Source organism: Candidatus Sericytochromatia bacterium (genome assembly GCA_035285325.1).
Classification (GTDB): Bacteria; Cyanobacteriota; Sericytochromatia; order S15B-MN24; family JAQBPE01; genus JAYKJB01.
Genome location: JAYKJB010000023.1, coordinates 1 through 54,011, shown reverse-complemented (window position 1 = coordinate 54,011; position 54,011 = coordinate 1). Strand labels below are relative to the sequence as shown.

At 67.3% G+C, this 54,011-nt stretch carries 47 protein-coding genes and 2 tRNA genes; 30 read left to right on the top strand and 19 right to left on the bottom strand.

All coding sequences use genetic code 11. The features are described from left to right. The 3 genes from VKP62_04325 to VKP62_04315 form a co-directional block, all read left to right on the top strand. Window positions 1–348, top strand: a 348-nt coding sequence (locus VKP62_04325) for a tetratricopeptide repeat protein (GenBank protein ID MEB3196409.1), incomplete at its 5' end; no start/stop codon positions are given. A 25-nt stretch (window positions 349–373) separates the two neighbouring features. After that, window positions 374–2,269, top strand: a complete 1,896-nt coding sequence (locus VKP62_04320) for an O-antigen ligase family protein (GenBank protein MEB3196408.1) — start codon at window positions 374–376, stop codon at window positions 2,267–2,269. A gap of 163 nt (window positions 2,270–2,432) precedes the next feature. Further along, window positions 2,433–2,506: transfer RNA gene (locus tag VKP62_04315), tRNA-Leu, on the top strand. 10 nt (window positions 2,507–2,516) lie between these two features. On the opposite strand, the gene VKP62_04310 is transcribed toward VKP62_04315, so the two are convergent. Beyond that, window positions 2,517–3,362, bottom strand: coding sequence for a hypothetical protein (locus VKP62_04310; protein MEB3196407.1), 846 nt, complete (start codon window positions 3,360–3,362; stop codon window positions 2,517–2,519). A 157-nt stretch (window positions 3,363–3,519) separates the two neighbouring features. Between VKP62_04310 and VKP62_04305 the strand changes: the two genes are divergently transcribed. From VKP62_04305 to VKP62_04290, 4 genes are read left to right on the top strand one after another with little or no spacing between them, the layout of a single operon-like run. Then, on the top strand, window positions 3,520–5,019 hold the full coding sequence (locus VKP62_04305) for an AMIN domain-containing protein (GenBank protein MEB3196406.1): 1,500 nt from the start codon (window positions 3,520–3,522) through the stop codon (window positions 5,017–5,019). Further along, a complete protein-coding gene (locus VKP62_04300; protein MEB3196405.1) occupies window positions 5,019–5,480 on the top strand; it encodes a hypothetical protein in 462 nt (153 codons plus the stop codon). Before VKP62_04305 ends, VKP62_04300 begins: the two co-directional genes overlap by 1 nt. A gap of 3 nt (window positions 5,481–5,483) precedes the next feature. Further along, window positions 5,484–6,197, top strand: a complete 714-nt coding sequence (nth, locus tag VKP62_04295) for an endonuclease III (GenBank protein ID MEB3196404.1) — start codon at window positions 5,484–5,486, stop codon at window positions 6,195–6,197. Beyond that, a complete protein-coding gene (locus tag VKP62_04290; protein ID MEB3196403.1) occupies window positions 6,187–7,638 on the top strand; it encodes a hypothetical protein in 1,452 nt (483 codons plus the stop codon). The genes nth and VKP62_04290 overlap by 11 nt, the downstream gene beginning before the upstream one ends. Before the next feature lie 23 nt (window positions 7,639–7,661). Here VKP62_04290 and mutL read toward each other — a convergent pair whose 3' ends face one another. After that, on the bottom strand, window positions 7,662–9,482 hold the full coding sequence (gene mutL / locus VKP62_04285; GenBank protein ID MEB3196402.1) for a DNA mismatch repair endonuclease MutL: 1,821 nt from the start codon (window positions 9,480–9,482) through the stop codon (window positions 7,662–7,664). Window positions 9,483–9,626: 144 nt separating this feature from the next. On the opposite strand from mutL, the gene VKP62_04280 reads away from it, so the two are divergent. From VKP62_04280 to selD, 4 genes are all read left to right on the top strand, one after another. Further along, entirely contained in the window at window positions 9,627–12,293 is a 2,667-nt protein-coding gene (locus VKP62_04280) for an HAD-IC family P-type ATPase (protein MEB3196401.1), read from the top strand. Window positions 12,294–12,378: 85 nt separating this feature from the next. After that, window positions 12,379–12,969, top strand: coding sequence for a hypothetical protein (locus VKP62_04275; protein MEB3196400.1), 591 nt, complete (start codon window positions 12,379–12,381; stop codon window positions 12,967–12,969). Window positions 12,970–13,140: 171 nt separating this feature from the next. Next, window positions 13,141–13,545: a thioesterase family protein gene (locus tag VKP62_04270; protein MEB3196399.1), complete on the top strand. Its 405-nt coding sequence runs from the start codon at window positions 13,141–13,143 to the stop codon at window positions 13,543–13,545. Between the two features lie 9 nt (window positions 13,546–13,554). Further along, window positions 13,555–14,604: a selenide, water dikinase SelD gene (selD, locus tag VKP62_04265; protein ID MEB3196398.1), complete on the top strand. Its 1,050-nt coding sequence runs from the start codon at window positions 13,555–13,557 to the stop codon at window positions 14,602–14,604. 12 nt (window positions 14,605–14,616) lie between these two features. Here selD and VKP62_04260 read toward each other — a convergent pair whose 3' ends face one another. Continuing rightward, on the bottom strand, window positions 14,617–15,063 hold the full coding sequence (locus VKP62_04260) for a YaaR family protein (protein MEB3196397.1): 447 nt from the start codon (window positions 15,061–15,063) through the stop codon (window positions 14,617–14,619). Between the two features lie 411 nt (window positions 15,064–15,474). Between VKP62_04260 and uvrC the strand changes: the two genes are divergently transcribed. The 8 genes from uvrC to ruvA all read left to right on the top strand — a co-directional run bounded on the left by uvrC (window position 15,475) and on the right by ruvA (window position 23,759). Further along, window positions 15,475–17,295 (top strand): excinuclease ABC subunit UvrC, encoded by a 1,821-nt coding sequence (uvrC, locus tag VKP62_04255; protein ID MEB3196396.1) that lies wholly within the window; start codon window positions 15,475–15,477, stop codon window positions 17,293–17,295. Continuing rightward, complete coding sequence (locus VKP62_04250; protein ID MEB3196395.1) at window positions 17,288–18,487, top strand: peptidoglycan DD-metalloendopeptidase family protein; 1,200 nt, start codon at window positions 17,288–17,290, stop codon at window positions 18,485–18,487. Before uvrC ends, VKP62_04250 begins: the two co-directional genes overlap by 8 nt. A gap of 151 nt (window positions 18,488–18,638) precedes the next feature. Next, window positions 18,639–19,853 (top strand): S41 family peptidase, encoded by a 1,215-nt coding sequence (locus VKP62_04245; GenBank protein ID MEB3196394.1) that lies wholly within the window; start codon window positions 18,639–18,641, stop codon window positions 19,851–19,853. Window positions 19,854–19,994: 141 nt separating this feature from the next. Continuing rightward, the gene (locus tag VKP62_04240; GenBank protein ID MEB3196393.1) at window positions 19,995–20,936 is read left to right on the top strand and encodes a hypothetical protein; all 942 of its coding nucleotides are present in this window, start codon (window positions 19,995–19,997) and stop codon (window positions 20,934–20,936) included. After that, window positions 20,936–21,847, top strand: coding sequence for a hypothetical protein (locus VKP62_04235; protein MEB3196392.1), 912 nt, complete (start codon window positions 20,936–20,938; stop codon window positions 21,845–21,847). The genes VKP62_04240 and VKP62_04235 overlap by 1 nt, the downstream gene beginning before the upstream one ends. Before the next feature lie 12 nt (window positions 21,848–21,859). After that, complete coding sequence (locus VKP62_04230; protein MEB3196391.1) at window positions 21,860–22,564, top strand: DUF881 domain-containing protein; 705 nt, start codon at window positions 21,860–21,862, stop codon at window positions 22,562–22,564. Between the two features lie 65 nt (window positions 22,565–22,629). Further along, complete coding sequence (gene ruvC / locus VKP62_04225) at window positions 22,630–23,154, top strand: crossover junction endodeoxyribonuclease RuvC (protein MEB3196390.1); 525 nt, start codon at window positions 22,630–22,632, stop codon at window positions 23,152–23,154. Then, entirely contained in the window at window positions 23,151–23,759 is a 609-nt protein-coding gene (gene ruvA / locus VKP62_04220; GenBank protein ID MEB3196389.1) for a Holliday junction branch migration protein RuvA, read from the top strand. Before ruvC ends, ruvA begins: the two co-directional genes overlap by 4 nt. Window positions 23,760–23,773: 14 nt before the next feature. On the opposite strand, the gene thrC is transcribed toward ruvA, so the two are convergent. The 4 genes from thrC to VKP62_04200 all read right to left on the bottom strand — a co-directional run bounded on the left by thrC (window position 23,774) and on the right by VKP62_04200 (window position 29,217). Continuing rightward, window positions 23,774–24,877, bottom strand: coding sequence for a threonine synthase (gene thrC, locus VKP62_04215; GenBank protein ID MEB3196388.1), 1,104 nt, complete (start codon window positions 24,875–24,877; stop codon window positions 23,774–23,776). A gap of 11 nt (window positions 24,878–24,888) precedes the next feature. Beyond that, window positions 24,889–26,232: a homoserine dehydrogenase gene (locus tag VKP62_04210; GenBank protein MEB3196387.1), complete on the bottom strand. Its 1,344-nt coding sequence runs from the start codon at window positions 26,230–26,232 to the stop codon at window positions 24,889–24,891. A gap of 82 nt (window positions 26,233–26,314) precedes the next feature. Continuing rightward, window positions 26,315–27,574 carry a lipid-A-disaccharide synthase-related protein gene (locus tag VKP62_04205; protein ID MEB3196386.1) on the bottom strand — a complete coding sequence of 420 codons (1,260 nt, stop codon included), beginning with the start codon at window positions 27,572–27,574 and terminating at the stop codon, window positions 26,315–26,317. Between the two features lie 17 nt (window positions 27,575–27,591). Beyond that, on the bottom strand, window positions 27,592–29,217 hold the full coding sequence (locus VKP62_04200; GenBank protein ID MEB3196385.1) for a peptide chain release factor 3: 1,626 nt from the start codon (window positions 29,215–29,217) through the stop codon (window positions 27,592–27,594). A gap of 240 nt (window positions 29,218–29,457) precedes the next feature. Here VKP62_04200 and VKP62_04195 point away from each other — a divergent pair, with 240 nt between their 5' ends. From VKP62_04195 to VKP62_04180, 4 genes are all read left to right on the top strand, one after another. Continuing rightward, window positions 29,458–30,627: a hypothetical protein gene (locus VKP62_04195; GenBank protein ID MEB3196384.1), complete on the top strand. Its 1,170-nt coding sequence runs from the start codon at window positions 29,458–29,460 to the stop codon at window positions 30,625–30,627. 82 nt (window positions 30,628–30,709) lie between these two features. Further along, window positions 30,710–30,892, top strand: a complete 183-nt coding sequence (locus VKP62_04190; protein ID MEB3196383.1) for a hypothetical protein — start codon at window positions 30,710–30,712, stop codon at window positions 30,890–30,892. A gap of 119 nt (window positions 30,893–31,011) precedes the next feature. Then, on the top strand, window positions 31,012–32,094 hold the full coding sequence (locus VKP62_04185) for a class I fructose-bisphosphate aldolase (GenBank protein MEB3196382.1): 1,083 nt from the start codon (window positions 31,012–31,014) through the stop codon (window positions 32,092–32,094). Between the two features lie 136 nt (window positions 32,095–32,230). Then, window positions 32,231–34,009, top strand: a complete 1,779-nt coding sequence (locus VKP62_04180; protein MEB3196381.1) for a M3 family metallopeptidase — start codon at window positions 32,231–32,233, stop codon at window positions 34,007–34,009. Between the two features lie 28 nt (window positions 34,010–34,037). Here VKP62_04180 and VKP62_04175 read toward each other — a convergent pair whose 3' ends face one another. Continuing rightward, on the bottom strand, window positions 34,038–34,436 hold the full coding sequence (locus VKP62_04175) for a helix-turn-helix transcriptional regulator (GenBank protein MEB3196380.1): 399 nt from the start codon (window positions 34,434–34,436) through the stop codon (window positions 34,038–34,040). Between the two features lie 116 nt (window positions 34,437–34,552). Between VKP62_04175 and VKP62_04170 the strand changes: the two genes are divergently transcribed. Together VKP62_04170 and VKP62_04165 are read left to right on the top strand one after the other, a co-directional pair. Continuing rightward, window positions 34,553–35,083: a hypothetical protein gene (locus VKP62_04170; protein MEB3196379.1), complete on the top strand. Its 531-nt coding sequence runs from the start codon at window positions 34,553–34,555 to the stop codon at window positions 35,081–35,083. A 59-nt stretch (window positions 35,084–35,142) separates the two neighbouring features. After that, complete coding sequence (locus tag VKP62_04165) at window positions 35,143–36,990, top strand: hypothetical protein (protein MEB3196378.1); 1,848 nt, start codon at window positions 35,143–35,145, stop codon at window positions 36,988–36,990. Window positions 36,991–37,079: 89 nt separating this feature from the next. Here VKP62_04165 and VKP62_04160 read toward each other — a convergent pair whose 3' ends face one another. The 4 genes from VKP62_04160 to VKP62_04145 all read right to left on the bottom strand — a co-directional run bounded on the left by VKP62_04160 (window position 37,080) and on the right by VKP62_04145 (window position 40,760). After that, on the bottom strand, window positions 37,080–38,267 hold the full coding sequence (locus VKP62_04160; GenBank protein MEB3196377.1) for an ATP-grasp domain-containing protein: 1,188 nt from the start codon (window positions 38,265–38,267) through the stop codon (window positions 37,080–37,082). Between the two features lie 159 nt (window positions 38,268–38,426). Beyond that, a complete protein-coding gene (locus VKP62_04155) occupies window positions 38,427–38,885 on the bottom strand; it encodes an HNH endonuclease (GenBank protein MEB3196376.1) in 459 nt (152 codons plus the stop codon). A 69-nt stretch (window positions 38,886–38,954) separates the two neighbouring features. After that, the gene (locus VKP62_04150; protein ID MEB3196375.1) at window positions 38,955–39,692 is read right to left on the bottom strand and encodes an alpha/beta hydrolase-fold protein; all 738 of its coding nucleotides are present in this window, start codon (window positions 39,690–39,692) and stop codon (window positions 38,955–38,957) included. A gap of 285 nt (window positions 39,693–39,977) precedes the next feature. Next, window positions 39,978–40,760 carry a hypothetical protein gene (locus VKP62_04145; GenBank protein ID MEB3196374.1) on the bottom strand — a complete coding sequence of 261 codons (783 nt, stop codon included), beginning with the start codon at window positions 40,758–40,760 and terminating at the stop codon, window positions 39,978–39,980. 241 nt (window positions 40,761–41,001) lie between these two features. Here VKP62_04145 and VKP62_04140 point away from each other — a divergent pair, with 241 nt between their 5' ends. Both VKP62_04140 and VKP62_04135 read left to right on the top strand, forming a co-directional pair. Continuing rightward, window positions 41,002–42,099 (top strand): IMP dehydrogenase, encoded by a 1,098-nt coding sequence (locus VKP62_04140; protein MEB3196373.1) that lies wholly within the window; start codon window positions 41,002–41,004, stop codon window positions 42,097–42,099. A gap of 130 nt (window positions 42,100–42,229) precedes the next feature. Beyond that, window positions 42,230–42,763: a NifU family protein gene (locus VKP62_04135; GenBank protein MEB3196372.1), complete on the top strand. Its 534-nt coding sequence runs from the start codon at window positions 42,230–42,232 to the stop codon at window positions 42,761–42,763. A gap of 18 nt (window positions 42,764–42,781) precedes the next feature. Here the strand turns inward: VKP62_04135 and crcB are convergent, their stop codons facing one another. Beyond that, on the bottom strand, window positions 42,782–43,207 hold the full coding sequence (gene crcB, locus VKP62_04130; protein ID MEB3196371.1) for a fluoride efflux transporter CrcB: 426 nt from the start codon (window positions 43,205–43,207) through the stop codon (window positions 42,782–42,784). Window positions 43,208–43,418: 211 nt separating this feature from the next. Here crcB and VKP62_04125 point away from each other — a divergent pair, with 211 nt between their 5' ends. After that, on the top strand, window positions 43,419–44,339 hold the full coding sequence (locus VKP62_04125; protein MEB3196370.1) for an endonuclease: 921 nt from the start codon (window positions 43,419–43,421) through the stop codon (window positions 44,337–44,339). A 144-nt stretch (window positions 44,340–44,483) separates the two neighbouring features. Here VKP62_04125 and VKP62_04120 read toward each other — a convergent pair whose 3' ends face one another. Further along, the gene (locus tag VKP62_04120) at window positions 44,484–46,187 is read right to left on the bottom strand and encodes a M3 family oligoendopeptidase (GenBank protein MEB3196369.1); all 1,704 of its coding nucleotides are present in this window, start codon (window positions 46,185–46,187) and stop codon (window positions 44,484–44,486) included. A 105-nt stretch (window positions 46,188–46,292) separates the two neighbouring features. Between VKP62_04120 and rnd the strand changes: the two genes are divergently transcribed. Then, a complete protein-coding gene (gene rnd / locus VKP62_04115) occupies window positions 46,293–47,504 on the top strand; it encodes a ribonuclease D (GenBank protein MEB3196368.1) in 1,212 nt (403 codons plus the stop codon). 29 nt (window positions 47,505–47,533) lie between these two features. Here the strand turns inward: rnd and VKP62_04110 are convergent, their stop codons facing one another. The 4 genes from VKP62_04110 to VKP62_04095 all read right to left on the bottom strand — a co-directional run bounded on the left by VKP62_04110 (window position 47,534) and on the right by VKP62_04095 (window position 52,632). Continuing rightward, the gene (locus VKP62_04110) at window positions 47,534–48,898 is read right to left on the bottom strand and encodes a glycosyltransferase (protein ID MEB3196367.1); all 1,365 of its coding nucleotides are present in this window, start codon (window positions 48,896–48,898) and stop codon (window positions 47,534–47,536) included. A gap of 237 nt (window positions 48,899–49,135) precedes the next feature. After that, on the bottom strand, window positions 49,136–50,620 hold the full coding sequence (gatB, locus tag VKP62_04105; GenBank protein ID MEB3196366.1) for an Asp-tRNA(Asn)/Glu-tRNA(Gln) amidotransferase subunit GatB: 1,485 nt from the start codon (window positions 50,618–50,620) through the stop codon (window positions 49,136–49,138). Next, window positions 50,617–52,119, bottom strand: coding sequence for an Asp-tRNA(Asn)/Glu-tRNA(Gln) amidotransferase subunit GatA (gene gatA / locus VKP62_04100; protein MEB3196365.1), 1,503 nt, complete (start codon window positions 52,117–52,119; stop codon window positions 50,617–50,619). The genes gatB and gatA overlap by 4 nt, the downstream gene beginning before the upstream one ends. Window positions 52,120–52,383: 264 nt before the next feature. Beyond that, window positions 52,384–52,632 carry a hypothetical protein gene (locus VKP62_04095; protein MEB3196364.1) on the bottom strand — a complete coding sequence of 83 codons (249 nt, stop codon included), beginning with the start codon at window positions 52,630–52,632 and terminating at the stop codon, window positions 52,384–52,386. 425 nt (window positions 52,633–53,057) lie between these two features. Between VKP62_04095 and VKP62_04090 the strand changes: the two genes are divergently transcribed. After that, a tRNA-Lys gene (locus tag VKP62_04090) sits at window positions 53,058–53,130 on the top strand. A 153-nt stretch (window positions 53,131–53,283) separates the two neighbouring features. Here the strand turns inward: VKP62_04090 and VKP62_04085 are convergent. Next, on the bottom strand, window positions 53,284–54,011 hold a 728-nt coding region (locus VKP62_04085), incomplete at its 5' end, for a LamG domain-containing protein (GenBank protein MEB3196363.1).

Genomic DNA, 54,011 nt, shown 5'->3' with positions numbered 1-54,011 from the left:
GGTCGCATGCCCGATGCCGAGGCCTATCTCAAGAAAGGTCTCGAGGCCGCGCCAGGGGACCAGGAAATCAGCCTGTCGCTGGCTGCGCTGTACCAGACGTCGGGGCGCTTCGAAGAGGCCAAGACCTTGTACACGCAGCTGGGCGAGCGTTTTCCCGGTGACTCCCGGATCGTTTACAATCGCGCCTTGATGGCATTGAAAATGCAGCAGTTTGCCGAGGCCGTGACGCTGTTCGAGAAGTACCTCGACATGCCGGGGGCCTATCAGAAACGTGGTTCCGTGGCGCGCACCGTCGAGCAGCTGCGCCAGCAACTTCAAATGCCGCCCCCCAAGTGGGCCAAGAAATAACCCTTCCCGGAGGAATTGAACGACCATGGCGGATACCCTGGCGCGCTGGTTGGACCGGCTGACCTATCTCACCTTGCCCCTGTGGGTGCTGGGTACCATTTTCTGGATGCCTCGCTTCCTGGACGACCCGTTCAAGATCGGGGCGGAAACGTTTGCCGTGGCGATGGCCTGGGTCGTGGCGGCCGTTGGCCTGGGAGCGGAGACCCTGCGAGGGGGAACCCCCGGGGCGGCCGCCTGGGGCCTGTGGCCCTGGCGAGTGGCGGCTGCCTTTGTCGTCTGGGTGGCCCTCAGCACCCTCTGGGCCCCTCACCCAGCCTTGCACGCTCGCTTTGCGCTGACGGTGCTCGCCTACGTGTTTGCGGCTCAGGCCGTCTGGGACTGGATCAAGCACGCGCCGCGCGAACGGGTGGGCTACACGGTCGGCGTGATTGCGGCCCTGGTCTCGATTGAAAGTGTGCTCGGCCTCATGCAGCAGGCCAAATACCCCTTTGTGGAAGTGTTTCGCGGCAAGGTGCCGGTTGGTGGCGTGCTGGAAGGGGCCGTGCTGGCCCTCGGGGCGCCCAGTGGCGTGGCCACGCCGATGGGCTCGCTCGGCAACCAGAATTACCTGGCCGAGTTGCTCGCGCTGTGCGTGCCGGTCGTGCTCGGCTTTGCCATCTCCGCCCGCCAGCGCTTCTGGCAGGGCGTGGGCGTGCTGGTGGCGCTGGTCGGCTTCGTCGTGATGGTGGCCTGCGGCACCCGCGCCGCAGCGCTTGGCCTGAGCGTCGGGGCGGTGGTCTCGCTGGTGTACTTCGGCGGATTCCGGGAAGGCTTCACCCGCGTGCGGGAAGCGGGCCCGAAGCTGTGGGCCCTGCTGGCCGTCGTGGCCGTGGGCACCTTGTTTACGGCAGCGAAGTTGGGCGGCGCCTTCTTCGACAAGGTGCACCGCCTGGTGGCCGGCAATGACGGCAACATTCTTTCCCGTCTCGGCAACTGGGACGTGGGCGTGAAGATGCTCTGGGAACGCCCCTTGCAGGGACACGGGCTCGGAGGCTGGAAGGTCGACTCGGTGGTGCATATGCTGAAGCAGCACCCGGAAGGTCTCAGCATCAATCTGGCGGGTGCGCGCTTTCACCAGATGCACTCGGACCCGCTCCAGCTGTTCGTCGAGCTGGGCTTTATCGGTGGCGGCCTGATGGTGTTGGGCATGGCGCTGTGGGCGCATCGCCTGCGGGGGGACGCCTCTTGGACCTTGCCTCAAAAGATCGGCCTGGTCTGTGGCATGGTGGCGCTGACGGTCTCGAGTGCGTTCGGCTTTCCCTTCCACGTGGCCCAGACGGCCCTGGCTGCGGTGGTGGTCGTGGCGGTGGGGTTGGTCTGCCTGACCCCCTCTGCGACGGGGCCTGCCCCTTCCCCGCTGCCACTGGGGGCCAGGCTCCCGGTTGGGCTGGCCGTGTTCGGCCTGGTGGCGGGGCTGGGCTTCCTGTCGTTTCAGCGCGGCATGGGCCCGGTGAGTGCCGCCAGCGAATACCATTACCTGGCGGAGCACGTTCAGAAGGAGGGCCAGCGGGCGGCGGGCATTGAGGTTTTGTTCGGCGCGGCCGTTCGTCACGACCCCTTCAAGCCGCAGCACGTCTTCGGGCAGATGGGCGTGCTGGCCAAGAAAGGCGACTACGCCGGCGCCGTCAAGGTATACGAGGCCCACGCCAACGAGGGCCTGGGCAGCGACTCGATGCTGATCTACGGAAAGTCGCTCTCGGAACTGGGACGCACGGAGGAGGCCAAAAAGGTGCTCCATGAGGTGCTCTTGTCGTACCCGCCGGAGATGCGTAACCATGCGCTGGCGGCGCGTTACCTGGCGGCCATCGGCGGGACGAATCCGCGTCAGGCCGAGTTCGATGCCTGGGTCAAGTCGCAGGCGGGCCAACCCGCGCAACCCTGACGTGGGCTGCTTGCATATGAGTTCTCTGGGGGCCGACGCCTGCGCGTCGGCCTCTTCATTCAGGGGCATTCCCCTCGGAAACGACGATGATAGACCCCACCAAGCGCGCCGGCGTCCGGTTTGCTGGCCGCTCAGACGTCGTCCGGTGGTACAATGAGCCGACGCCGCCATAGACCAACCGGCAGAGTCACGCGACTTAAAATCGCGCCAGTATGGGTTCGAATCCCATTGGCGGCATCAGCGGGAGCTACAGGGCGTAGCTTCCGCTTTCGTTCTGGTAGGTCCAGGCGCCCAGACCGGCAGGGTAGACCTCACCGGCCGCCCCTGCGGCCCGCCGCAGGCTGCCCTTGAGCAGGCCGTGCTGGTTGTACTCGCCCGCAAAGTGAAGCGTGACACCGTTGGCCATGCCCTTCAAGACAAACTCACTCAGGTCGAGGAACTGGTCCCCGCGCCATTTGGCGTTCAGTGCCTCGAAGGCGATGCCATCCAGGGCTCCGACCTGGCTGATGCCTCCGAGCCCGGAGGTGACGATGGCCTGCCCGGTCGTTCCCAGCGGGCCGACCAGGGTGGTGGCCAGTTGGCCGCCGGTGGGCAGGGTCTGATCGATTTCGAGGCGCAAGCGATTCATGTCCGCCGGGAAGGTGGTCTGGAGGCCACTGCTGAAGTTCACCTCATCCACCACATCGAAGCCGATCGCCCGATTCTGCCCGTCATCGAGCACCACGCGCAGGGTGCGCCAGTTCTCGTCCTGATGGCGCCAGCCACCGGCAAAGAAGCTCCAGCCGGCCACCTGCAACAGGCGGTAAGAGGCTGGCGTCCGCTTCTTGCGGCTGTCGCGGATCGCGGCGATCAGCGGCGCGGCTTCTCGCCAGGCGCCGGAGAGCGCATCGGCCGAGGCGATGCCGAGGCGGGCCAGCTCGCGCAAGACCGCGTCCGGCTGGCCCCGCTGGGGCGACAGGCTGCTATCAGCCTGGCCCGACTCCCGCAAGGGAAGGCGCTTCTGGGTGGGAGCCCCCTGACAGGCGGCCAGGCCTGACAGCAACATGGCGGTAGTCAGCACTTGCGCGGCGCGTTGGCACAATTGGTTTCGCAAACAGTTCACCTTTCGCACGTGGGGGCGTTACAATGGGCCCGCCCGCGACGATGATACCCCAGCCCCGGGCCGGGCGTCGCGTGCTATTGTCACTGCCTGGGCGGCGCTGCTGCCGCTACGCTGACGTTGTCGACCCTGCGTCAAGGAAGATGGCACCTTGAAGACCCTGCGAAACCTTCTGGTCGCACTCTCGGTGATGGCGATCGCCGCCCCGGTGGCCGAGGCCTCCAACATGTTGCCGGGGGTCGGTCCCGTGCTGGTGGCGCCTGACCAGGCCTTCACCACCTTGACCCTGCCGGGGCGAGCCGGCAGCCCTTATCGGGTAGCCTGGGCCAGTCAGCCCTATCGCCTGGTGGTGGACGTCCAGGGTTTTTGGCTGGCAGCCCCGGAAAGCAGCCTGTACATCGGCCAGGGGCTGGTGACCCAGATCCGCGCCAGCCGCTTGCATTCAGGCATCTCGCGCCTGATCTTCGAACTGCGGGGACCCGCTGACATGCGGGCTGAGAACCGCGGCCCGGATCTCACCCTGGTGGTGATGCCTCGCGGACGAGGGCTGGCGCCGGCCGCGCCGCCCCTCAGCTATGCGCCCTCGCCGGCGTACGTGCCCCCGCCAGTCGAATATCAGGCTCCGCCTGCCATGTACCAGGCGCCGCTGGCCGTGCCCACGCCGCGTCCGCTGCCGCCCTACCCCGGCTATGCCCTGCCCTACGCCGCCTATCCGGCCGGTCCGCCCGTGACGCCGGCGCCCGTGATGCCACCGATGGGCTGGCCGGTCACGCCGCCGCAGATGGCCCCCGCTCCCCCGCAGGCACCGCCGATGGCGCCGCCCGCCCAGGTCTGGACCGCGCCGTCGCCGATCCCGGCACCGCCAGCTGCCATGCCCCAGGCACCCCGGATGTCTCCGCCGCCTGCTCCCGTCGCGCCCGTGGGGCCCGAGGAGGATCTTTACGCGGGCCTGGGCCCCTCGCCCACGCCTCATCCCATGCTGGGAAATCACGTCTGGCTGGGGGGCGGCCTGCTGCTGGCCGTCGATGAGACCTACACCAAGGGGCGCTCCAGTTCCTTCGCGAATGGGGTGCCGGCGCTGGAGTTCGCGGCGGACCCGTTGTTCCATCCGAATGTGGGTCTCTCCGTGGCGGCGCGGATGCAGGGATACAGCATCAAGGACCAGAGTCTGACGGCCGTGTCACGCACCTACACGCGGGACGAGCAGGAGGTGGCACTGGGCGTTCGCGGGCGGTTCGACCTGATGCCCGGTTTCGAGGTGTTTGCGCAACCTCAGGCGATGGTGCGTAACGTGGGCGTCGCCACGCAATTGAAAGTTGGCAACGACGACGTGACGAACCCGCTGGAGGGCGAGTTTCTCTCAGCCTCGCACACCGGCTTCGGCGGCGGCCTCGGCCTCGGGGCGGGCTACCGGGTAGTGGACTGGTTCTCGCTGGTGGCAGGGGGTGAATTCAACTTCCTTGCGGGCGGATCTGGCCCCACCGCGCCTATCTATCCGCTCATGAACTACCGCGTGGGCCTCGATACGCGCTTTTATTTCGGGCCCATCGCGGCCGCTCTGGGGTACAAGTTTTCCGGATATTCCGGTGACAACGGAAGCTACAGCTATTCCTGGCACGGGCCCGCTCTCAATCTGGGGTTTGCTTACTGATGCTGAACCTGTGGAGGCCGCAAGGCCATTTGCAACGTGCGGTGCTGCCCTGGGCGCTGCTCTGTGCCCTGAGCGGCTGTTCCGCGATCGGGCCGACAGGCACCAACACATTCAAATTTCCCTACCCGACCAAGGAGGAGAACGGGAAGATCGTCTTGACCTTCCCGGCCCCCGAGGACGCCAAGAAGGCCACCTTTGTGGTGCGCAACAAGCCCGACACGGAAGATTTGCAGTTCAAGGACCCCATTCCGGATGAGAACCCGGACGCCAGCGGTCCTTTCCCACTTTGCGACAGTGATGAGACGGGGGTCTTTTGCGTGGAACTCGACCCCAAGGACCTGCCGGCCAACATCTATCTGGTGGACGTGTTCATCGATGATGAAGAGGAAAAGTCGGCCGGGACGGTGGCCTTCGTGACGGATGGTCCGGCCGAGGATGAGACCGCTTCCGGTGCTTCCTGACCCGTGTCGCGGCGTTGGTTGACGCCCGCGGCGCGGGAGGCCGTGCTGGCGGAACTGAGGCGGCGCCAGGGCGGTCGAGGCACGGCCCTGAACCATCGCAATCCCTTCGAGCTGCTGATTGCGGTTTTGCTGTCCGCGCAGACGACCGACAAGGTGGTCAACCTTGTCACGGGGCCGCTGTTCGAGGCCTTTCCCACGCCGACCGCCCTGGCGGCGCTCACGCCGGAGACGCTGCAGCCCTGGATTGCCAGGATTGGCCTGGCGCCCACCAAAGCCCGTCACGTCGTCGAGACCTGTCGCCTGCTGCTGGCGCGGCACGACGGAGAAGTGCCGCGCGACCGGGAGGCCCTGATGGCCTTGCCCGGCGTGGGGCGCAAGACCGCCAATGTGGTGCTGAGCAATGCCTTCGGCATCCCGGCGATTCCGGTGGACACCCATGTCTTTCGCGTGGCCAACCGCCTGGGGCTGGCGGATGCCGACAGCGTGGACGCGACCGAGGCGGACCTGATGAAGACGGTGCCGCGTGCCGACTGGGCCGAGGCTCATCACTGGCTGATCTGGCACGGACGGGAGGTCTGCAAGGCCGTTCGACCGCTGTGTGAGGACTGCCCCTTGCAGGCGTGGTGTCGGTTCCACACCGGCACGGGGCGCTGGCGCCCGGCGCGAGGCGTCGGGGCAGAGGCCCCCTCAGACCGAGGCGTGTCCGATGCGCATTGACGCCCTCGCCGTCACGAGCTTGCTTGGTCTGGCCGGCATCCAGGCAGCCTTGCCCCCGGCCGTGGCGCAGACCTCACCGGAGGCGCTCAGCGTGCGCTTCGATGCGCGCCAGGGCATTCTCTGGCTCCGTTTGCCGGCAGGGGTGGAACCGCACATGCGCGAGCTCGCCGGGCCGCCCCGCCTGGTGCTCGAGTGGCGGGGTACGCCTGAGGTGGGCTCTCGCGTGGAATCCTATGCCGAGGGACTGGCCAGCGGCCTGGCGATCGAGACCACCGGATTGGCCACGCGGGCCACGCTCACCTTGCGCGAGGCGACGGGGGGGCGCCTGAAGGTCGATGTGCTGCCACAGGGCTGGCGCATCATCCTGGATCCACGCTGGATGGTTCGCCATGCCGACCACCCCGCCTATGCCCCACGCGTTCCGCTGGGCCGCACGACGCCTCCACCGGTCGCCGCGGCCGTGCCGGAGCGGTTTCGCCGCCAAGCCTTGACCTGGCCGCTCGTGCCGCTGGCCCCCGGGCACGAGCGCGAGCCCGACAACCCCCGCGCGCTGCGGACACCGCCCCCCCTGGACGGCCCGCCCCCTCCGCCGGAGCCCACCCCGCTGCCGGTCTCGCGCCAGCTGCGATCGCCCCCGCCCGACATGTACGGCTACCCGCAGGCCGACCCCCCCGTTCGCCGGCGGGCCTCACGCGTGCGCGTGCCCCGTCCCTCGCCCACCCCCTTGCCGGTCTTCGCTTCGCGCCTGCTGGTGGGGCCGGACGTGCTGGTGGGCTATCAGGAGACCTATCCGATCGGGCGTTCCCAAACCCGCGTGCCGGTGGCCCTGGGGGGCAGCCTGCTGTGGGAACACCTGCTCGGCGACACGGTCGGGCTGAGCCTCGGGGCGCGCACCTGGGGCACCGTGATCGATGACGCGCGCGTCGGCCGGGAGTTCTCGGTGCGCCACCAGCGTGACGAGAGCGAGCTGGTGGCCGGCCTGCGTGGCCGCTGGGTGTTGTGGCCGGGTATCGAGGGTTTGCTGCAGACAGCGCTCGTCACGCGAGCGACCAATGCCCTGACGCGCCAGGCCCGGGTGACGGGCGGGCGCGGCGATGCGCCGATCGTGGTCGATACCACCGATTACATGTCCAGCAACTGGCTGGCCTTTGGGGGCGAACTGCGGGCGGGGCTGGGCTGGCGCGTCTGGGGCCCTTTGGCCTGGACCGCCTGGGGTGATTACCGCATCCTGCCGAGTGGCCAGCTGCTGACGCCCGGGGTGCCTTCCTTCTTCCCCCTGGTGGGGCTGCGCGGCGGCAGCGAACTGCGGCTGGACTGGCAGGCCTGGGCGCTCGCTGCCGGTGGGGCGTACGCTTTGGACGGGACGGTCGGCCAATCGCCCGCGCGCACCCTGACCCAGGCCAGCACCACCTTTTATCTGCGCGGGGGCTGGCGTTACTGAGCACGCTGGCGGGCTGGTTTCGCTCAGGCCCGCAGGCAGCGACGGGCCAGCTCGCGCATGGTGATCAGGATGCCGGTTGGGCGGCCGTGCGGACACGTGAGCGGGTGCCGGGTCTCGCGCAGGTGGGCGACGATCGTCTCCATCTGCTCCTGGCTGAGCGGGTCGCCGGCGCGGACAGCGGCGTGACAGGCGATCGTGCGGCGCAGGGGGTCGTCGTCGGCTTGCCGCGTCACCACACCGACCCGTTCGGCCCGCGAGAGCAGTTCCCGCAGCGTCGACTCGGCTTCCTCCTCCGCCAGCAGGGCCGGGATGGCCCGCAAAATCCAGCGATCGCCGCCGAAAGCCTCGAACTCGAAGCCCAGTTCCGCCAGGCGTGGAGCGAACTCTTCAGCGGCCCCGGCCTCGCTGGCTGACAGCGACAGCGTGCGGGGTAGCAGCAATCCCTGAGACACCACCCGCGCGGGTGCCAGCTGCTCGTAGAGCCAGCGTTCATGAGAATTGTGCTGGTCGAGCAGAAACAGCCCGTCCGGGTGCTCGCAGACAATGTAAGTGCGTTGCAACTGGAACAGCACGCGCAGGCCGGCCAGCTCGTGGGGCAAGCCCGGCTGGGCCTCAGGCGTCGCCTCGTCCGGCAGCAGGGGCGGCTGCCAGGGGGAGGGGGCCAGGGGCGTCTCGCGCGCGTAAAGCGCCAGCGCCGCGCTGGAGGCGGCCTCGGACAAGCGAGGGCGTCCGGGCGGAGGGGCAGTCGCGTGGTCGCTTGAAGCGAAGGGCGGCTGGGCCGAGGCTTCCCAGGAAGACCACGCGCCAGCTGGCGGCTGGGCTGGCGGTGCTTCCTCCGGCTGAAAGTCTTCCTCGCGCCAGTGCTGGGCGAAGGCCATGCGAATGGCATCGACCAGGGTCAGGAAGACGCGCTGGGACTGGCCCAGGCGGATTTCCTTCTTGGCCGGGTGGACATTGACGTCGACGGCCGCCGGGTCAACCTCCAAGAACAGCGCGAAGACGGGATGCCGGCCGGCGGGAATCTGCCCGGCATAAGCTTCCTCGACCGCCTTGGCCAGCAGGGGGTGACGCACCCAGCGCTGGTTGATGAAGAAGAACTGGCGCGCGCGATCGCCGCGCACGTGGTCCGGCCGCGCGACCAGCCCCCAGACCCGGCCGCCGGGCCCGGTGTGCTCGACCGGCAGCAGCGAGGCGGTGGTCTCGTCCCCGTACAGGGCGGCGAAGGCGGCCTGCAGCGAGCCCGCGCCGAGGGTCGAGAGGGCTTCCTTGCCGTTGATGGTCAGGCGAAAGCCCACCGCTGGGTGGCACAGGGCCAGTCCGAGCACCACATCGTGGATGTGGCCTTGCTCGGTGGCGGCCGCCCGCAGGAATTTGAGGCGTGCCGGCGTGTTGTAGAACAGGTCGCTGACCGTGATCGCCGTGCCTTCCTGGCAGCCGGCCGGTTTGATCGCAGGCGTGCTGCCGCCTTCGATCTGCACGCGCGTGCCCCGTTCGCTGCCACGCAGGCGCGTCAGGCACTCCACCCGGGCAATCGAGGCGATCGAGGCCAGCGCCTCGCCCCGAAAGCCCATCGTGCGCAGGGCGAACAGCTGGTCGGCCTGAGTGAGCTTGCTGGTGGCGAAGCGCTCGAAGGCTGCGGCCGCGTCGGCCTCGTCCATGCCCTCGCCGTCATCCACGATGCGCAGACGACGCCCGCCTTCTTGCACCTCGATCTGGATGCGGCGTGCGCCGGCGTCGAGGGCATTTTCCACCAGTTCCTTGACCACCGAACTCGGTCGTTCGATGACTTCACCGGCGGCGATCTGATTCGCTACGTGCAGGGGAAGGGCCTGGATTTTTCCCATGCCCTCAGCGTACCACGTGCCTTTACCGGCCTGGCGTGGTGGGCGAGCGGCCGCTGGGGCTATCCGCCCAGCCCCAACGGTTCGAGCCATCGGCCTGCAAACCCTGATGGCAGCGGGGGTGAACGCGTCGGAGGAGGCCTGGGAATGTCGACGGAGCCAGCCTGGCACGCGCTGCCAGCCGCGGAGGTGGAACGCCTCTGGGGGGGAGATGGCCGCGGCCTGAGCCCCCACGAGGTGCAGGCGCGCAGACAGGAACACGGGGCCAACCGCCTGCCCGCCCCGCCGCGTCGCCGTCTCTGGCGACGCGCCCTGGCGCAATTCAACAATCCCTTGATCCACGTCTTGCTGGCGGCCGCGGCCGTGTCGGCCTGCCTGGGGCACGCGGTGGATGCCCTCGTGATCGGGGCGGTGCTGCTGCTGAATGCGCTGGTCGGTCTGATCCAGGAGGGGCGGGCAGAACAGGCCCTCGAGGCGATTCGACGCCTGATCGACCCGCAGGCGGCCGTGATCAGACAGGGGCAGCGCTGCCTGGTGCCGGCCGAGGAACTGGTTCCGGGCGACCGGGTGCTGCTGGCCGCGGGGGATCGCGTGCCTGCGGATTTGCGCCTGCTGGCCTGTCATCAGCTGCGCATCGATGAGTCGTTGCTGACGGGCGAATCGCTGACGGTGGCCAAGCACGTGGAGGCGGTGGCGCTGCAGGCCCCGCTGGCGGAGCGTCGCTGTCTCGCCTACTCCGGGACCATGGTGGCCGCGGGCAGCGGGACCGGCCTGGTGGTGGCCACGGGGGAGCGCACCGAGCTGGGGCGGATCGGACGGTTGCTGGGCAGCGTGGTGAGTTTGCAGACGCCGCTCACGCGCCAGATGGAGGGCTTTGCCACCCAGGTGACGACGGCGATCCTGATGGCGTCCCTGGGCTTGTTCGGGTTGGCGGTGTGGGGCCGGGGTTACGCCTGGGACGAGGCCTTCATGGTGGTGGTGGGACTCGCGGTGGCGGCGATTCCGGAAGGCCTGCCGGCGGTCGTGACGATCACGATGGCGGTGGGCGTCCAGCGCATGGCCCAGCGCCGGGCGATCATCCGACACCTGCCGGCGGTCGAGGCCCTGGGGGCCGTTTCGGTGATCTGCGCGGACAAGACCGGCACGCTGACGTGCAACGAGATGATGGTCCAGGCGGCCGAGCTCTCGACGGGCCACGTCGAGATCGGGGGGGCGGGCTACGAACCGGTGGGAAGCGTGCGTTTCGAGCAAGCGAGTCATGACGCCCGAATCAGCTTGCACCGGCTGGCCCTGGCGGCGGCCCTGTGCAACGATGCCGAGTTGCAGCAGCGGCACGGCAGCTGGTGTGCGCAGGGCGATCCGCTCGAGGCCGCCTTGCTGGTGCTGGCGGCCAAGGTCGGGCTGGACGTGGCGGCGCTGCGTCAGGCCTGGCCCCGCCTGGCCGAAATTCCCTTTGATGGCCAGCGGCGGGACATGACCACCCTTCATCGCAGGCCGGAGGGCCAGGAATGGATCCTGGTGAAGGGGGCACCGGAACGGGTGTTCAGCCTGGTGGCACACGAGGCACACGGCGCGGGCCAGCGCCTGTTCGACCTGGTGGCCTGGACCCGTCGCACCCATCGCCTGGCCTCGCAGGGGCTGCGTGTGCTGGCGGTGGCCAGCGGGGAGCGGGACGAGGCTTCCCTGGGGGCCCTGGAACGGCCCTCCGGTCTGACCCTGCTGGGCCTGGTCGGGCTGATCGATCCGCCGCGCACCGGGGCCCGTCTGGCCATCGCAGGCTGCCGCAGGGCCGGCATCCAGGTCAAGATGATCACGGGAGACCATGCCGTGACGGCCGAGGCGATCGCCCGCCAGCTCGGCCTCTCGGAGCATCCTCGCGTGGTCGAGGGGCAGCAGCTCGACGCCCGTGAGGAGACGGACCTGGCGGAACTGGCCCGCACCAGCGAGGTCTTCGCTCGCACCACGCCGGAGCACAAGCTGCGCCTGGTGCAGGCCTTGCAGTCGACGGGGGCCATCGTCGCCATGACGGGGGACGGGGTCAATGATGCGCCCGCGCTCAAACGGGCCGACGTGGGCGTGGCCATGGGGGCGCGCGGCACGGAGGTGGCCAAGCAGGCGGCCCACGTGGTGCTGGCGGATGACAACTTTGCCACGATCGTGGCGGCCGTGCAGGAAGGCCGAACGGTGTACGACAACATCACCAAGGTGATCGCCTGGACCTTGCCGGCCAACGGCGGAGAGGCTTTTGCCATCATCGGTGCGCTGCTGGTCGGCTTGCCGCTGCCGGTCACGCCGCTGCAGATCCTCTGGATCAACCTGATCACGGCCGTGGCGCTGGGCCTCACGCTGGCCTTCGAGCCTCCTGCCGGCGAGACGATGTCACGGCCGCCCCGCTTGCCGGGCGCTCCCCTGCTGACGCCGCGGCTCGGACGCCAGACGCTGCTGCTGTGCGGGCTGTTCTCTGTGGGGGTGTTTGCCGTCTACCTGTGGGAAATCTCCCGCGGACACGACCTCAGCTGGGCGCGCACGGCGGTGGTCCATGCCCTGGTCTGGATGGAGATCGGCTTCCTGCTGAGCGTTCGTCTGAGCCCCCGGCAACCCCTGCGTCCCGCTGATCTGCTGGCGACACCGGTGGTGCGTTGCGGGGTGCTGGGGGTGCTGCTCTGCCAGCTGGCGTTCCTGTACCTGCCGCTGTTCCAGCAAGCCTTCGCGACGCGGCCGCTTGGCGCGCAGGACTGGCTGGTGTGCTGGCTGACGGGCCTGGCAGTCTTCGCCGTGGTGGAATGGGAGAAGCGACGCCTGGGGTGTATTTAACCATCATTTCGCCAAAACACAACCGATTCTTAGTTCAGTTCAAGGGGCGGCGGCGGGATACATGCCGTGAGAGGCGCGTGAAGTCATGTATTTCAAGTGTTACTACCATCCCAAAGAAGCGGGGCCCCACCAGTGCAAAGGCTGCAAGCTGCCGCTCTGCAAGGCCTGCGTGGTGGCGGAAGAACGTTGTCCTCGCTGCGCCCGCAGCCGGGCAGCGGTCGACAATCTTCAAGCGATGCGCGTGGCCACCGCGGCCAAGTCGCGCGTGGCCAGCAGCACCACCGCGCGCCTCCGGCTCGCGCTCAAGCAAGTGGGCCCGCTGGCCCGGCGGGGGCTCGACACGGCCACGCTCGGCACCGTGCTGCTGCCCCGGCGCGTAGAACCCGGGGCGCTTGCGACGCCCACTCCAGCGGTCAAACCGCTCGCGCCCGGGCGAGCTCGTTCGCCCGCCTGGACCTACGATCCTGACAAGCTGGCCTACCGAGCCGCCCGAGCCGTCCAGCGCGTCGCCCAGCCCGCATCGGGCTCCCCTGGGGTCGCCCGGGCCTGGTTTCAGGCCTTCTTTACGGGCGTCAGTCTGAGTCTGGTGGTGCTCGCCCTGGGATGTGTGGTGTCGATCGTGCTGACCGGGCATCCGCCTCGACTTTCCGGCGTCGAAGGACGATTCCGGCCTTGACGCCGGGGGCTCCGGGACGGCCAAGCTTCCTGCCGCTGACGGGGGACATGATAAAATAACGTTGCGTTGACGGCGTCTGGTCGTGCGCGCCGCGCCTGGGACGGTCTTCCAGGACTGGCGGCGCTCGCCACGTCAGGCTGGTTCACGGGACGCGCCAGGAAGGAGACAGCGATGGTCGAGATGGATCATCTCTTGGGAATTCGCGGGAGTGCTGCCACCGTGGTGGGCGGCGACAATACCGCCGTGACGATGGGCAGTGGCTCCTTGCCGATTTTTGCCACGCCCGCGATGGCGGTCCTGGCCGAGCAGGCGGCGGTGCATGCCCTGCAGAGTTACCTGCCGCTCGGCACCACCACGGTGGGCATGGGCCTCTCCCTCAAGCACCTGGCCGCCAGTCCGGTCGGGCACAACGTCTCTGCCGAGGCCGTGGTGGTCGGCGTGGAGGGCCGCCGACTCGAATTCAAGGTGGTGGTCTATGACGAACGTGAGAAGATTGGCGAGGGCACTCACGAGCGCTTCGTGATCGAGGCCGAGAGCTTCATGAACAAGCTCATGCTGAAAAAACCCAAGGTCTGAAAGGGCGTCATGGACCATACACGCGAGGAAGTGTTTCGCTTGACGGCGCTTTCCCAGACGGCCGGCTGAGCGTCCAAGCTCGGCCCCGGCCAGTTGACCCAGGTGCTGGGTCGCCTTCAAACACCACGAGACCCGCGGGTGCTCGTGGGCTTCGAGACCTGTGACGACGCAGGCGTCTTTCAGTTGTCGCCTGACATGGCGCTGGTGCAGACGGTCGATTTCTTCACGCCGATGGTGGACGACGCCTACGCCTTCGGGGCGATCGCCGCGGCCAACGCCCTGAGCGACCTCTACGCCATGGGCGCCCAACCGCTCACCGCGCTGAACATTCTGGCCTTGCCGTCTCGCACCATGCCGCCGGAGGTCGTCTCGGCCATCCTGCAGGGGGGGCTCGATACACTGACGGAAGCCGGGGTGGCCCTGCTGGGGGGCCACACCGTGGAGGACCCGGTGCCCAAGTACGGCATGGCGGTGACGGGCTCGGTGCATCCGCGGCGGTTCTTGACCAATGCGGGCGGCAAACCGGGCGATCGCCTGCTGCTGACCAAGCCGATCGGCACGGGCATCATCACCACCGCGCTCAAGCACGGGGCGATCTCTGCGGAGGAGGCCCAGCCGGCGATCGCCGCCATGATGCGCCTGAATCGGGCGGCCGGCAGCATCGTCGCCAAGCGCGGGGTCCACGCCTGCACGGACGTGACGGGCTTCGGCCTGCTCGGGCACCTGTGGGAAATCTGTCGCGCCTCTGGCGTCGGGGCTGAGCTGAGTGTCGAGGCTGTGCCCCTGTTCGCGGGCGTGCGGGCGCTGGCGCAGGCCGATGAAGTGCCGGGAGGCTCCGAGCGCAACCTGGCCCACGTGACCCCTCACCTCGATCTGGCCCCGGGTGTCACGCCGCTCGAGGCGCTGATCTTGGCGGATGCGCAGACGAGCGGGGGCCTGCTGCTGGCCGTGGCCAGTGACGATGCCGAAGGCACGCATCGTGCCATGCGGGCGCTGGGCGTGGACGTGTGGGAGATCGGCCGCCTGGTGGCGGGAGACCGTCTGCGGCTGCTGCCCTGAGCGTCGTGCGCGTCAGGCCAGCAGGTCCACCAGCATGCCGCGGATTTCGTCCAGCTTGGCCAGCACGTCCAGCGGTTTGGCCTGACCCTTCAGGAGCATGTCGGTGAGCTCCGACAGTTGCTTGTCGACCTCCTGAACCAGGGTGAAGACCCGATTCCGGCGGTCCATGTGCTGACTCAAACCGGAAAATTCTCCCACCGCCTCCTTGAGGAACTGCCCCACCAGGGTGCGGTAACGGGCCACCTCGCCTGCCACGGGGTGCTTGACCAGCCGCTGGGCCTGGCTGTCGATCTCGGCCAGCAGTGCCTGGCGAGTCGCCTCGGAGGTGCGCGTCTGGGCGCTCTGAAACTGGGCGGCGAAGGTGGCGTGGGGGCCAGCCGGGGCCGCCGGCGCTTCCGCCTGCGAAGCGCGCGTGCCGATGACGGCGGGATGGGCGGTCAGGTCAATGCCTTTGAGCATCAAGTTCTCCCGAGGACTTTCCGTTATGTTCGACAGGTGGCGCCCGCCACTGAAGGGGCCGGCGTCTCCCATCATGCTGGAGACCGGTCTGCCCGGTCTGTGCAGCGGGTCATGTTTTCCGGTTTTTCCGTGTGGGCCCTCGCCCCGACAGGAGGTTCAGGTATGATGCATCGCTTACGGCGCTTCGGGCTCTGGATGATGGCCCTGCTGGCTGCGGCCCTGACGGCCTCGTGCCGCGGGGGCATGGGAAACCTGTTCGACGTGTTCTGACGGCGGCCGTTCGGGCCACGGGCGCCTGGCCGCGCCAGAACCCCGGCGCTGGGGCCGCCGCCTGGGCACGCGAGCGTCGTGTAGAATAAAGTGCTTCCCGGCCCCCGCTCCATCCCAGGGAGGCCGCCAGGTCCAGAACGCTTGAACCCGACGCTCCAGCACCGACTCGACAGCCTGCCCCTCCAACCCGGCGTCTACCTCATGAAGGACGCCGCCGGTACGATTCTCTACGTGGGCAAGGCGGTGGTGCTGCGGAACCGCGTGCGCTCTTATTTCCAGAGCGGCAAGGCGCTCAGTCCCAAGATCCGCCTGATGGTGTCGCAGGTGGCCGACCTGGAAGTCATCACCACCCGCAACGAGGTCGAGGCGCTGGTGCTTGAAAGCAACCTGATCAAGCATCACTTGCCGTATTTCAATGCCCTGCTCAAGGACGACAAGTCCTATCCCTATCTCAAGCTGTCCTTGCGGGAGGCTTACCCACGCCTGTCGATCGTGCGTCAGCGTCTCGACGACGGCGCCCGCTACTTCGGTCCGTATCCGGATGGGACCGGGTTGCAGCAGGCCTACCAGTTCATCCAGAAGCTGTTTCCCTTGCGCAAGCGGCGCACCCCTCAGTTTCGGGACCGCGTATGTCTGAATTACCATCTCGGTCGTTGCCTGGGCCCTTGTCAGGGCCTGGCCGATCCGCAGGTCTACCAGCGCATGGTCGAGGAGGTCACGCACTTTCTCGAAGGCAAGCACGACCGGCTGGTCGGGCGGCTGCGCGCGGAGATGGCCGCGGCCTCCGAGGCCCTGGACTTCGAGCGAGCGGCCAGCCTGCGGGATCAACTCGCGGCGCTGGACTCGTTCCGTCAGCGCCAGAAGGTGGTGGGCGACCCGGACGATGAGCAAGACGCCATCGCGGTGGCCCACGACGACCAGCGAGCGGTCTTTCAAGTGTTTCAGGTTCGCCAGGGCAAGCTGATCGGGCGGCTGGTCTACGCCTTGCCGATGGACGGGGCAGCCGTCTCGGACCTGCTCGAGAGCTTTTTGCCGCAGTATTACGGACGGGTGGAAAGTCTCCCGCGTGAGGTGCTGCTGCCGTTCCAGGTCGAAGGTCAGGAGGGGTTGGGAGAGTGGCTCTCCGAGCGCCTGGGGGCGCGCGTGAAGGTACTGGTGCCGCAACGTGGCGCCCGGCGTGACCTGATGGACCTGGTGACGCGCAACGCCGAGCAGGAGCGCAAGCGCTTGGCCTTGCTGGCCCTGTCGGAATCGCGCTCGGCGGCCTCGCGGGGACCCGAGGCGCTGGCGCAGGCCTTGAACCTGAGTGCGGTGCCGCGGCGGATCGAGGCCTTCGACATCTCCCATCTGGGCGGCACCGACATCGTGGCCTCCATGGTGGTCTTTCGGGATGGGCGCCCGGACAAGTCGGCTTACCGACGTTTCAAGCTCAAGACGGTGCTCGACAACGATGACTTCGCCTCCATGCGCGAGATCATTGGGCGGCGCTTCCGGCGTCGCGACCAGGACGGCTGGGAGGCGCCGGACCTGGTGATCATCGACGGCGGCAAGGGCCAACTGGGAGCCGCGCTCGAGGCGATCGACGCGCTGGAGGTCCCTCGCCCACCGATCTTCGGGTTGGCCAAGCGGGAGGAGACCATCCACCTACCAGCCCAGGGGGAGGGCCCCTCGCCACCGCCGCTGCAGTTGCCTGCCGATTCGCCGGCCCTGTACATGATCCAGCAGATTCGAGATGAGGCCCATCGCTTCGCCCTCACCTTTCAGCGTGAACTTCGCGGCAAGCGCATGGTCAGCTCGGTGCTGGATGGGGTGGAGGGGCTCGGTCCGGTGCGCAAGCGGGCCCTGCTGAAACGCTTCGGATCGCTTCATTCCCTGCGCACGCTGTCGTACGATGACCTGGTGTCGCAATCGGGCCTGCCTCGTCGGGTCGCCGGTGCACTGTTCGAGGCCCTGCATGCGTAGCCCCCTTCTCAGACCCTGGGTCATGGCCCTCTTGCTCTGCGCGGGCTTGCTCCCAGCCGTCACGCCTCCGGCCGTGGCGCGTGGTTCGCTGACGGAGGATGAACGCGCCCTGCAGTCGCGCCAACGTCGTCTCAACGAGAAGCTGGCGGCTCACCGGGCGCGCGTCCAGATGCTGCGCAAGAAGGAATTCCACGCCGTGCGGGAGCTGTCGACGCTGCAGCAGAAGCTGGAGCAGACCAGCACTGAACTGCAGGACAGTCAGTTTCGCCTGCGTCGGGCGGAATACAAGCTGTCGCTCACGGCTGACCAGCTGAGCCGCGCCCGTTCGGCCTTTTCCCGTCAGCAACTGGCCGCGGGGGCGCGCCTGCGGGCCATCTACAAGACCCGCGCGATGGATGGCTGGCAGGCGCTGCTGACCTCGCCGGATATGACCACCTTTCTCACGCGCTACCACTATTTCAAACGCATCAGTGCGCACGACGCGGCAATTCTGGAGAATATGGAGCGCAATCGCCAGTTGATTCACCAGCAGCAGCGTCAGTTCGCCCAGCAGCGCCAGAACATCGCCCGGGTGACCGAGGTGATCGGCTCTCAGAAGATTCAGCTGTCCGACCTGGCGGGGGATCAGCGCTCCTTGGTGGACCGGATCAAGTCCGAGCGCCAGGCCGCCGAGCAGGTCGTGGCTCAGCTCGAGCAGGACAACGCCTCGATCGCGTCGATGATTCAACGCATCATCGCGCGTCGCCGGGCCATGGAGCTGGCGGCGCGCCGCAACAACGCGAAGTGGGTGCGGCCGTTCATGGGCACGGGCCGTTTCATGTGGCCGGTCGCGGGCGTGGTCACCTCGGGCTTTGGGCCCCGCATGCACCCGATTCTGGGTCGCTACATCAGCCACCACGGGATCGACTTCGGGGCTCCTTCCGGGGCGCCCATCTATGCCGTCGACAACGGGGAAGTGATTTATGCCGGCTGGTACGGCGGCTACGGCAAGGTGGTGATCATGGACCACGGCGGAGACATCACCACCCTGTTCGGTCATGCCTCCAGCTACTCGGTCGGGGTGGGCCAGCGGGTGCGCAAGGGGCAGGTGATTGCCTATGTCGGTTCCACCGGGATGAGCACCGGACCCCACCTGCATTTTGAGGTGCGGCGAAACGGGGCCGCCATCAACCCCATGGCGTTTCTTCGTTGACAGCGCGGCCCCGCGCCAGGGGGGTTTGTCCCGTTCGGCTGTAGCCAGCCCCTGTCCCCCACGGTATGCTGAAGCGTCCGCGGGCCTCCGTTAGGTGGTGCAGGTTGGGCGGTATAGAACGAGAGCAACGTTCGGAATCGAGGAAATTGCGATGAACAAGGTGGCCAATTATGCCCTGGTGGGGGCCCTGATGGTCGGGTCCTTCGGCCTCGGCGTGTGCACCACCCCGCTGAAGGTCAAGGCGGAGTCGGCCAACTTTGCCACCTTCCTGCAAGTCTACGACCTGCTCAAAAGTGAGTATGTCGAGCAGAATATCAAGGACACCGACCTGGTCTACGGTGCCATTCGGGGCATGCTCGGTGCCCTTGATGACCCCTACACCCGCTTCATGGACCCCAAGGCCTTCCAGAGCATGCAGGATGAGCGCCAGGGCAGCTTCGGAGGCATCGGCATCCAGATTGGTATCAAGGACGGCAAACTGACCGTCATCGCGCCGATGGAGGACACGCCGGCCTATCGGGCGGGCCTGAAGGCGGGAGATCACATCTTCGAAATCGACGGCAAGCCGACCCATCACATGGCCGAAGCCGAGGCCGTCTCCTTGATTCGAGGCGCCCGTGGCACCAAGGTGGTGCTGACGCTGAAGCGTCACGGGGTGGCCAACCCGCTCAAGGTCTCCCTCGTCCGCGACAACATTGTGACCAAGGCCGTGAAGGTCGAGGAAATGGATGGCAACATCGGCTACATCCGCCTCAGCACCTTCATGAGCAACGAGGCGGGCAGTGAGGTCAAGAGCGCGCTCGACCGCTTCCGCAAGAAGGACGGCATCATCCTCGACCTGCGGGGGAACCCGGGTGGTCTGCTGCCAAACGCGGTCGACATCGGCTCGATGTTCATCAAGGATGGTCCCATCGTGCAACTGGTGAACCGTGAAGGGGAGAAGCAATACCTGAAGGCCAGTGGTCGCCCCGTGGTCGACAAGGCCCTGCCCGTCGTGGTGCTGGTGGACGGCGGCAGTGCCAGTGCCTCGGAAATTTTGGCGGGCGCGCTGCAGGACAACAAGCGGGCGACGCTGGTGGGCACCAAGACCTTCGGAAAAGGCCTGGTGCAGACCGTGCATCCGCTCTCGGACGGCTCCGGTGTGGCCATCACCACCCAGAAGTATCTGACCTCCGCCGGCCATGACATCAACAAGAAGGGCGTCATGCCCGACATCGTGGTGGAATTGCCCAAAATCAAACTCGACAAGCAGGGCAATCCGGACCCGGTTGAAGTTAAGAAACTTAAAGATACCCAGCTGGAGCGGGCCAAGGCGCAGATCAAGCAGGAAGTGGCCAAGCGGCGATCGACTGCAGGCGTTCACTGACGCGTCCAACCCCACTTTGGTGACGCCTGCACGCCGCCTCCGAGTTCTGTTTTCGGCGTTAACCGGGCCTTCATTTCGCCACGCCTCGGGACGTGTATAATTCCCTCGTCCCCGCGATGTTAGGACGAGGAGCCCCTCTGCATGTCGCTGAAATCCCTGGTTGTCCCCTGTGTCGCTGCGTGCGTGCTGCTGACCCATCCGGCGATCGCGATGGCGCAGGAAGACGGCGACATGGCCACCGTGGTTCAGACGGGCGGCTCCGTGCGCGGCGCGATTGCCCCGGCGGCGGGCTGGACGGATGTGCGCAACGGCCTGATTCTGCACACGGGAGACACCCTCAAGACGGGGGTTGAATCCTACGTGGAGGTGGTGCTGCCGAGCGGTTCGCGGGCCGCCCTGAGTGAAAACACGATTGCGCGCCTGGTCGACCTGGAAGGCTTGGGGCTGAACCTTCGCGCGGGCCGCATGCGTGTGGTGGCCCCGCCGGAAGGCACCTTGACCTTCATGGCCGGGAGCCTGCGCGTATCGGGCTCCGACGCGGAAGCCGTGATCGAACGGGGGGGAGGGGGCTGGCGCCTGGCCGTGCTGTCGGGCGCGTTCCGGGTCTCGGATGCCGGCAAGAACCCCACCCTGCTCGAGGCCGGACGCAGTGCCATCTTCACCTCTGGTGGTGGAGAACCTCGCTATAACGTGATCACCCGCTCGGCCGTACAAGACCTGTCCAGCGGCTTCGGGCCGGACGGGGCGGCCGCCTCCTCGGCCAGCGCCGCGCGAGGGGGCAGCGCGCCGAATCCCTGGGTGGCGGCGGGCCTTTCCACCCTGCTACCGGGCGTCGGTCAGATCTACGCGGGGGAGGTGCCGCGCGGCTTGCTGTATCTTGGCGCGGAATTCGCATTGCTCGGAACGGGGGCCTATGGCATCTTCACCGGCCAGCGCCAGCTGGCCATGTATGCCGGGGCCGGCCTGCTCGGGGTGAACCTGGTCAGCCCGCTGGATGCCGCCTTCTCGCTGCAAAACAGCGCGCCAGCGGCGGCTGCGGCAGCCTCCCCTGCGGGCCGGGAAGCGCTGGCACTGACCCCCTGATGCGCGCGCGGGGCCTGGATGGCCAGGGACACTGCCTGGCAAGCGAACGCACGTGGCTGCCACGCGCCCGGCCGGCTCGGACGCGCCTGCTGGTGGGGCTGGGCCTGATGGTCCCCTGCTTGCTGGCCTGTCAGGCCGCCCCGATGCCCACCGTCACGCGCCCTGGGGGTCGCCCCCCCAGTGCGGTGGCCCTGATGGCGCGCACGTCGTTTTCGCTGGCGCCGGCGCAGCTGGAATTGCCGCCGCTGGTGCCCTTGCTGGGGGGAGCGCCCGGTGGAGGCCTGTTGCCGCCAGGCCCGTTGCCGGCCGTGGCCGTGGCCCCCGCGCCTGTCAGCGTGGGCCACGTGGTGCGCTTGCTGGGGCGGGCCCTGGTGGCCGAAGACCTGCGTGGCAGCGCCAACGTAAGCGGCGGCTACGTGACGGGGACGCCTGTGCTGGTGCGGGATGCCCGTTCAGGTCGCCAGCTGGCGGAGGGCATCACCTTTTACGATGGCAGTTTCTCCGTGGAGGTGCGCTTCGTGCCGGAGGGCCTCCCGGTGATCGTCTCGACCATGCTGGTCGATGCGGCCGACCAGAAGCTGACCACGCCGTTGACGGCACCGGCCATGTTACGAGCTGGGCAGGGTGAGCAGCGGATCTCCCTCACGCCGGGTTCCACCGCCTTGACCTCGTTCCTGCAAGCGGTGGCCGGCCTCGACGCTGACGACAAGTTACCTGCCGACGGGCCGGACCTGGCCGCAGCCGTGGGGCCCAAGCTGGGTGCCCTGATCGCGGGCATCGATGACGGAGAGCGGGACAGCTTTTCCCGGCTGGCGGAGTCGGCACCGGAAATGCGCGAGGCCAGCAGCGTTCAAACGCTGAAAGAGGCGATCCGCCGCTTTGTCGGTCGCATTGCTGTGCGCAGGAACTGAGGCGCTCCGATCGTGAAGCACTGGATCGTGCCGGTCACCTCGATCTCCATCATCACGGGCATCTTGCTCGCCGTGCAGTGGCGCTCTCAGGAGGACGCCCGCAGGGTCATGCCGTCGCGGCGGATCGAAGACCTGGTGGTGCTGCTGAAGACCACCGAAAAGGCCAACGGTCAGTTGGCGGAACAGGTGCGCGAACTGCAGTCGCAGACCGAGCGGAGCCATCCCACCCCCGATTTCTTGCCGGCGCGGCCACCCAGCGGTGATTACCCGGCCGTGGTGGGGCCTGGCCTGGTGGTGACCGTGGCCGAGCAGGCCGGCGTGGCGCGGGACGCGGACGGGACCTCGGCGGTGGTGCATGCCGAAGACCTCCTGAAGATCATCAATGAGCTGCGAACCGGTGGCGGCGAAGCCCTCGCGGTCAACGGCCACCGCATCACCGAGCTGTCCGAGGTGGTCACGGCGGGCCAGCACATCATGATCAATCAGGTGGCGGTGCGGGCCCCCTACGTGCTGCAGGTGATCGGCCCGGCCGATGAGATGAAGACCATCTTGGGCCTGCGCGGCGGCGTGGTCGAGTATCTGCAGTTCTATGGCATCCGGGTGGACACCCGGCCCGCGGCGCGGCTGACGCTGCCGGCCTACGTACCCCCCAAGGGGACCCGTTGGGTGCAGCCGGTCTCGCGGGAACTGGCAGTTCCGCGGCCTCGCGCCTCGTAGCGGCAAGTCCTGGAAGCTTCACCACGTCGATTGACGCCCGATCGGGGGGCTTCTATAGTGGTGTTATGTTGATTCTGGGCATCGATCCGGGTACGGCCACCGTCGGCTTCGGCTTCCTGCAACTCAGCCAAGGCCAGCCCCCCAGCTCGCCGCAGTTCGGCACCATCCAGACCGACCGGCACCTGTCTGCGCCCGAACGACTGGCCATCACCTATGCCGACATGGTCTCCCTGCTGTCGGCCCGCCGGCCGGATGTGCTGGCGGTCGAGGAGTTGTTTTTCCTGAAGAACGTCAACACCGCCATGCCGGTGGCTCAGGCCCGCGGCGTGATCCTGCTGGCGGCGGCCCACGCCGGTTTGCCCGTGGTGGGTTACAGCCCGGCGCAGGTGAAAATGACCGTGACGGGTTCGGGCAAGGCCCTCAAGCCGGATGTGCAGGAAGCCGTGCGGGACCTGCTCGGACTGGCCACCATCCCCCGGCCCGATGACGCGGCGGACGCCCTGGCGATCGCCCTGACCCACGCGCGCGTCCTCGAAGGCCGCGGCGAACTGGTGCTCACCCCTGCCCCGGTCGCGAGGGTTTCGGCGTGATCGCCTCCCTGCACGGCGACCTGCTGCACGTGGGCAAGGACTCGGCCGTCATCGAGGTGGCGGGCGTCGGCTACCACGTCCTGATCTCGGCCCGGCACGCGGCCGCGATGCCCTCCCCCGGACAGCGCGTGCGGGTCTTCACGCACCTGCTGGTGCGGGAGGACGCGCTGGTGCTGGTGGGCTTTCCCAGCGCGGAGGAACGTGAGCTGTTCCTGCTGCTGCACGGCGTCTCGGGCGTCGGCGCCAAGACGGCTCTGGGCGTGCTGTCGGCGCTGACGGTCTCGGAGGTGGTGGCGGCGGTTGTGAGTCAGGAGCCCCGCTTGCTGGCGAAAGCCCCTGGCGTCGGCAAGAAAACCGCCGAGCGGATCATCCTGGAGTTGCGCGAGAAGCTGGCGGCCTGGCGACCGGTCGAGGCCGTCGGCCTTGCGGGCGTTGCGCGGCGCCCCCTTGGCGGCGTCGCAGGCCCGATGGATGAGGCCGTGCTGGCCCTGCTGGCCCTGGGCTACGACGAGCACGAGGCGGCCGAGGCGATCGCCGCGGCGGCTGGCGGTGGCACGGTCGAGGAGACGATCCGGACCGCGCTGGCGCATCTTTCGCGCTTCTGACGGCGCGGCGCTCGCTACAGGCCCAGCAGGCGACCGATCGCCGCCACGTCGGCGGCCACGGGCGTGAGGGTGCCGGGCACCTGACCGATGGCGGTGTCTGGGTCCTTGAGGCCGTTGCCCGTCAGCACGCAGACCACCGTCGAACCGGGTGGGAAAGGCTCCCGCTGGGCGCGTGCCAGCACGCCGGCCAGCGAGGCCGCCGAGGCTGGTTCGCAGAAGATCCCTTCCTCGCGCGCCAGCGCGTCGTAGGCGGCCAGGATCTCCGCGTCCGTCACGGCGGCGATCGCCCCGCGCGAGGCCTGCCGGGCATATTCAGCGCAGCACCAGCTGGCCGGGTTGCCGATGCGGATGGCGGTTGCGATGGTTTCAGGCTTGGCCACCGGGGCCCCCAGCACGATCGGCGCCGCCCCGGCGGCCTGGAAGCCCAGCATCACGGGCTTGCGCCGCGCCAGCCCGGCGGCATGATACGCCTCGAAACCCCGCCAGTAGGCCGTGATGTTGCCGGCGTTGCCGACCGGGATGGCCAGGTAGTCGGGGGCTTCTCCCAGCTGGTCGACGACCTCGAAGGCCCCCGTCTGCTGGCCCGCGATGCGGTGGGGATTGACCGAGTTCACCAGCGTGACGGGATGGGTTTGCGCCAGCTCCCGCACGATCTGCAGGGCCTGGTCGAAGTTGCCTTCAATCGAAATCACGGTGGCGCCGTAGTGCAGGCCCTGCGCCAGCTTGCCCAGGGCGACGTAGCCGTGAGGCACCAGCATGAAGCTGCGCACGCCCGCGCGGGCCGCATAGGCGGCCATCGAGGCGGAGGTGTTGCCGGTCGAGGCGCAGATCAGGGCCTGGCTGCCGGCCTCGATCGCCTTGCTGACGGCCATGGTCATGCCCCGGTCCTTGAAGGAGCCCGTCGGGTTGGCGCCTTCGAGTTTCAGGTACAGCGACACGTCGGCGCCCAGGCGGCGCTGCAGGCGGGAGGCCGCCACGAGGGGGGTGTTGCCCTCGTTGAGGCTGATCACGGGGGTGTTCGCGTCGACCGGCAAGAAGGCCCGGTAGCGCTCGATCAGGCCGGGCCAGCGCGCCGGTTGAAGCCCGCGCGGCGGGGTCTGGACCGTCGGGTGCTCGATCGTCGGATGGGTCACGCGGCCAGGTCCTCCACGCGGATCACCGAGCCGATGCGATGCACGCTCGGGTGGGCTGCCATCTCCTCGAGCGCCCGGCGCATCGCGGCCTCTTGCACGCGATGGGTCACCAGCACGATCTCAGCACAGCCATCCCGTTCGCCTTTCTGGACCATCGAGCGGATCGAGATGCCGTGTCGCCCGCAGGCCGTGCCGATCGTGCCGATCACGCCGGGTTGGTCCTGGGCCAGCAGGCGCACGTAGAACTGGGTGTACAGGTCAGCGACCGGGCTGACGTGGCCGAGCCCGTCGTGCAGACAGGTCATCAGGCGGTCGGGACGCTCGGGGTGGGCGGCGATCGCCAGCACGTCGCCCAGGATCGCGCTGGCGGTCGGGAACATGCCTGCGCCCGGCCCGGAGAACATGACCTCGCCGACGGCGGCGCCTCGCACCGCCACGGCGTTCATCACCCCGTCGATCGGGGCCAGCGGGTGCTGGGCCGGGATCAGGGCCGGATGGACGCGCACCTGCAATACCTCGCCGTTCGGGCCCGGGTCGCGGCGCGCCACGCCCAGCAACTTGACCACGTAGCCCAGTTCCCGCGCATAGGCGATGTCAGCCGCCGTCAGGTTCAGGATGCCCTCGCGATGGACCTCTTCGATGGCCACCCGGTGGTCGAAGAAGATCGAGGCCAGAATCGCGATCTTGTAGGCCGCGTCGTAGGCTTCCACGTCGGCAGTCGGGTCCGCCTCGGCATAGCCCAACCGCTGGGCCTCGGCCAGGGCGGCTTCCAGGCTATGCCCTTGTTGGGTCATGGCCGTCAGGATGTAGTTGGTGGTGCCGTTGATGATGCCCGCCACTTGCTGGATGCGGTTGGCGGCCAGGTTGCTCTTCATCGCGGCGACGATCGGAATGCCCCCGGCCACCGTCGCCTCGATGTGCACGGCCACGCCGCGGGCGCGGGCGGCCGGGAAGATGGTGTGGCCATGGCGCGCGATGACCTCCTTGTTGGCCGTCACGACGTGCTTGCCCCGGGCGATCGCCTCCATCAGCAGCGGCAAGGCCGGCTCCACGCCGCCGAGGGCCTCCACGACGATGTGCACGCGCGGGTCGGCCACCACGGCGGCCAGGTCGTCGGTGAACAGCTCGGCCGGCAGGCCGCGGTCGCGCGCCGGGTGCCTCACGCCGATGCGCACCAGTTCAATCGGGCGTCCGACCCGGTGGGCGTAGGCGTGGGCCTCGTCGAGCAACAGGCGGGCCACTCCGGTGCCCACCGTGCCACATCCCAGCAGGCCCACGCCGATCGGGGCGTTCGGGGCGAGCGTGGCAGCGGGCAAGGCCTGGGGCGATTCGGTCGGCATCCGGCGTGGGGTCTCCTGCGGCGGGGGGCGGCATCGACGGGCGCCCGGCGAAAAAGGGCCTGCCATCGGCGCGCACACCTCATCATAGCCCGCATGGCCCGGGATGGTCGATATCTGGGGGCCGGCCGCCCCAGGCCTCGGCGATCGCCGCCGCGATACGGGCGGAAGCCCCGGGTGGCCCCATCGCGGCCCGACCGGCCTCGCCCATCGCCTGGCGACGGGCCGGGTCCTGCAGCAGCCGGGCCAGGCGCTGGGCGGCATCCGGCACCGAATGGGCCCGCTCGAGGGCCCCTGCCAGCAAGCGGGCCTGGGCGTCGGCAAAGGCCGCCGTGAATTGCGGCCCCGCGCCGGGCAGGCTGATGACCGGCTTGCCCAGTCCGACCAGCTGTTCGGTGGCGGTGCCGGCCATGGCCAGGCCGATCGTGGCGGCGTGAGCGGCTGCGGGAAATTGCTCCACCACGGTGTGCAGCTGCAAGCCGTCCGCATGCACCCAGGCGCCGCAGGCTTCTTGCTGGGCGTCTGGCTGCCATTGCCAATCGACTTCACTCGCCAGCAGGGTTTCCGGCGCGTGAGCCGCGGCCACCAGCCAGCGGCCCACGCGGGCGGTGGCTGGCCGGTTGGCCTCGCTCTGGGCGTGCACGCGGGCGATCGCCGCCAGCTGGGTCAGGTTGCGCGGGGCTTCGGCGCGACTGCCGGGCAACAGCAGGACCGTCGCCCCATCGAGGTGGCCTGGCAGGGACGCGCCGGCGTCGGCCCGCGTCAGGGCATCCATCATCGGGTTGCCCAGCCAGTGAGCCTGCACGCCGGCCCGTTGCAGGTTATCGCTGGTGATGGCGTCCCGTGGCCACACGCCCCGGCAGCCGGGCCGACGCAGCAGCCAGCGTTCCAGCGGACTGTAGCTGCCGGGGCGTCCTCCCCGGTAACGGTCGGACTTGGCACAACCCACCAGCGCATAGGGGCGGCCGCTGGCCCAGGCAAAGGCGAGGGGGACGATGTCCCCCACCGCCAGGAGGCCGTCGCAGGTCGGGGCGACCTCCCGAACATAGCGCCACTGCGCCCGGGTCAGCTGAAGCAGCCCGGCGCGAAGGTCTTGCCACAAGGCCCGGGGGCGCCCCAGCACGAAGCCACCGCTCGGCATCGGCTGCCGCGGGCCCACCACGGGGATCCGCGCGGCGCGGAGGGCGGCGCCGTGGCCCACCAGCGGCAACGCGGCCACCTGGAAGCCCCGGGCGCGCAGGGCCAGCCCCAGCTGCGCCGCGACGACGTCCTCCCCGTGGCCGTTGCTCAGCAGCAGCAGCGCGCCCGTGGAGCGGGCGGCCGCTGTCCGGTCTGGCCAGCTCACGCGAGGGGCCCGCGCGCTCAGGTCGTGGGCATGCGCGGGCCGGCGATCGTCCCGTCGAGGTTTTCCAGGAACTGCAGGTGCGGGTGGCGTTCCGCCTCCCAGCGCAGCGCCAGTGGGTTGCGGAACAGCAGCATCGCCCGCCCGTCGCGGTCGTTCAGGAACATGTTGTCGCCGAAGTGTTCCAGCTTGTTCACGTCAATCGGCTCGCCGATCACCCAGCGGGCCGTCTCGAAGGGCAGCTCTCGGAAGATCACATCGACGCCGTACTCGGCCTTGAGACGATGCGCGAAGACATCGAACTGCAGCCGTCCGACCGCGCCCAGGATCGGTTCTTGCTCACCAACCGAGGGCCGGAAAAACATCTGCACCGCCCCTTCCTCGATCAGCTGGTCGAGGCCCTTCTTGAATTGCTTGCGCTTGCTCGGGTCTTTCAGTTGCAGGGTGGCGAAGATTTCCGGCGTGAAGCGCGGAATGCCCTGGAACTCGATCGGCGGGCCCTCGCAGAGGGTGTCGCCGATGCGCAGAAAGCCAGGGTCGAACAGGCCCACCACGTCGCCGGGCCAGGCTTCTTCGACCAGGGCGCGGTCCTGCGCCATGAACTGCAACGATTTGGCCAGCCGGACCTCCCGCCCCAGTCGCACGTGGCGCACGCTCATGCCCCTGACGAATTTGCCCGAGACGATTCGCATGAAGGCCACGCAGTCGCGGTGGGCCGGGTTCATGTTGGCCTGGATCTTGAAGATGAAGCCGCTGAAACGCTCGTCCTCGGGGCGGCGATCGCCGTCCGCCGTCGGTTTGGGCCCTGGCGTCGGCGCCAACCCGACGAACGAATCAAGGAAAGGTTCCACGCCGAAGTTCGTCATCGCCGACCCGAAATACATGGGGGAGAGTTCGCCCCGCGCCACGCGGTCGGCATCGAAGGGGTCGCCCGCGATGTCGAGCATTTCGATGTCTTCTTGCAGCTTGGCGTGATAGGCTTCGCCGATCGCCGTGACCAGGGCCGGGTCCGACAGGGCGATGCGCTGGACGGTGCCTTCCTTCGTGCCGTGGCGGGTGTCCTGGAACAGCACGACTTCCTCGCTGCGACGCTCGTAGATGCCTTTGAAGTCGGACCCCATGCCGATCGGCCAGTTCATCGGGGTGGTGCGAATGCCCAGCACCCGTTCGATCTCCTCCATCAGGTCCAGCGGGTCCTGCCCGTTGCGATCGAGCTTGTTGATGAAGGTGAAGATGGGAATGCCCCGCATGCGGCAGACCGTGAACAGCTTCTTGGTCTGAGCCTCGACGCCCTTGACGCAATCGATCAGCATCACCGCCGCATCGACGGCGGCCAGGGTGCGGTAGGTGTCTTCCGAGAAGTCCTGGTGGCCGGGCGTGTCGAGCAGGTTCAGTTCGTGCTGCTTGTAAGGAAACTGCATGACCGAGGTGGTCACGGAAATGCCGCGCTGTTTCTCCAGCTCCATCCAGTCGGAGGTCGCGTGGCGCGCCGCCTTGGAGGCTTTGACCGCCCCGGCCGTGTGGATCGCGCCGCCGTACAGCAGCAGTTTCTCGGTCAGCGTGGTCTTGCCCGCGTCCGGGTGAGAAATGATGGCAAAGGTTCGCCGCTTCTGGATTTCAGTCTGCAGCGCGGGAGACAGGGACATGGTGGCGACTCGCAAAAGGTTGAGGGCCCTTCAAGATACGGCTCTATTCCTTGAAAGTCAAGCGTGGAGCCAATTTTGCCCGGGGTGGCGCTGGCCCGTTCGTTCCCCGCGGCAGGGGGCCAACCAGGCGCCGCGGCCTCGGCGCGGGCGTGCGCAACCTTCGCGCGGGAGCAACCGCCGTGCTTGGAGCCCGCGCCGGACGGGTAAGAAGGCAGGGCGACGTTTGTCTCGCGAGGTTCCATGGCTGCACCCGACTTCACCGTGACCTTGAAACCCGGCGACCCTCCGCCCTTTTGGGAAGGGCTGTGGCACCCCCAGGGCCTGAGCGAAGGGGCTGTTCACGTGTCGCCACGCAGCGGGTCTGCGCCCTTGCCTGGGGAGGGACAGCTCCCCCCCTCGCCGCCCGCTGCTGCGCCGGACGTGGTCCACATGCCGCCGCCCGCTGCTGCGCCGGACGTGGTCCACATGCCGCCGCCCGCTGCTGCGCCGGACGTGGTCCACATGCCGCCGCCGGCTGCTACGTCGGACGTGGTCCATATGCCGCCGCCCGCTGCTGCGCCGGACGTGGTCCACATGCCGCCGCCCGCGGCTGCGCCCGACCTGGTCCACATGCCGCCACCGCCCTCGACTCCCGATTCCACGGCCGCGTCAACGGGTGCCGTGCCGCCCGCGCCTCCTCCTGCCGCGCCAACGCCGCCTCGTTCCCTGGTGTTGACCCTGGTGGCGCAGGGGCCACTCCGGTCGGTTCCGCACCTGCCAGCGCCGCTGGACCTGGCGCGGGCGGAGGCCTTGCGCGCCAGTGCCCGTGAGCTACAAGCGCAGGGGCAGGTCGGACAGGCCCTGGCGACGCTCTCGGAGTCCCTGAAATTCCACGCGGCGGAGCCGCAAACCTACGCCCTGTTGGGCCAGGCCCTTATGATGGCACGGGCGACGGAAGATGCGGCCCACCACTTTCTGCTCGCCTATATGCTGGCGCCACGTGAACTCGCCTACGGTCGCTTCCTGCTGCACGCCGCCTGGGCCCTGGGGTATGTGGGCTGGGCCTTTCAGGTGGCGCAGGCGTTGCATCGCATCCAGGCCCAGCCCGAATGGGTGGAGGTGGGCAAGGTGGCGGTGGCTTGGCTGAAGGGCGGCCGCCCTCCCCAGCACACCGCCTTGTGCACCAGTTGTCGGGTGTCGACCCTGGTTTCCGCGCCCGGCCCGTGCGCCCAGTGTGGGCGTCCGACGCTGGGGGCCCCGGCCAATGACGCGGGCTTTGCCGGACTGCGCTTGCTGCAACAGCAGGGCACCGCGGGGCGTTTGTTCGTGGGGGTGGCCTGTCGCCACTGTAGCCAGGAGGGCGTCGTGCAGGTGCGGCCTGGCGGCGTGGCCTGCCAGCACTGCCACGCGCCGGCCCTCGCGGCCCTCTGATTTTTGGCCAGATCGTCGGCTGTGCCGGGCTCGTGGCTGGCCTAGAATGGGCCCATCCCACTCAAGCTCGGAGGGCCCTGGCGTGATCAATACGCGGATCGACCCCCGTGACGGGGCCGTTGCCCCGGAAAACCGTTACCTTCAGGTGCTGCGCGTGGCCGCACAACACAAGACGGGAGCGCGCGAACTCACCCGAGCCTCGCTGGCGGAGGCCTTCTTTCGCGAAAATCCCATGCCCTGGCTGCTGGATTCCGGAGGCAGTTGAGGCGTGGACGCACCTCCGTTTCAGGGCAAATAGACGAGTGAAGCCACCTGTGGTAGAACGGAAAGCGACGGCTGCCTGAAAAGGCCCGTCTGACGCCGTTCGATGGACCAGGAGGCAGCATGAGCATCAACACGGACAAGCGCACGATCGACTGGATCGAAGAGCTCCTCGGTAACGAGGCGCACGACCTGCTGACGTACGAGGCCACCAAGATTCCGAGCGCCATGCTGCAATTGCCCGGGCCTGACTTTGTCGACCGCGTCTTCCTGCATTCCGACCGCCCGCAACCGGTCATCAACAACCTGCAGCGCTTGTTCGGCACCGGGCGCTTGGCCGGGACCGGCTATCTGTCGATCTTTCCGGTCGACCAGGGCATCGAACACTCCGCCGGGGCCTCCTTCGCCAAGAACCCGATCTATTTCGATCCCGAAAACATCATCCGGCTGGCCTATGAAGGTGGCTGCAACGCCGTGGCGTCGACCTTCGGCGTGCTCTCCTCGCTGTCTCGCAAGTATGCGCACAAGATTCCCTTCGTGGTGAAGATCAACCACAACGAGTTCCTGTCCTACCCCAACACCTACGACCAGGTCATGTTCGGGACGGTGGAGGACGCCTACGAGATGGGCGCCGCAGCGGTTGGCGCGACCATCTATTTCGGTTCCGCCGAGTCGCGCCGTCAGATCGTCGAAGTCGCCGAGGCCTTTGCGCGCGCCCACGAACTCGGGATGGCGACCATTCTGTGGTGCTACACGCGAAACAATGCCTTCAAGAAAGACGGGATCGACTACCACACGGCCATGGACCTCAGTTCGCAGGCCTGCCACCTCGGTTCGACGCTCAAGGCCGACATCATCAAGCAGAAGATGCCGGACAATCACGCGGCAGGATACGAGGCCATCAACTTCGGCAAGACCGACAAGCGCGTCTACACCGAGCTCTCGACGGCCCATCCGATCGACATGACGCGCTACCAGGTCGCCAATTGCTACATGGGGCGGGCCGGCCTCATCAACAGCGGCGGCGCCTCCTCGGGGGAGACCGACCTGGCGGAAGCGGTGCGGACGGCCATCATCAACAAGCGGGCCGGCGGCATGGGCCTGATCCTGGGGCGTCGGGCCTTCCAGAAGCCTTTCGAGGATGGGGTCAAACTGCTGCACGCCGTCCAGGACGTGTATTGCAGCAGCGAAGTCACGATCGCCTGACGTGAGACCAGGGGGCCTGGTGCGGCTGGTCGCTGTGGCCGGCCGCACCAGGCCCTCTTCCCTGGTTAGACATCCCTTGTGGCGGGGTTCAAGGTGGCAGGTGCTCAGGCTGCCGCCTGGGGCCAAGGAGTTCCGCATGTCCGTCGCGCCGCGAGATGACCTCTCAAGTTGGGATCTGACCCCTTACTACACCGGGCCGGATGATCCACGCATCGACGCGGATCTGGCCACGGTGCGCGAGCAGGTCAAGGCCTTCCGCGCGCAGTACCTGGGGCGGCTGCATGCCCTCGCCCCTGCCGAGTTGCGCGCGGCATTCGAGACGTACGACGCGATCGGCAGCGGCCTGAGCGACCTGTCCGATTACGGCTTCCTCTCTTACTGCCTGGACACGCGCTCGGTGCCGGCCCAGTCCCTGGATTCCAAGCTGCAGGGAGAAGCCGCCTCCATTCGCGGTGACACGACCTTCTTCAGCCACGAGCTGCAACATCTGCCCGAATCGGCCTTCGAGGCCCTGTGTGGCGCTCCGGAACTGGCGCCCTGGCGGGACCACCTGCGGCGCCTGCGGCGCCACGCCCCGCACGCCCTGTCTCACGAAATTGAACGGGTGATCGCCCGCAAGGATCGCTCGGGCGTCCAGGCCTGGCGGCAGCTGTACAACACGATGGTGTCGTCGTTGAGCATCCCGGTCGAAACCGAGGGAGAGATCAAGCGGGTCACGGCGGCGGAGGCGCATCGCATGGGCACGAGCGCGGATCGCGCGCTTCGTCGCAGCGCTGCCCAGGCGTCGATGACGGCCCTGAGTGACAGCAAGCACGTGATCACCGCGGTGTTCAACGCGGTGCTCGAAGACAGCCGGGTCAATGCGGACCTGCGTGGCTTCGAACTGCCCTATGCGGACATGCTGCGGGATGAAGACCTGGACGCGCCCGCCGTGGAATCCTTGCTGTCGGCCGTGGAGTCGCGCTACGACCTCGTGCATCGCTACATGCGTTTGAAGGCACGTGCCCTGGGCATCGAGGACTTCTCGCATTGGGACATCAACGCGCCGGTGGCGGACGAGCCCATGCACTTTAGCTTCGACGAGGCCCGCCGCGTCGTCCACGACACCTACACGGCCTTCCATCCGCGCGTCGGTCGTCTGATTGACCAGTTTTTCCAGGGTTACGTGGACGCGGCCCCCACGCCCGGGAAGTGGTCGGGCGCCTTTTGTTCGTGGTCGAGCCCCGGGCGGCATCCGTATGTGTTGATGAGCTACACCAATCGCATTCGGGACGTCCTGACGCTGGCGCACGAACTCGGCCACGGGGTGCATTACCGCATCACGGCCGACCACGACCGCTACATGAACCTGCGCGTCAACCTTTTCAACGAGACGCCCTCCACGCTGGGCGAATTGCTCACCTTCGAACGCTTGGTGGCCGAGGCCCCCAACGCCGCCACCCGGCGCACCTTGCTGGGGGCCTGGCTGGACACCACCGTCGGGACGCTGTTCTTGCAGGCGGCGCTGACGCGCTGGGAGCAGAAAATCCACGCGCGTCGCCGTCAGGCCCCGCTGACCGCCGAGGCGATCGGCTCCGCCTGGATGGCCGAACGCCGGGCCCTGTTCGGGCCTGACGTGCATCTGCCGGACTGGGTGTCACTGGGCTGGATGTCCCATCAGCACGCCGTCGGCATGCCGTTCTATTGCATCAACTACACCTTCGGCCTGACCCTGGTCTACGCCCTGCGGCAGCGCTGGCGGGAGGAGGGACCGAAGTTTGCCGACGACTTCGTGGGCTTGCTCGAAGCTGGCTTGGCCCCCGGCATCGCGGATCTGTTGCGGCGGATCCAGGTGGACGTGCACGATATGAGCTTCTGGCAGAGCGGGCTCAAAGCGGTCGAGGCCCTGATCGACGAATTCGAAGCCTCGCTGTGAGGGCTGCGCGAAGCGCTGTCCGCCAGGTTCAGCGTTGGCCGTAGGGCGGCTGCGGCGCCTCGGCGGCCTGCGCCTGGATGGGAGGCGCCTCGATCAGCGCCTCCAGGACGCGCAGGGCCACCGGGCGAACGTCCGGCGCTAGCGCCCGGAACCGCGCCAGCAAGGCGGATTCAGCCATATCTGCCGGGACGATCCGAAAGCCCAGGCCGGCCATGCCCGCCAGGTGATCCTGGTCGATCCCCATTCCGCGCGCAACGGCTGCCACATTGCCGGCTGTCGGATGGGTGGGCTTGCCGCTTTTCAGACTGACGCCCGACTCCAGCTCGCGCAGCCTGGACTTGGAGATGCCGATCCTGCGGGCGGCTTCGTCTAGCGACCAGCCACGTGCCAGTCTGGCACGGCGGATGTAGCTGCCGAACGTCTCCATTGACCACGGACCTCCCAGTCAAATTTTACGTGCTTGCCTGGGTTGTTTTGGTAACATGGCCTGTCTCCCGCTTCTGGGGTTGCCCGGGCGGTGGTTTGTGGGCAAAGGGATGCAGAATGTGGCAGACGGTGCTGGGGCTTTTCAGACGACTGGGCGATACGCTTCGGCCGGCCCGTTCGGATTGGTCTGATTGGGAGCGCGTGTCGACGCACGAATTGCCCCTCACCCCGGGCGGGCATCGCCCAGACCTGGTCTTGCGACGTCAGGGGCGCGCCGGGGTCCAGCTGTTTCTGCTGGAGGTGCTGGTGGCGCCGGAAGCCAGCCTCTTGTCCCGCTGGGCCGAGCTGAGCGCCCAGCATCTGGCGTCGCCTGGTGCATCGGGCTGGCTGCTGGTGCTGACCGTGTCGGAGTCTTGCGAGGATTGGGCGCGCGCGGCGATCGCCGAGCACGGTCTCAGCATTCACCTGCTCGGGCCCTCCCGCCTGCCTCGCCCCGCTGATGCGGCCAATTCGCTTCAGGCCGCGCTGGGGGCCCTCGCCCACGGTGAGCTTGGTCTGGGGTTGCCCCCTTTGACTCCCCTGAGGGGCAGCCAGGGGTCCCTCCCCCCGTTTGACCTCGACCCGTCGCCCGATTCAACGGGGCGTTAAATCGGCGACGCGACGCGGTATGTGGAGAGCGGCCCCTGGGGACACAAGGGATGAATGGGATGCGTCTTGGAAGCTGCTCACTCGCGCTGCTGCTGGGTTCCCTGGTGGCGTGCCAGGCCCCCCCTTCCCCGGTGGTGGACCCGGTCTCCAAGTCGGCCAGCCGTTCTGCCAAGGCCGGCAAGGGGGCTCTCAGTGGGACGGCGGTACCGGTGGAGGGTAAGTTGCTGGTCCCGCGGCAAATGGCCGTCGCCGCGGGCGTTCGCCTGATCAGTGACCGCAGTGCCGGCATCATCAGCGACCGTGGGACCTTGTTTCGGGCTGCCCTGCGCGCCCCGTTTCGCTTGCTGGCGGTCGAGACGGTGGCGGTGGAGGGCGCGCGGGTATTTCTCTCCGACGCCTCGGGACAGCCGATTCCCGACGTCCCGGCGGTCAAGACCGACGCGGACGGCCGTTTCCGTTTGCCCCGTGTTCCCTCTGGCTTGACCTTTCTCGTGGCGGCCGAAGTTCCCACCGCCACCGGCAAGACGGCGGCCTTTCGCAGCCTCGTTCGGGTTGGGGAGGTTGGCGCCACCACCCAGATCGATCCCGCGAGCACGCTGGTGACCGGGCACCTGGTGGAAGGCTTGCCCCGTGGCGAACTGGGAGATCTCAATCCCGTTCAGTTTCAGCGCGCGACGGAGGCCACCGCCGCGCGCTTGAACCCGGAGTCGCTTCCCGACTTCAGTGACCCGGCGGCGGTTCGTGGCTTGATGAAGCAGTTGAGCGAGGAGGTTGCGGAACTGAGAGACCAGCTGTCGGAACTTCGTCGGGCCCTGTCGGACCTGCAGGCCACCGTGACCGCCTTGCAGGACGGTCCGGCTTCCGCCACGCAGGTGAGCGCGCCTCCTGGAGCGGACAAAACGCCGGCGCCAATCTCCGCCCCCGTCGCCAGTGAAACGGGGGCGCCTGCGGGGGCCACCCCGACGGCCACTCCGACGCTCGCGCCGAGGACAACCGCCTCTGCCGCCCCGGTGCCCACGGCGCAGCAAGTGCTGTTGCGCGGCACGGTGTTCGATGAAGCCGGGCAGCCCGTCGATGGGGCACAGGTGGGCATTCGCTCCCTGGATGCGTCGGTGGCTTTCGACGCTTCGACCACCACTCAGCAGGGTTTGTACCTGTTTCCCAACGTGCCGGCGGGCATCCAGGTGCAGATCGCCACGCTCAAGGCCGGTTGGACGGCACGCTCCCGCGCGACCAACACGCAGCCCCCTCCCGGGCGCAGCGAGGGGACGATGAATTTTGGCACCGCGGCCTCGGCTCCCCAGGATGCGTCGTCGGCATACTTCATCTCCAACCGCCCGGAGATTGTGTCGGTCGCCAGCGTGACGGACCCCAAGATGCCCGCCGGCACGACCTTGGCCTGCCAGGTGATCCTGAGCGAACCGATGCCCCAGAGCTTCTCATCGTTGGAGAAGGCGCTTTACCTGTTGCCCGTCACATCAGCGGCAGGCACGCCCTTCAGCTGGCTCGATCAGGCCTTGGGGGCGACGGATGGCGTCCCTGCCGACCTGGCGCCGGGAGATACCGTGCGCTTCCGCTTCGGGCTGGGCGGTTCGAACAATGGCCCCCAAGCGGTGCGCTGGAATGCGGACCATAGCCGGGCCATCTTTTACTTCAATCAACCCGAGCTGAAGGAGACCAAATTGCAGGCCATGCTGTTCGCGACCGGGCTGGCGGCCGTCACGGATCCCTCCGGCATCTCCCTGGGGACCAATGCGGCCGGTGAGCCGACGTGGCCCGCCGCCGGGCCGGTCTACAATATCTTCCGAGCGGCGAGCCCGGCGGGCAGGAACTGGAATGACACCCACCTCTCGGCCGTGACGGTTCGCGACAGTGGCGTGGCCAATCCCCCGGCGGCTTCGTTCTGACGGTTGCGATGAAAGTGGGGACAACCGTTCCCTGACAAGGCGAAGCCGCCGCCCTTGGTTCAGGACGGCGGCTCGGCTGGTGCTTGGGCTCAGGCGTTGAGCGGCACGTGCACCGTGAAGTCACGCGCGAAGCGTTGGGCGTACTGCGTGAGCAGTTCCTCCACCCGTTCCTGGCTGGGCGACTTCACGATCAGCCCCGCGTGCCACTTGCGGGCCTGGCGGTAGCAGATTTCCGGGTCGGTGTAGGCGCTCAGGTCCGGATTTTCCCGGTTGGCCAGCGTGATGATCGCCCCGGCGTAGCCGTCGCTCGGCGTGTCGAGCTTGGCCGGCCCCTGGGCGATTTCGATGCGGGCCCATTCCCACCACAGGCAGATGTCCTGACCGTGGAAGATCACGTCTGGAATACGAGCCGCCCCCACGCGCGCGCCGGCTTCCAGGAAGTAGAACTTGCCGTCCTCGCGGCTCTTGATGTACTCGATGTGGGTCACACCGCGCTTCAGGTTGAGCGTCTTGATCACGTCGCGGTTGATGGCTTGCAGCGCGGTTTCATCTTCGGAGCCGCGCTTGAGCTGACGCGTCGTGAACATCCCGCCGGTCTTGTTGAGGTCGAGCATCGGCGTACCGTAGCGCGAGCAGGAGGCGTAGACGACCTCATGTTCCTGAACGACCGAATCGACATGGTAGACGTCACCGGGGGTGTATTTCTCCAGCAAGGTCAGCGACATCTTGTCGCCGAGCTTGTCGAGGACGGGCCAGAGCTCCTCGCGCGTGTTGATCTTGGTGATGCCCATCGAGGCGGCTTCCTGGCGCGGCTTGATGATCCAGGGCGCCGGCACGCGGTCGAGGTACTCGTGAATTTCCCGCCAGTTGAACAGCGAGGTGAATTCAGGCACCGGCACGCCGTCTTCCTTGGCCTTCATCCGCATGGCGAGCTTGTCACGGAAGTAGCGCATGGTGGTTTCGCCCATGCCCGGCGAGCGGAAATGCTCGCGCAGGAAGGCGGCCACTTCCATCTCCCAGTCGCCCATCGGCACAATCCGATCAAATTTGATGTCGCGCGCGATGTAGCTGATGGCGTTGCGAACGACCTTCTCATCGAACAAATTGGGCACCGCGAAGATGTCGCTGATGATCTCACGCGGCCAGGGCTCCTTCAGGACCTTCTCGCCCGTCAGGACGTAGATGTTGTGGCCGAGCTTCTTGGCTTCGTACATGAACGGCCGGCCCAGCAGCGATCCGGCGATGCAGAGGATGTTCAGGGGCTTCTGTTCGGACAAGGGGCGCTCCTGTTCTGAGTGGGGGGTCAAACGCACGCGCGGCGGATCGCAGCGGCAGGCGAGCCCGCCTGTGAGGACCGTCACATTGTACGGGCAAGGGCGTCGCATGGGAAAGAGCCCCGATCGGCCCGAGGACAGGGGCGATCAGGCTTGTGCTGCTCAGGGGGGGGCCATCGGCACCATGTCTGTCCGGCTGTATTTTCGCGCGTTGCAAGGCTGGCAGGCGGGGACGATATTCGCGATGTCGTCGGTCCCGCCGGCAATCAGGGGCACGACGTGCTCGCGCACGAGTGCCCGGTCCGCCCGCCCGCAGTAGGCGCAGCGGCCCCCGTATTGCGCGACACGGCTTTGCCACTCGGCCTCGGTGTGAGCGCCCTCGGCCGCCTTGCGACGTTCGACGTAGTCTTTGCGAAGCTTCAGGGCCCGCGCATGGCGCTCGGGCGTCGAGTGCGCCCAGGTCACGCGTTGGAGGTTGCAGCAGGTGCGACACTCGGGGCGGCGCCCTCCCTTGCCGTCGGCCTGAAAGTCCGTCAGGAACTTTTCCTCGCGGCAGACCCGGCACATTTGCATGTCCGGCTCATCATCCCACTCGATCGTCATGCCGTCAGGATAAGTCACCGGCGGGAAGGGCTCAAGTCAAAAAGGCCCCCTGCAGGAAGCAGGGGGCCAGGCCGCAGGCGGCGCGGTTCAGAACGCGTGCTCGAGGTAGAGCGGCATCATGGCGCGCCAGGTCGGCCAGTCGTGGCGCATGTCGTGACCCCACATATCGAGGTTGGCGGGGATGCCCTTGGCCCACAGGTCGCGCGCCATGCGGGCGGACTGACCGGGCGCTTCGTAGGCCCCCTGGCCCGTCAGGATGTGGATGTGCTTCTTGGCGCGCAGCTGCTCGATGTACCAGGGATCGTGCAGGTTCGGCATGTAGGCCATCGGCGAGTTGAAGTAGACCGCCTCGTCCATGTAGCCGTCGGTCCAGGGGCTCAGGTCGTAAGCACCGCTCATGGCGATGGTGCCGTCGAACAGGTCCGGGTGACGGAGCAGGAAGTTCATCGCGTGGTAGGCACCCATGCTGGCGCCGGTGGTGATGATGCCGCCCCGGTGGCCCTGATGGTTCCAGATGAAGGGAACGACTTCCTTGCAGACGTAGGCATCATAGAACTCATGCTTGCGGGCCCGCTCGGCCGGATGAATCCGCGTGTTCATCCAGGTGTGCGAGTTGACGCTGTCGATCGAGTAGACCTTGACCTTGCCCGCCTCGATCCATGGCCGCATGACGGAGATCAGGTGAAAGCGCTCGTATTCCTCGAAGTCGGCGGCAGCCGTGGGGAACATCAGGAGCGGAAAGCCGTAGTGGCCGTAGACGGCAATCGGCATGTTGCCACCGATGCGGTGGCTGTACCAATGGTGGACTTCCTTTTTGATGGGCATGGGGCGGATCCTCGAAACGCGGTCGGCCGGCGGGCCGGACTCAGGGCCTGCGCGCGCGCGCTGGCGCGGCTTTATTCAAATATTAAAGCAGGTTTAATAAAGCTTGTCCCCGCCCAGATCTGGGGTTTTTCGGGAAATTTAGCGCGGAGGGGTCGCTTGGCCTGGCCGCGCCAACGCACCCCCTCAACCACAGGCCAAGGGCCCCCGAATCCATGCGTTCGGGGGCCTTCAGCTTGAGCGCCCGTGGGGGCGAAGTCCGCTGCGGATTCGATGGGGGCGGGCGCTTCACTTCACCTTCGTGACAATGCCCCCCGTGATCGGGCCGGGCAGGTCCACGGCCACGACCACGTTGTCGATGCGGGGGCTCATTTGCCCCTTTTTGCCGGCCAGCGTCACGAAGCGGAGCCGCAAGCTGCTGGTCGGCAGTGCCACCTGTGCCTCCATTTCTTTTGGCCCGGGATAGCTCATCGGGAGAACCTCCTCACGCGAATCCCATAGCGTTTTCCAGGTGTTGGGCTTGCTGTTGAGATAGCTGATCTGCACCTGCAGGGGGGCCGTGGGGTGAAGGACTTCAAACCCCGGCTTGCCGCTCGGCTTGGGCCCTTCACTCACCAGCCGGGCGTACTGGAAGGACAGGGTCCGCTTGCTCCCTTCAAAGCCTCGGGACACCGCGAGGGGCTTCCGCAGTTCCAGCATGAAGCGGTTGGCGCTGTAGGCCTTGCCATCCCGCCCGGCGGCCACGGCCTGCAGGCTGCCTCCGAGGCCGGGCTTGACCAGCTGGTGGGCGGTCGGCGCGGGGTGAATCATCGGGAGCACGCCCTTGAAGTCCGATGAACTGGCCCAGATGCTGTCCAGGCTGGCCTGGGTGGCGTAATCGAAGTCGTCATGAAACAGGACCGTCGCCGGGGAACTCTGCAGCGCATAGGTTGCCTGGCTCAGCTCAGCGGGAGCTGCAGCTGGCAACGCAACCGGAGACGGCGCACCGGCCAGTCCATCCATCCGTCCGCAGCCCGCCAGCAAGCTGGCAGCGATCCAGGCCAGGGAGACGACGCGCATCGACTTGAACATGGAAAAACCTCCTCACACAATCCAACGTCCAACACCACAAGCTTGGTGACCCTTGGCTTGTATACCAAACTTGTATACTAGTTTATGGCCGCAGCGGTTGATGGACTTACGTTAAGTTTTGGTGATCCGTTCTGCCCCGGCGAGGGGTTCCGAAATCGCCCAGCCCGGCTTGATTGCCAGCCGCGGGCCTCGCCATTACCATGCGGGGGTCCCGACGAACCCCGCATGAGGCGCGTGAACCATGGGTGTCAAATTCATCGAACAGACCGGTCTGACCTTCGACGATGTCCTGATCGTCCCCAAACGGTCTTCGGTCTTCTCCCGCGCGGAGGTGTCGCTGAAAACGCGCCTGGTGGGCGATCTGACGCTGGAGCTCCCGATCGTCAGCGCCAACATGGACACCGTCACCGAGTTGGCGATGGCGCAAGCCCTGCGCGCGCGCGGCGGCCTGGGAATCATCCACCGCTTCATCCCCGATCCGCAGCGTCACGCCGACATGGTGGCGCACGCCCCTGCCCCGCGCATTCTGGCCCTGGGCGTGAAGCTTTCCGACCTCGACAAGATTCCGCTGGTGGCCGAACTCGATGGGGTGCTGATCGACGTGGCACACGGTCATCACGATCGGGTCATGGAGATGATTGCCACCATTCGCGAACGCCATCCCCGGCTGTGGGTGATCGCGGGCAACGTCGCCACCGCCGAGGCGGCCTGGGACCTGCTGGAGGCGGGGGCACACGCACTCAAGGTCGGAGTCGGGCCGGGCGCCGTCTGTACGACGCGCATCGTGACGGGCTGCGGCTATCCGCAACTCACGGCGATTCTCAAATGCCGGGCGGCGATCAACCGCTGGTGGGATGTCGAGCGCCGCAAGGCCCGCCCGCGCGTCGCCACCGCCCCGACCCTGATCGCCGACGGCGGCATTCGCAACAGTGGAGACATCGTCAAGGCCCTCGTGGCGGGGGCCGACAGCGTCATGATTGGCAGCCTGTTTGCGGGCACCGATGAGGCCCCCGGCGAGGTGGTGACGGAACACGGCAAGGCGTTCAAGGTGTATCGCGGGATGGCCTCTTCGGGTGCGATGCAGGTGGTGGGGGCAGACCGCACGCCGGAGGGGATCTCGACCCTGATTCCCTACAAGGGACCGGTGGCGCCCCTGCTTCGGCAACTGGAAGGCGGGATTCGTTCGGGCCTGAGTTATTGCAACTCGGGCTCGATCGCGGACCTGCACGACCAGACGATCGAGATGGTCCGTATCTCACCGGCTTCCATGCGGGAAAGCCAGCCCCACGCGCTGGCGCTGTCGCCGACCGGGGCACCGCTCGACGTCGAGCGCGCCTGAAGGCGTCGGTGCTGCGAATTTGAATGGCGCTGCCAGCGGTGAGGACGGCCGCAGCCGCCGGACCAAGCCTGTATTTGGACAGGTTTGGTCTGGAATATGCTAGAATGCCCGCACCACGGAGGTCTTGACGATGAAAGTTTTGAATTTCGAACCCACCCCGAACCCCCACGCGATGAAGTTCAACGTGGATGGTCGCCTGATCGAGGGCGGTTCGCGCAGCTTTGACACCCCCAGCGCGGCGGACGGCGATCGCCTGGCCACCTCCCTGTTCGCCCTTGGCCGGGTTCACTCCGTGTTCTACATGCCGGGCTTCGTCACGGTCAACAAGTCGCCTGAAGCCGACTGGGGCTCGCTGGCCCCGGCGATCGCCCGCGTGATCGAGACAACGGCCGAAGGCCTCGCTCCCAGCGCGGCGGCCCGCGGCGCCGCCACGGGCGATGCCTTGCTGGACCGCATCCACGAGGTCATCGACGCCCAGATTCGCCCGGCCCTGGCGGGTGATGGCGGCGGGCTCGACGTGGTCAGCTTCGACGAGCTGACCCTCACGATTCGCTACCAGGGGGCTTGCGGCTCCTGTCCCAGTTCGGTTTCCGGCACCTTGATGGCCATCCAGAATCTGCTGCAGGCCGAGGTGGACGAGCGGCTGACGGTCGTGGCTGCCTGACCGGGCAGGCCTCAGCGCTCAATTCGAGAGCGCCCGTCCGATCGCCAGGCCGCCCGCCACGGCCGCCAGGCCGCCGGCATTGGACCCCAGCACATACCAGCTTGCCGCCGCCCAGCGGCCCTGCTCCAGCAGGGTCACGGTCTCCAGGCCAAAGGTGGAGAAGGTCGTGAACGCCCCGCAGAACCCCACGGCCAGCACCAGTCGGGCCTCGGGGCCCACCCAGGCAGGGCGTCCGACCGCGAGGGCGGCGACCAGGCCAAGCGTCAGGCAACCGGCCAGGTTGACCAGCCAGGTCCCGAGGGGCACGCCCAGGATGGGTGGCCAGCCACGGGCGATCGCCGCCTGAGCGACCAGGGTGCCCAGGCCGAAGCGGGCCCACGTCCCCAGGCTGCCACCGAGGGCCAGCCAGAGCAAGGTGAGGGGCAAGGGCGCAGGGTTGGGCATGCGCGGATCGTGGCCGACGGCCTGACCCGTCGCGGTGAGAGCCGTCACGCCCGCCCTGGAGCGCGTGACGCGGCGCCAGCGCTGCTCCGACGGCACGCCGGGGCTCGGCCGCGATCAACGCGGGATGACAGCTGGGCTTCTCGTGGATATAATGAAAATATAACCGAACGTTAATTTCACCAGGCCCCCCTCCTGTTCGGGAGATCGTCTCGTGCCTCAGGTGGTTCGTCGTTTTTCCTCTGGGCTGCCCGCTCGCGCGATGATGCGCGGGATGACGCTGGCGGCGACCTTGCTGTTCGCGCTGTCGGCCTGTGGGGGCCCGCGGCCTGGCGCGGAGCTGCTGCCGCGCTCCACCGGCGTGCAGGCGCAGGTCGCAGACCCCTATGCGGGGTGCGAGTCTTTGCGGGGCATGGCGCTGATGCGCGCGCTGTCGAGTCTGGTTCGCGCTCGCCACGTGGTGCTGGGGTATGACCGCGCCCGCGATGTCATGTTCGCGACGCTGGATGACATCGGTGGGCGCGACACCGTGGTGGACGTCTATTGTGGTCGCACGGGCAAGGGAGTGCGCGACCGCGTGTCGGCCTTTCACCGGGGCTTGAATGCCGAGCACACCTGGCCGCAAAGCCTGGGGGCACAGGCTGAGCCTGCTCGCAGCGATCTTCACCATCTGTTTCCTGCCGACGCCGACACGAACTCTCAGCGTAACCGCCACCGTCTGGGCGTGCCGGAACAGGTGACCGAGACCTTGCCGAATTACCTGGGCGACGCGCTCAACAGCCGGGTGGGGACGCTGGCCGATGGCACGGTCGTGTTCGAACCGCGGGATGACCACAAGGGCGACGCCGCCCGCGCCATGCTGTATTTCTATGTGCGCTACGGGTTCGGCGCGCGTCTGACCGACGGCGTGAAGCTCGACAACTTCCGCGGCGAATTCGCGACGCTCTGGCGCTGGCACTTCATCGATCCTGTCTCGCCCAAGGAAAAGGCGCGAAACGAGGCGATCGCCCGCTTGCAGGGCAACCGCAACCCGTTCATCGATCACCCGGAATACGTCCAGCGAATCGGACACTTCCTGTCTCCGGGACGTCAGCTGGAAGCAGGGCTGGCCTTCCCTGGGGCACCGCAGCCCTGAACGGAGCCCCACAGGCCCGCCCGTCGAGGATGGCACTCTGTGCACGTGGAGTCACGCTGCGAGGCGCCTCACGTTGAACCGGCCCGACCCCTCGCGTCGTGGAGGACACCCCCCCTGGCGGCCGCGTGTTGAACCGGGGGCCCCTCAGGCGTCGTTGAGACCCACTTCCCGGGCGATCGCCCCGATCAGTTCCGGCAGCACGCTCGGGTCGAAGGGGGAGCGCAGTCCGCCAGCCTCCAGCATTCCCAGCAAGGACGTCGTCCCACCGAGTCGGCAGATGGTCAGATACGCGTCGGTGGCCCCTGCCCGGTCGTGTTGGGCGCGTTGCCAGATCTGGAGTGCGGCAACCTCCGCGAGGGCGTAGTCGATATAGTAGAAGGGCGAGGCGAAGATGTGCGCTTGCCTCATCCAGCGGTACTGGCGCTGCGCCGGGCAGTCCTGGACATCGATGCCGGCCATGAAGGTGTCCCACAGGTCAGCCCAGACGGCCTCACGTTCCGCTGGGGTCATGCCAGGGCGCTCGTACAGCGCGTGTTGGAAGGCGTCGACGGCGGCCATGTAGGGGAGGCGCACCAGCGTGGTCATCAGGCGCATCCGACGGAACCTGGCCGCGTCCGCTGGCGCGAAGAAGCTCTCGATTTCATGCAGGGCCAGATACTCCATGCCGAAGCTGTGCACTTCAGCGGCATCCATGGTAGGCGTCCGCAGTTCCAGAGAACGCACCCACATGCTTTCCCAGGCCTGCACGGCGTGGCCCATTTCGTGCGTCAGGGTGGAGATGTCCGCATCACGGCCGGTGCTGTTGCAGAAGATCACCGCCCGACGCTCGTCATCCAGACTCATGGCGAACGCCCCCGGTTTCTTGCCGGGACGATTTTCCAGATCGATCAGACCCTCCTCCGTCATGCGGCGCCAGTGGGCCAGAAATTGCGGGTGGAGTCGACCAAACAATGCGTCGGCACGCGCAATTTGTTCCTCCACGGGGGCAGCCTGGTCGCCCAGCGTGGCGTTTGGAAAGTACATCATGTCAGCACCCGGCACGCAGGGCCCGTTCAGCCCCAAGTCTCTGGCCTGCACCGCCCTCAATTGCCGGGTCAACGGCACCACGTGATCCCGGATGGCCTCGCGGAACCGGGCCACTTCGGCGGGACCGTATTCGGTGCGCCCCATGCGACGGTAGCCCAGGGCGAGAAAGTCGTCTTCTCCCAGATTGCGGGCCTGTTGATGCCGCAGCTGCACCAGGCCGTCAAGAATGCCGTGGATGCTGGCACCGTGCTCATCGAAGAACTGTCCGATCCCGCGCCAGGCGGCCTGCCGCTGCTCAGGCTCTTCAGCCGCCAGCAAGGACTGGGCCTTCACCAGCGTCACGCTGCCCGTCTCCAGGGGAAGTTGCGCCCCGCCCAGCAGCTGATCGTACTGCGCCACCAGGCCTTGTTCCTGCACGCCGAGCGGGATGTTCTCGGGCGTGAAGCCCGCATCTTCCAGACTCAGACGCTGGAACAGCGCGCCCCCCAGCGACGATTCCAGTTCAGCGCGACATTCAGCCCCGAGAAACGCCTTGCGCAGGCGGCCGTTGATCTCTTCGGCGATCGGCAGGATCTCCTCGCGCAGGGCACGCCACGCTTCCTTGGCTGCTTCGTCGCGAGTGTCCTGACATTCCCGGAAATAGCGTCGACTCGCCTCGCCCTGTAACTGGAGCTTGGCTTCGTTCCATTGCCAGTACCAGGCCTCCCAGTCCCCCACCGGGGCCTGGCTCGACGGCAGCTGGTCTTCCAAGGCCAGAAAGCGCGCGCGCACCTCCTCCTGGCTCAATGGAAGGGGGGCTCGCAGGCTGGCAACTGGGCACATGGGGCAACTTCTCCTTGGCGCGGTTTTTAGCCTACCATTTCCCAGGTCTCGCTGGTATCATTAGGCCGCTTGTTCCGGCTTGTTGCCCTGCGGAGGGACCTCCCGATGGCCCCTGTGGTCGAGACCTTCATCGACACCCCCGAGGCGCTGGCGGCCCTGTGCGAGAAACTCACCGGCCACCCGATTCTGGCCGTCGACACCGAGTTCATCCGAGAGCAGAGCTATGTGCCGAGCTTGGAGCTGGTCCAGGTGGCCACCCCCGATGGCACGGTGGCGGCCGTCGACTATCGCGCCATTGGCCGGATGCCCGACGATCCCTTGGTCGCGCTGTTGACCGATCCGAGCATTCTGAAGGTGCTGCATGCGGCCGATCAGGACCTGGAGATGCTGCAGCTGCTGACCGGGGTGGTGCCGGGGCCGATCTGGGACACGCAACTCGTCACGGGGCTTTTTGGCTATTCCGGTCGGCTGGGCTATCAGGCCGTGGTGGAAAACATGCTCGGTAAGAAGCCCACCAAGGGAGAGACGTTGACGGACTGGTCGCAGCGTCCGCTGACGCCCGAGCAGCTGCATTATGCGCTCGAGGACGTGCGTTTCCTGATCCCTCTCTACGAAGCCGAGCGCCGTGAATTGCAGGGGCTCGGGCGCGAGGCGTGGGCGCTCGAGGAATGTGAGCGGGTTCGTTGCCACGTCGAGCGCAACCTGCAAACCCGGGCAGACCAGCAAACGCTGTTCTACCGCATCAAGGGCTGGAGTTCGCTCGACCGGCGGGGGCTCGCGGTGCTCCGAGAACTGGCGATCTGGCGGGAGCAGGAAGCGGCTCGTCGCAACCGGCCGCGAGGTTCGGTGATGCGGGATGAATACCTGGTCGAGATGGCCCGGCGCGCGCCGAATGCGCCCCATCAGCTGCGGGCCATTCGCGGCCTGCATCCTCGCGATCTCGAGCGCCACACCGACGCCCTGCTGGCCGTCATCAAGCGTGGCAAGGCGGTGCCGCCGGAGGCTTGCCCGACGCCTGACGTGTCAGGGCCTCAGCTCGACGAAGCCGAGGCTGCGCTGGCCTCGCTGCTGAATGCCGTGCTGCACGTGATTGCGGCGGAAAAGCTCGTATCGGCCACCCTGGTCGGCACGGTCGCCGACCTCCAGCGGCTGGTGGAGGCCCATCGCAAGGGACAACTGGGGAGCCTGCCCATGCTCAATGGCTGGCGCGGGGAACTGGTGGGCCAGACCCTGATCGGCATTCTGACGGGTGAGTTGTCGGCCCGCTGGGATCCCCGAGCCAAGCATCTGTGCCTGGAGCCGGTGGCGAAAGCCTAGACGGCAGCGGCTGACCCCAACGGCCGAGCTCAGGCTTCCTGGCGGACCGGAACGGGCGGGCTGGGCAGGCTGGGGCGCGGGGCAAACGCGCCCACGTGACCGCGGTGCTCGGTCTTGGCCCATACGACCTTGCGGTCCGTCAACACATTGCGCACGGCCACCATCAGGGCCGGCACCCAGTGCAGCAGGTAGACCAGGTACCGCAGACCAGGCAACACATCCAGACGACGTTCCCGTTTCCAGGAGATGGTCAGCGACCACACCACCGAGAAGCCGATGATCACGAACGAGAGCGCGTCGCCGAAGTGGTAAGGCAGCGCGTGGGTGATGGCGCCTGGCACATAGGAGGCCAGCTGGAACATCAACCCCAGCACGGTCATCAGCGGGAAAAAGCAGGAGAGCAGCACGTAGACCGCGTCCGCCCGCATCCCGAGGGTCAGCTGAGGGCTTTTCACGGTTGCGGCGACATAATCGGCATAGCTGCGCAACATGCCCTCCGCCCAGCGTTGCCGTTGGCGAATCAAGCCCGACATCGTCGTCACGCCTTCCTGCCAGACCACCGCCTCGGTGACGTGATAAATCCGGCCACAGCCCGCCAGCAGCAGGCGCATGGTCAGATCCAGGTCCTCGGTGAGGGAGCCAGGATTCCAGCCCCCCACCGCTTCCACCGCCGAGCGACGGGTCAGCTGACCATTGCCGCCGAGCGCCGCGGCGAGGCCGAGGCGCGTGCGGCCGGTCTGGAGGATTTCATTGAACAGGGCGAATTCGTCGTCCTGGCAATGGGCCAGCAGGTTTTCGCGGCGATTGTAGATGCGCACCTGCGCCTGGACCCCACAAACCGTCGGGTCGTTCATCAGCGGTGCCACTGCCTTGCGCAGAAAGTCCGGCGCCATCTCGGTGTCCGCGTCAAAAACGCAGATGACTGCGCCACTGGCGAATTCCAGCCCGGCGTTGAGCGCCTCGGACTTGCCGCGATTCGGCAGATTTCTGCGCTGTACCAGCAGCACCCCTGGAAACTGGCTGACCACTTCCGAGGTGCGATCGTGGCTGTGATCATCGATCACCAGCACTTCGAAGCGCGGGTAGTCGAGACGCAGCACGTGCTCCAGCGTGTTGGCGATGACGGCCTCTTCGTTGTGGGCCGGAATCAGCACGCTGACCAGCGGCAGTTCGCTGTCGTCGATCGCCAGGGCGGCTTCCGCCTCGGCTGGGCGTCCATAGAACCACGCGCCGAGGCTGAACACCACGAGGCCGTAAACGACCGGTAACAGGGTGCTCAGCTGCAAGGGGGCATAGCTGTGAAACCAGAACCCCAGCGCACCGATCGCGGCGAAGGCGACCAGGGGGATGGCGACCAGGGAGCGAACAGCGGGCGAGGCGCTCGGAGCAGGCATCGGACTGCGTACTTTCTGCGATTCGGAGGTTGGTCCGGGAAGAGCCAAGGCGAACAGATGAAAACCCCCTGAGTGTATCATGTTTTTCGGCATGATTTAAACCCGGCTTAACCTGGTGCCCGCGACTTTCTGCCCGCGAGCATCGGGAGATGGCGGTTTCAGACTTCTTTCGAAGAAAACCATCGGCATGGCGGCCGCTGGGCCCCGCGGCCGATCCGAGGGAAGGAAGGCCTGGCGTCAGGGGTCGGTGGCTTCGAGGGCGGTCACCAGCAGGCGGTTGACCGCGTCCGGCTTGGCGCGTCCCTGGGTGGCCCGCATGACCTGCCCCACCAGGAATCCCAGCACCTTGGTCTTGCCTGCGCGGTATTCCTGGACCTGGCCAGGGTTTGCCTGCAGCACCGCTTGAATGGCCTCGGCCAGCGCTCCCGTGTCACTGATCTGGCTCAGGCCACGCTGGGCCACCAACTCGCGTGGCGCCAGGCCATTGGCCATCATCTCGTCGAGCAGCGACTTCGCAATTTTTCCGGAGATCACATCGGATTCGATCAACGCCAGCAATTCCACCAGTTGCGGCGGCGTCAGACGCGTGTCGCTCAGTTGCCGTTTCTGGGCGTTCAAGCTGGCCGTGATGTCGCCAATCAGCCAGTTTGCCAGCGATTTGGCGCGCAGCGCGGCCTGCTCTCCCGACAGGGCGATCGCCGCATCGAAAAAGGCGGCCAGATCACGGTCCGCCACCAGCACGGCCGCGTCGTAGCGCGATAGCCCCAGCGCTTCCTGATAGCGGGTCCGCTTGGCCGCGGGCAGTTCCGGCAATTGCGCGGCCAATTCGCTGACGCGCGCGCTGGGAATCACCATCGGCACGAGGTCCGGGTCGGGGAAATAGCGGTAGTCCGACGACCCTTCCTTGACCCGCATGCGGACCGTCTCCTGACGCTCGTCATTCCAGAGTCGCGTTTCCTGAACGATCGGCTCCCCGAAGTCGAGGGCATCGATCTGACGCTGAATCTCGTAGCGAATGGCCCGTTCGATGGCCGTGAACGAGTTCATGTTTTTGATTTCGGTCTTGGTCCCCAGGGCGCTGGTCCCCACGGGGCGGATCGAGACGTTGGCGTCGCAGCGCAACGAGCCCTGCTCCAGACGGCCGTCGTTGATCCCCAGGTAAACGAGAATGGCGCGCAACTCCTGGATGTAGGCCTTGGCCTCCTCCGGGGTGTGCATCTCCGGCTCGGAGACGATTTCCAGCAGGGGCACGCCTGCCCGATTCAGGTCCAGCAGCGAGTGGGTGGAACCCGCCAGCCCCGCGGCTCCCTGATGGACGAGCTTGCCGGCATCTTCCTCCATGTGGATTCGGGTGATGCCGATTCGTCGGGTTTCCTCGCCCAGCGGGACGTCCAGCCAGCCGCCCGCGCAGATTGGCTCATCGAATTGAGAGATCTGATAGGCCTTGGGCAGGTCTGGATAAAAGTAGTTCTTGCGATCGAACTTGCTGCGTTCGGCGATCCGACAGTTGAGCGCGCAGCCCGCCATCATCGCGTAGGTCAGCACCTTCTCGTTCAGCACCGGCAACGCGCCCGGCATGCCGCTGCAAACAGGACACACATGCTGGTTCGGCGAGGCGCCGAATTCGGCACGGCAGGCACAGAAGATCTTGGTTTCGGTCAGCAGCTCGGCGTGGACTTCCAGTCCGATCACGGCCTCATAACGCGGGGACACGGGCCTCATCTCCTTTGCAGTTCCACGCCGTGGCCGGCGAGCAGCGGGGCTTCGGGGGGGCGCCGCCGATGGTGGTCCGTGGCTTGTTCGTAGGCATAGGCCAGGCGATAGAGCGTGGCCTCGTCGAGGGAGCGTCCGATCATCTGCAAACCGATCGGCAGGCCCGCTCGGTCGGCGCCACAAGGCAGCGACAGAGCGGGCAGGCCGGCCAGATTGACCGGGATGGTGGCGAGGTCGGCCAGGTACATCGCCAGCGGGTCGTCCACCTTCTCCCCCAGCTTGAAGGCGGTGGTGGGGGTGGTGGGGCTGATCAGCACGTCGAAGCGTGCGAACGCCTCGGCATAGTCGCGCACGATCAGGGTGCGGAGCTGCAAGGCCTTCTTGTAGTACGCCTCGTAGTAACCGGCGGCCAGGGCGTAGGTTCCCAGCATGATCCGGCGCTTGACCTCCGCCCCGAACAGCGCGCGCGTGCCCGTGTACAGGGCGTTCAGGTCTTGGCTGTCCTCGGACCGGCTGCCATAGCGCACCCCGTCGTAGCGCGCCAGGTTGGAGCTGGCCTCAGCCGTCGCGATCACGTAGTAGGTCGGCAGGGCAATGTGGGTGTGGGGCAGCGTGACCCGTCCCACTTCAGCCCCCAGTGAAGCCAGGACCTCCAGTGCCTGTTCCACGGACTGACGGACCTCAGGGGCAATTCCGTCGCCCATCAGGTCGTCGATCACGCCGACGCGCAACCCTTTGACGGGTGTTTCCAGTCCACTGCACAGGTCCGGGGGGGGCACGTTCAGCGAGGTGGCGTCGCGCGGGTCGTGGCCGGCGATCGCCTCCAGCAGCAGGGCGTTGTCCCGCACCGTGCGCGTCAGCGGGCCAATCTGGTCGAGGCTGGAGGCAAACGCGATCAGGCCGTAGCGTGACACCCGACCGTAGGTCGGCTTCATGCCCACCAGGCCACAGAAGGAGGCTGGCTGACGGATCGAACCGCCGGTATCGGTGCCGAGGGCCCAGGGAACCTGTCCGGCGGCCACGGCAGCCGCCGAGCCGCCGGATGAGCCGCCCGGGACGCGGCTGAGGTCCCACGGGTTGCGCGTGGCGCCGAACGCCGAATTTTCGCAAGACGACCCCATCGCAAATTCATCCATGTTGAGCTTGCCCAGGCTCGGCAGGCCCAGACTCGCCAGCTTGGCGGACACGGTGGCGTCATAGGGGGGCACCCAGTGCTCGAGCAAGCGGCTGGCAGCCGTGGTGCGGACCCCGGCGGTCACGATGTTGTCCTTGATGGCCAGCGGCACACCGGCCAGCGGTGAGAGCGCTTCACCCGCGCGACGACGGCGATCGACGCCCTCTGCGGCCTGGAGGGCTTGCTCCGGCGTGTGATGCAGGAAGGCGCGCACCGCTCCGTCGGTTGCCTGGATGCGTTGCCAGCAGGCCTGCACCAGATCCTGCGCCGTGCATTCGCCTTCGGCGAGGCGGCGGGAACAGGTGAGGGCGTCCAAGCTGGGCAGGTCAGTCACGAGGGAGCCTTTCCCGAACGGCGGCAACGAATCGGTTTCAATCAACCCGGGGGAAGTTCCCGAACGCCGCTTGCGCAGGCCCGTCGGAACGCTGGATTGTAGCGATCTCCGCGGAAGCCCGTCAAACGTCGGGGAGCCCCGCTGAGCGAGGCTCCCCGTTGGCCGGTGTGCATCCGGCAGGCAGGCGGCTCACGTGCTGGCTGGTCCGCCAGACCTCACAGCGCCGAGGCCTGCCGAAATCGCACGGTCCCGCGCCTGGCGCGGTCAAGGGGTTTTCTTGCGTCCCTTGCCGGCGCGCGAGGAGGAGCCGCCCTTCCGCCCGATCGACGAATAGAACTCCACACCGCGTTCGCGTTTGACTGACTCGCCGCCTTTGCGACCGATCTGCGAGAAGAATTCCGGTCCGTACTTGTCCTTGGTGGCCTGACCACCCTTCTGACCGATCTGCTGGAAGAATTCTCGCCCTCGTTCTTCCTTTACCGTCTGGCCTCCGCGACGACCCGCCTCGACCATCCGGGGGTCTCCCTTTGCGGGACCGGGTCTGTTTCCAACCATGGGTCTCCCCTCCTGTTCGCCACTTGCGGCCGCCTTCCCGCTCCCCGGTCTCGGCGCCGGCTTCGCTTGCCGTTCCAAAGGCTGGATGAATTGCCGCATTGAAGCGTGTTGCCCTGTTAGGGACGACGCTAGCAGAAGCAGTGGGGCAGAGAAATCAAACAAGTGGATATCTCGTTTGGCGATCGGGGGATTTCAGCCCCTTTGCACAAGCGAAGACCCCGGAACTGGGCAGCCTGCACACCCGTTGGCCAGCGGCCCCTGGCCGCAGGACCGCCGCCGTCATTTCGCCCGCAGCAGGTGAGCCCCGTCTCTTGTCGCCCGGTGGCGCCGTGCGGTATAGTCTGGAACCTCACGCGGCCTTTCCGGCCTGCTGCTGAGATGTCGGGCGCGTAGCTCAGTTGGTAGAGCAGCGGACTTTTAATCCGCGTGTCCTGGGTTCGATTCCCAGCGCGCCCACCTTATCGACTCAAACCTCAAGCGGCCCCGGTGAGGGGGCCGCTTCTTCGTTTGATGGAACGCGCGGGAGCTGCATCGCCGGCACCGGGACAGGACCGCCGGGGCCTTCCGGGCTCGACGGGCGAGCCACCTGCGAGGACGACGGCTCGCGGGCTACCGCAGCAGCTTGGCCAGGTCACGGGCCCGCGCCGGCAGCTCCGTCCGGGTCACGAAGTCCGACAAGGGTGCGGCCTGGCCTCGTTGCCGGGTCCCGACGTGCAGAAAGAAGGCATCGGTGGTGTGGCAGCCGTTGCAGGTCGCGACGGCAAAGGCCTTGCGCACCTTCTCATCCACCCCCGGGGCCTGCCAGTCGAAGGTCGCCTGGTTGCCGGCCGCCAGCATGGCCGGCGGGACCACGTGCCTGCCTGCCAGGACCGCGGCGGCGTTGGCTTTCAGGAAGCTGGCCAGTTCCTTGGAGTTGTTCAGGGCTTGCTTGGGCGTCTGCTTGACCGTCACCTGGGCCAGCAGCCCACTCTGTCTGGAGATCTGGAACTCCCGCAGTTCCCAGCTTGAACCGATCGCCAGCTCATTGGTGCGAAGCTGGTTGAGCGCGCTGCCATTGGGCTTGGCCGGATTGGCGCCGGCTGCGCTGAAGGTGTCGGTGATGTCCTGAAGGGCCTGGTTGTAGGCCGGACTGCCCAAGGGCAGGGCGGCGAGCTTGTGCCAGCGCGAGGCCCACGCCTGGACCGAGCCCACACGCGCCAGCGGAACGCCATATTCAAGGATCACCGTGAACGCCAGCGGCTGGCCCAGACTATCGACCACGCCGAAGATGAAACGACCTTCGCCGGCATTGCCCGTGGAGCGCAGGTCGAGTCGGTTGACGATCGCCAGCAGCCGGA

What these genes read in the sequence shown, in the direction of transcription:
- VKP62_04320 (MEB3196408.1), top strand. Translation starts at nt 374, where the DNA reads ATGGCGGATACCCTGGCGCGCTGGTTGGACCGGCTGACCTATCTCACC.
- VKP62_04300 (MEB3196405.1), top strand. Translation starts at nt 5,019, where the DNA reads ATGCTGAACCTGTGGAGGCCGCAAGGCCATTTGCAACGTGCGGTGCTG.
- VKP62_04290 (MEB3196403.1), top strand. Translation starts at nt 6,187, where the DNA reads ATGCGCATTGACGCCCTCGCCGTCACGAGCTTGCTTGGTCTGGCCGGC.
- mutL (MEB3196402.1), bottom strand. Translation starts at nt 9,482, where the DNA reads ATGGGAAAAATCCAGGCCCTTCCCCTGCACGTAGCGAATCAGATCGCC.
- VKP62_04280 (MEB3196401.1), top strand. Translation starts at nt 9,627, where the DNA reads ATGTCGACGGAGCCAGCCTGGCACGCGCTGCCAGCCGCGGAGGTGGAA.
- VKP62_04275 (MEB3196400.1), top strand. Translation starts at nt 12,379, where the DNA reads ATGTATTTCAAGTGTTACTACCATCCCAAAGAAGCGGGGCCCCACCAG.
- VKP62_04270 (MEB3196399.1), top strand. Translation starts at nt 13,141, where the DNA reads ATGGTCGAGATGGATCATCTCTTGGGAATTCGCGGGAGTGCTGCCACC.
- VKP62_04260 (MEB3196397.1), bottom strand. Translation starts at nt 15,063, where the DNA reads ATGCTCAAAGGCATTGACCTGACCGCCCATCCCGCCGTCATCGGCACG.
- VKP62_04250 (MEB3196395.1), top strand. Translation starts at nt 17,288, where the DNA reads ATGCGTAGCCCCCTTCTCAGACCCTGGGTCATGGCCCTCTTGCTCTGC.
- VKP62_04245 (MEB3196394.1), top strand. Translation starts at nt 18,639, where the DNA reads ATGAACAAGGTGGCCAATTATGCCCTGGTGGGGGCCCTGATGGTCGGG.
- VKP62_04240 (MEB3196393.1), top strand. Translation starts at nt 19,995, where the DNA reads ATGTCGCTGAAATCCCTGGTTGTCCCCTGTGTCGCTGCGTGCGTGCTG.
- VKP62_04235 (MEB3196392.1), top strand. Translation starts at nt 20,936, where the DNA reads ATGCGCGCGCGGGGCCTGGATGGCCAGGGACACTGCCTGGCAAGCGAA.
- ruvC (MEB3196390.1), top strand. Translation starts at nt 22,630, where the DNA reads ATGTTGATTCTGGGCATCGATCCGGGTACGGCCACCGTCGGCTTCGGC.
- VKP62_04210 (MEB3196387.1), bottom strand. Translation starts at nt 26,232, where the DNA reads ATGCCGACCGAATCGCCCCAGGCCTTGCCCGCTGCCACGCTCGCCCCG.
- VKP62_04200 (MEB3196385.1), bottom strand. Translation starts at nt 29,217, where the DNA reads ATGTCCCTGTCTCCCGCGCTGCAGACTGAAATCCAGAAGCGGCGAACC.
- VKP62_04195 (MEB3196384.1), top strand. Translation starts at nt 29,458, where the DNA reads ATGGCTGCACCCGACTTCACCGTGACCTTGAAACCCGGCGACCCTCCG.
- VKP62_04185 (MEB3196382.1), top strand. Translation starts at nt 31,012, where the DNA reads ATGAGCATCAACACGGACAAGCGCACGATCGACTGGATCGAAGAGCTC.
- VKP62_04180 (MEB3196381.1), top strand. Translation starts at nt 32,231, where the DNA reads ATGTCCGTCGCGCCGCGAGATGACCTCTCAAGTTGGGATCTGACCCCT.
- VKP62_04175 (MEB3196380.1), bottom strand. Translation starts at nt 34,436, where the DNA reads ATGGAGACGTTCGGCAGCTACATCCGCCGTGCCAGACTGGCACGTGGC.
- VKP62_04170 (MEB3196379.1), top strand. Translation starts at nt 34,553, where the DNA reads ATGTGGCAGACGGTGCTGGGGCTTTTCAGACGACTGGGCGATACGCTT.
- VKP62_04165 (MEB3196378.1), top strand. Translation starts at nt 35,143, where the DNA reads ATGCGTCTTGGAAGCTGCTCACTCGCGCTGCTGCTGGGTTCCCTGGTG.
- VKP62_04150 (MEB3196375.1), bottom strand. Translation starts at nt 39,692, where the DNA reads ATGCCCATCAAAAAGGAAGTCCACCATTGGTACAGCCACCGCATCGGT.
- VKP62_04145 (MEB3196374.1), bottom strand. Translation starts at nt 40,760, where the DNA reads ATGTTCAAGTCGATGCGCGTCGTCTCCCTGGCCTGGATCGCTGCCAGC.
- VKP62_04140 (MEB3196373.1), top strand. Translation starts at nt 41,002, where the DNA reads ATGGGTGTCAAATTCATCGAACAGACCGGTCTGACCTTCGACGATGTC.
- VKP62_04135 (MEB3196372.1), top strand. Translation starts at nt 42,230, where the DNA reads ATGAAAGTTTTGAATTTCGAACCCACCCCGAACCCCCACGCGATGAAG.
- crcB (MEB3196371.1), bottom strand. Translation starts at nt 43,207, where the DNA reads ATGCCCAACCCTGCGCCCTTGCCCCTCACCTTGCTCTGGCTGGCCCTC.
- VKP62_04120 (MEB3196369.1), bottom strand. Translation starts at nt 46,187, where the DNA reads ATGTGCCCAGTTGCCAGCCTGCGAGCCCCCCTTCCATTGAGCCAGGAG.
- rnd (MEB3196368.1), top strand. Translation starts at nt 46,293, where the DNA reads ATGGCCCCTGTGGTCGAGACCTTCATCGACACCCCCGAGGCGCTGGCG.
- VKP62_04110 (MEB3196367.1), bottom strand. Translation starts at nt 48,898, where the DNA reads ATGCCTGCTCCGAGCGCCTCGCCCGCTGTTCGCTCCCTGGTCGCCATC.
- gatB (MEB3196366.1), bottom strand. Translation starts at nt 50,620, where the DNA reads ATGAGGCCCGTGTCCCCGCGTTATGAGGCCGTGATCGGACTGGAAGTC.
- VKP62_04095 (MEB3196364.1), bottom strand. Translation starts at nt 52,632, where the DNA reads ATGGTCGAGGCGGGTCGTCGCGGAGGCCAGACGGTAAAGGAAGAACGA.